This is a genomic window from Streptococcus sp. 27098_8_134, from assembly GCF_041431675.1.
GTDB lineage: Bacteria > Bacillota > Bacilli > Lactobacillales > Streptococcaceae > Streptococcus > Streptococcus sanguinis_R.
On the sequence record NZ_JAPVYD010000006.1, the window covers coordinates 1 to 57,671 of the forward strand.

Sequence of the window (57,671 nt, forward strand, 5' to 3'; positions counted from 1 at the left end):
ACAGGTTACATATCTCTATGTCACCCTGCACTTGGTTCGTCTTGTTCAGTTTTCAAAGGGCTTTGTCTTTCGCGACAACTATATTAGTATATCACCTATACCACCAACCTGTCAATACCTTTTCTAATATTTTTTAAATTTTTTGAAGTTTATTTTTCAACTGTAAGTATAAAGTTAATTTCTTTGTGCCTAGGGTGCTTTTTTATGTCATCTGACAGTATAAATTTCTATAAAATAAAAAGGTTGAGAAACATGCTCTCAACCATCTTTTCTTATTTATTTGACTTCTAACAGGCCAATATCTCCATCCTCACGACGGTATATAACATTTGTGCTGCTGTCCTCAGCATCGGAATAGATAAAGAAATCATGTCCCAATAAATCCATCTGCAGAATCGCTTCTTCCAAATCCATTGGCTTCAAATCGATGTGTTTTGAACGAACAACTTTTGACGGAATTTCTTCTGCTTCTTCAGCAAAGGAATCTGTGAAAAGCTGGCTTGTAGCAACCTTATTGCGATTCTTTCTTTCAATCTTGGTCTTATTTTTGCGGATTTGGCGCTCAATCTTATCTGTGACCAAATCAATTGATCCATACATGTCCTGAGAGATATCTTCTGCACGAAGAGTGATGGAGCCTAGCGGAATTGTCACTTCCACTTTCGCAGTCTTTTCACGGTAAATCTTGAGGTTCACACGCGCATCAAGTTCTTGCTCTGCTTGGAAATACTTCTCAATCTTCTCAAGTTTAGAAACTACGTAGTCACGGAGAGCATCTGTTACTTCTAGGTTTTCACCACGGATACTATATTTAAGCATATAAGTACCTTCTTTCTAAACATAAATGTTTTATTTATAATATCATTATAACGCTTTCATTCCTTTTTTGCAAATTTTTTCTTATCTTGCGATTGAAAATGTCAAAATTTCTTTCACTCCTGCTTCCAGCAAGATTTGCTTGGCTAATTGCAAGGTTTTTCCAGTCGTATAGATATCATCAACCAGCAAAATTTTATCTGGCAAATCAACTCCATTCTTAATTTTAAAAGCCTGCTGCGTCTGCAGACGCTCCTCACGTGTCTTGCTCGACTGTGCTAGGGTGTCTTTTTTCTCTAAGATATCTCTGTATGACAAGTTTGCAGCATCTAAAATCCCCTGCACTTGATTAAAACCTCTCACTTGAAATTTTTCGATACTGACTGGAATCGGAACAATGGTATGCTCTCTAAACATTTTGACTGCTTTTTTAGCTGCTTTTGCAAATACAAAGCGCAATACATAGTCTCCCTGAAACTTGTATTGACTGAAATATTCCTTCATTGCTTCATTATAGGTAAATAGTGACTGATGCTGGACTTGATTCCCCTCTTTCTCCCATTTTTGGCAATCTGCACATAAATCTGATTGCCCGTTGCGAAGACATCGAGGGCAATGCTCTTCAGATATGCGTTCAAAATTTTGATAACAAGTGGAGCAGCAGCTTGGTCCTTCTTCTTTTAATAGAAAAAGCCGTAAAAAACTACCTTTCTCCTTAATTTGCTCCTTACATAAAAGACACTCTGTCATAATCCCGCCTCCTTATTCATATCTCTCATTTCTCGAATTGCTTTTTCCATAGCAAGGGTAGTCCCATCATGAAAAAATAGCAACTGTCCAGTCGGTCTATCCATACTACGGCCAACTCGGCCTGAAATCTGAACCAGAGCACTACGACTGAACAAGCGATGATTGGCTTCCAAGACAAAAACATCCACGCCAGGAAAAGTTACTCCACGCTCTAAGATAGTCGTTGTCACCAAAATAGTGATCTCCTTGCGACGAAACTGCTCGACAATCTCTAGACGATTTTCTGTTGTAGAGGCGACAAAAGCCAGCTTTTCATCAGGCAGAGCTATCTGCAAAGCCTGAGCAACATCCTCTCCTCTTTGAATTTCTGCAGCAAATATTAAGAGAGGAAATTGAGTCTCCCTCTGTTTTTGTATATATTTTAAAAGTTTAGGTGCTATTTTCTTCTTCTGAAGATGTTTTTGAAAATCAGATAACCAAACTTTCTGAGGGATGGTCAAGGGATTACCATGAAATCTTCTGGGAAGACTCAGGCGTTTCAACTCACCTTTTTGAACTCTTTTATCCAATTCATCTGTGGAAGTGGCTGTCAGAAAAATAGTTGTAGCATCCTCTTTAACTGAACGCTCTACAGCGTGATACAGTATGGGATTATCCACATAAGGAAAGGCGTCTACCTCGTCCACAATCAACAAATCAAAAGCCCGATAAAATTTTAAGAGCTGGTGGGTGGTCGCAATTACCAAGGGGCTGCGAAAATAAGCTTCTGACTCCCCATGCAGAAGGGCTATTTCACAAGAAAAGTCTTCTTTTAGGCGCCGATAAAGTTCTAAACAAACATCAATCCGCGGACTGGCCAAGCAAACAGACCCTCCTCTATCAATAACTCTTGCAATCACTTGGTAAATCATTTCTGTTTTTCCAGCGCCAGTAACAGCATGCACTAACGTATTCTGTCTTTTCTCTAGCGCATCCAGTAAGCCTTTGGAGACCTTCCCCTGAAACTCTGTCAGTTGCCCCTGCCATTTAAGCACCTGTTTTTTAGGAAAATCCTCTTGAGGAAAATAGTAAAGTTTTTGGTCACTCCGTACCCGGCCCAATATTAAGCATTCTCTACAATAATAAGCTCCAACAGGTAGCTGATTTTCTCGTTCAATCAAGCTGTTGCAGCGTCCGCAGTGGAGCTTGCCTTTTTCTTCTCGGATACTGGGAATTTCTTTTGCTTGTGCTCGCAAGCTAGACTCTAACTGACTCTCTGTAAATATACGTCCTAAACAATCTTGCAACTCTAACATACTTATTTATTCGTAATTTTTTGGCAAAATTCATATTTTCTTGTAAAATATAGTTATGGAATTTAAGACAATTAAAGAAGATGGCATGGTTCAAGAGGAAATTAAAAAATCCCGCTTTATCTGCCATGTAAAACGAGTTTACTCCGAGGAAGAGGCTCGCGCTTTTATCACTGCTATAAAAAAAGAACATTACAAGGCCACTCATAACTGCTCTGCTTTTATCATTGGGGAAAAGAGTGATATAAAGCGAACTAGCGATGATGGTGAGCCCAGCGGAACAGCCGGAGTTCCTATGCTGGGAGTCCTAGAAAAGCACAATTTGACCAATCTTTGCGTGGTGGTTACTCGCTATTTTGGCGGTATTAAGCTAGGAGCCGGCGGTCTGATTCGAGCTTATGCCGGCAGTGTTGCTTTAGCTATTAAGGAGATTGGACTGGTTGAGATAAAAGAACAAGCTGGCCTGCGCCTAAGACTGTCTTACAGCCAATATCAGGATTTTACTAATTTTTTGAAGACAGAAAATCTTGCTGAATACGATACTGAATTTACAGATACCGTCTCCACCCTTCTTTTTGTTGATAAAGGTGAAAGAGAACTGCTCAAAGATAAGCTAACTGAGTTTTTTAAAGGCAAATTAGAAATGATAGATCAAGGACTGCGCCAAGTAGAAGTCCCCTTGACACTTTGACATAAAGAAAAGCTATGGCTCTCATAGCTTTTTTATATTTTACAAAGCGCTTATTTCATTTTATACTAATTCTATTAAATTATATTGAGGTATGTATTCTATGTCACGTATTTATCAAAACATTACAGAACTAATTGGACAAACTCCCATCGTCAAATTGAACAACTTGGTTCCAGAAGGAGCTGCTGAGGTTTATGTGAAGTTAGAGGCTTTCAATCCCGGCTCTTCTGTCAAAGACCGGATTGCTCTCAGCATGATTGAAGCGGCTGAACGCGATGGCCTTATCAAGCCCGGCGATACTATCGTTGAAGCAACCAGCGGAAATACTGGTATTGGCCTTTCATGGGTTGGAGCAGCCAAAGGCTATAAGGTTGTCATTGTTATGCCAGAGACCATGAGTGTGGAGCGGCGCAAGATTATCCAAGCTTATGGTGCTGAGTTAGTCTTGACTCCGGGTAGCGAGGGAATGAAAGGTGCTATTGCAAAAGCACAAGAAATCGCCCAAGAACGAAATGGCTGGCTGCCGCTGCAGTTTAACAACCCGGCCAATCCAGAGGTTCACGAACGAACAACAGGAGCAGAAATCATCGCTGCTTTCGGTGAAACTGGACTGGATGCCTTTGTTGGCGGTGTCGGAACTGGCGGAACTATTTCCGGTGTATCTCACGCTCTCAAAAAAGTTAATCCGGACATCCAAACCTATGCAGTTGAAGCAGATGAATCTGCTATCCTTTCTGGTGAGAAGCCAGGTCCTCACAAAATCCAAGGACTTTCAGCTGGATTCATTCCAGAGACTTTGGATACAGCAGCCTACAACGGTATTGTCCGCGTAACTTCTGATCAAGCACTGGAATTCGGACGTTATATTGGCGGTCAGGAAGGCTTCTTAGTGGGAATTTCATCTGCTGCTGCTATTTTCGCAGCTATTGAAGTAGCGAAAAAACTAGGAGCTGGTAAAAAAGTCCTTGCTCTGGCACCTGATAACGGCGAACGCTACCTGTCTACCGCTCTCTATGAATTTGATGCTTAGTATTTTTTGAAAAACATGTCCATTTCAACTTAGCAGTCGGCTATGAATTGAATAGCAATTCTATCCAAGCAAAATATCCTGTTCTCTTGTGGAACAGGATATTTTTTAAACTTTTTCTTCTTTTAAGAATTTTTTTGCCTCTTTGATCCAGATAGGCAGTTGTCTGCCTAAAGGTTCAAAACCAATTTTACAGCGGTCGTTTGAAAAGCGGTGGCGTCTAGGGAGGCGGTGCTTTTCTTCTTCCAGAGTCCGCATGGACAGACTGGACTTCCCAGAAAATTCATCATAGTCTACAACCTGTACCAAGACTTGCTGGCCGATCTTTACACTATCATGGATATTTTCAATATAGCCCGGACGAATTTCTGAGATATGAATCAGACCAATCGTTCCGTTTTCCAGCTCAACAAAAGCCCCATAAGGCTGAATCCCTGTGATTTTGCCTTTTAATTTATCACCGATTTTCATCAGTCTTCTACCTCAATTGTCTCAATCACAACATCTTCCACCGGCTTGTCCATCGCCCCCGTCTCAACAGCTGCAATCTTGTCCAAAACTTGGTAGGACGCTTCATCAGCCAGCTGACCAAAGACAGTGTGGCGCCGATCCAAATGCGGTGTTCCTCCCTGACTGGCATAGACTTCAGCGATAGCTTCAGGCCAGCCGCCGCGGCTCAATTCCTTAGCTGAATAAGGTAGATTCTTATTTTGAACAATGAAAAATTGACTGCCGTTAGTATTCGGCCCAGCATTTGCCATGGAAAGAGCCCCACGAATATTGTACAGTTCAGGTGAAAACTCATCTTCAAATTTCTCGCCATAAATAGACTGACCACCCATACCAGTACCAGTTGGATCTCCACCCTGAATCATAAAGTCCTGAATAATGCGGTGGAAAATCACACCGTCATAATAACCATCTTTAGCAAGGGCAATAAAGTTGGCTACTGTTTTTGGTGCCTGTTCTGGAAACAGCTGAACTTTCATGTCACCATGATTAGTCTTGATCGTCGCTTTTGGACCTTCTGCTGCTGCAAGTTCTACTTGTGGAAAATGTAATTCTTTTTCTACCATACCTAACTCCTCTAAGGCGGCAAAAACACCGTCTTCTTCTACTGTTTTTGTAATATAATCTGCTCTTTTTCGCAGTTTTTCATGGGAAACACCCATGGCAATGCCAATTCCTGCATAGTCAAATAATTCCAGATCATTGAGTCCGTCGCCAAAAACCATGACATTTTCAGGTTTCAAGCCCAGATGCTCGACAACCTTGGAAACTCCGGCTGCCTTGGAACCTTCTGTCGGCACGACATCTGACGAATGAGGATGCCAGCGAATCAAACGCAGATGCTCCGCTAACGCCTCTGGCAACTGCAGGCCATCTCCTCTATCCTCAAAAGTCCAAAGATGATAAATATTTTTGTCTAAATGAAAGTCTGGATTTACAGGCAAATCTGGATAAACCACATCAATGGCCTCTGAAATCAGAGAATTTCGATTGGACAAGGCTGCTCCATGGCTGCCGACCAGACCATAATCAATCCCTACTTCCTGAGCCCAAGCAATATAGGACGTCACTCGTTCGGACGGGATAACTGTCTGAGAAATCACCTTCCCTTTGCTGTCTTCGACATAGGCTCCGTTCAGAGTAACGAAAAAGTCTGGCTGCAAAGCTCTCAGTTCCGGCACGACACCAAACATTCCTCGTCCAGACGCAATACCCGTCAAAATCCCTTTGTCCTTCAACTGCTTGAAAACTGTCTGGATAGAGTCTGGGATAAAACCTGTATCCTTGACTCGCAGGGTATCATCTATATCGAAAAAGACAATTTTTATCTTTTTTGCCTTATACTTTAATTTTGCGTCCATATCTCCCCTTGTCCAATCTTAATCTTTTCTATTATACCATTAAAAGTCTTCTTGTGGGACAAGATGGTGCTGAAAAGCATAAACAACTGCCTGAGTGCGGTCGCTCACCTCCAATTTGGACAAGATATTGGAGACATGAGTCTTAACCGTTTTGAGGGAAATAAAGAGCTCATCCGCAATCCGTTGATTTTCATAACCCTTGGCCAAAAGCCCTAAAATATCACGCTCACGAGCGGTCAAATCCTCATGGAGCTCGATATGGTTACGATGATACTCCACTTTCTTACTGACCTCTGTTTCAATAGCAAATTCTCCCTTGGCCACTTTTTTGACGGCACGGAGAATTTCTTCAGCGCTAGAAGTCTTAAGCATATATCCATGAGCGCCTGCATCCAGAACAGGATAGATTTTTTCATTATCCAGATAAGAAGTCAAAATCAGAATCTTTGCTTCCGGCCATTCTTTTAAAATGGCCAGTGTCGCTTCAATCCCATTCATCTCAGGCATGACGATATCCATGATAATCACATCCGGACGACTTGCCAAAGCTTGCTCAACGCCTTCTTTACCATTGACTGTTTCAGATACTTCTGCTATATCCTCTTGCAGTTCCAGATAACTTTTCAATCCCAATCTGACCATCTGGTGGTCATCCACTAACAATATCTTCATGATCTTCTCCTTCTAGTAAAGGTATTGTGATTTCAATAGAAAGACCTTTTCTGGGGGCTGTCAAAAGCTTAAAAGTGCCCGCCATATCCCGCACACGGTCTTCCATATTTTTCAAGCCGTAGCTGAGTTCATCCTGAGCTAGCGGATCAAAACCAATGCCATTATCAGATACCTTGATTTTAAGCTCATTAGGTGCCTGATAGAGGTAAATATCCAGCCGACTGGCTTGGGCATGCCGCAGTGTGTTGTTGATAATTTCCTGCATGATTCTGAAGACATGCTCCTCCATCTGTTTGGGTAGATGCCCAACCTGATGATTGAAGTGAACATCAATGTCGCTTTTATCAGTCAGCTCCTTGATAATCACATCCATCCCTTCGATCAGAGTCTTATTTTCCAACTCTGTAGGCCGCAGGTGGAGCAGGAGAATCCGCAAATCCTTCTGGGCTGTGTCCAGAATATCTGCAATCCCCTTGAGCTGCTTTTGCAGTTTTTGTCCATCGAGCCGTTCTACATTTCCAGCCACTCCTGAAAGAATCATATTGGCTGCAAATAATTCCTGACTGACAGTATCGTGCAAATCACGCGCAATCCGCCGCCGTTCTTTTTCAATAATTTTTTCTTCTGTCTGCAGGGTTTGGTTTTCAGACTTCTGGAGATTCTCTGTTAAACGGTGCAGCCTTCTCTCAAGCTGATGCAGAGAGCGATCCAGCTCGGGCTGGTCTGTCGGCTCCAGCCTCCGTCCATCTAGCAAATGCCGAAGATTTTTTTGCACATGGGCTACCGACAGATATTGTATCAAGCGAGCTGCTATCACAATCAGAATGGTCAGTGATAAACCGATAATCACAACAAAGAAAACGAATGACTGCAACAGCTCCAAATCATTAAAGAGTTCCTGCCAAGTGAAATCAAAAATATTGAAAATATAGTGAAAGATGATAAATAAAACAAAGAAAGTATAGAGGAGAATGAGAAAATAATTTGATTTCTTCACTTTCTGACAACCTCCACATTTCCTAAGAAGCTGACGAGGACAATCTTCACTGTCTTATTGGCTCGTTTATAGTCTGGTGTCGTCAGCGAAATGGTTTCGTTGCGCAGCTTGCGAGATGGATGATGCAGAAAGTTCAGCTCCCCGTAAAGAGTATTGATTTGCAGCTGAATTTCCACATCCAGCGGTACAATAATCTTGGTATCGCCAAACCCTTTTCGAATGACAATGACATTATCATGGTTGACCAAAATCACATCTTCCAAATGAATAGTGTCTTTCCCAACGATACGCAAAAGATTGATATCGTGGAATTGACAGCTGTCCTTAGAAAAATGCTGCAGGTCTCCTAACCAGCGATTTTTTTCACTCTGAATTTCCACATCTTCTTCATAAATGAGATGGGTTTCTTGATTTTCCTTATAAATATAAGGATAGGCCACAATCATCCCATAAACAAGCGCGAATAAAAGGGCAGCAATGACGTAGGGATTGAGCATGATAATGAAAAACAGCATAATCATGGAAGCGACCAGCAGAAAATTCCCTTTTTGCTTGCCGAAGTAATAATAGAGCAGCAGCAAAAAAAGGACCAAGATAATGACAACTCGTGAAAAATCAGCTGCCAACATGGTCACCAATGCCATGGATAATAAGACTGTTTCAACAAAGACAAATAATTGAACCTTCCACATAGCCGTTTCCTTTCTCTACCTTCCTATTTTAACAAAATTAAACCAAAAAACCTCCGTCCAAGGCATGAAATGGGGAAATTTGTCCAGCAAAAAAGAAAAAACCATTCCTTTCAAGCCAGAAAGCTTAAAAGAAATGATCTTGCATCATTGATGTTCTGAAGAGCTAGAGCTACTAGAATGGCTTTCATCATCGGACGATGAACTGCTCTTCGAGTTGCTAGATGAAGATGACGAGCTAGATGACGATGGTGTTGTTGCTTCTGTCACGTAAAGAGTGATTTTTTCATTAGACTTGAGGTCAATTGTCTGACCAGCCGCTGGTGACTGAGAAGTTACCAAGTCTGCCTGAGTCGAAGTGACCGAACGGTCAACAACTCGCTCAATTCGGGAAGAAGAAATTCCCATTTGAATCAAGTAAGAACGTGCATTGGCGTAGGTGTACTGCATGCTGCCAAAGTCAGGCATGGACACACTAGTTACTTCTTTCGCCACTGTCAGCTTGATCTTATGATTAGAAGTCAAATCATAGGTCGAACCAGCTGCCGGAGACTGGCGAATGACCTGGCCTGGCTCGTACTCGTCCGATTCCTCCTCAACAATCTCAATCAATTTCTCAGAAACATTATAGTTTGTTTTCAGATTTTCAACTGCGGCTGATTTTGCTTGTCCAACATAATCTTCCATTACAAAGGTCTTGGGTCCCTTGGAGATAATCAGGTCAATCTTGCTGCCTTCGCGGCGCTGACTATTGGCCTGTGGATCAGTTTTAATGACTTTGCCGGATTCGACTTTGTCGCTGTATTCTTCCTTTTCGTCTCCGACAACCAGCTTCTTAGCTTCGATAGCGGAGCGAGCCTCTGCCACAGTCTGACCAGAAACATCTGGCACGCTGGTATTGGATGGGCTATTATAAAGAAGGACAACAAAAGCCGCCAAAACCAATAGGACTGCAAAGAAAAGTACTTTATAACGCGTTCTCAAGCGACGTTTCTTTGGAACTTTCTTAACCGCATCTGGTGTCTCTTCCTTAACTTCATCCGCTTCTGTTTTAACCGGAGTTGGCTTAACAGGTGGAACTGCTGGCTGAGGTACAGGTGAGATTTTTGGTAAGGTCTTGGTGTCTGCTTTCGCAACATCATCAAAGACTAATTTCTTTTCATTACGGCGCTCATAAGATAAGCTACTGGACAAGTCCACATACATCTCTGCAACCGACTGATAACGATCCGTCAATTTTTTGGCTGTTGCTTTAATGACCACATTTTCCAAGGCCTGAGGCACATTAGGATTTTCAGAAATGATGGATGGCAGCGGCTTTTGGAAATGCTGCAGGGCAATCGTAACGGCACTATCCCCATCATAAGGGATATGACCAGTCAGCATCTCATAAAAAATAATCCCCATCGCATAAATATCACTCTGAACAGTTGCTTTAGAGCCACGTGCCTGCTCAGGCGATAGATAATGAACTGAGCCCAGCATTGAGTTAGTCTGAGTCAGACTTGTCTCCGCAAAGGCCACCGCAATCCCAAAGTCTGTTACCTTGGCATTGCCATCTGGGGTTAAGAGGACATTTTGTGGTTTCAGGTCACGATGGACAATCCCGCGTGTATGCGCCAAGCGCATGGCCAGCAAGATTTGTCCCATGATTCTGACTGCTTCTTCATTTGAAATCGGAGAATTCTCTTTGATATAGCGCTTGAGGTCAAGACCCGCCACGTATTCCATAGCCAGATACTGCTGGCCGTCTTCTTCTCCAATATCAGTGATCCGAACGATGTGCGGATGGTCCAAGTCAGCCATCGCCTTAGCTTCCCGCTGGAAACGTGCGACAGCGATAGGATCTGTCTGGTAATTGGTCCTAAGAACCTTTACCGCAACTTCCTCACCATCCAAAATCAAGTCCTTGGCCAGATAGACATCTGCCATGCCTCCTCGGCCAATCTGCTTGATGATTTTATATCGCCCGGCAAAGATTTTGCCGATTTGAATCATGCCTTATCCTCCTTGTCAAAGCGAACCAGAGCAACTGTGATGTTATCCAGCCCTCCAGCATTGTTGGCAAAGCGAATTAAGGTTTGTGTTTTTTCAGACAGGCTGATGTCGCTAGTGACAATGTCACAAATTTCACTGTCTGAAATCATATTGGTCAGACCGTCACTGTTGAGCAGGAGGTAGTCACCATCCTCCAAGGTAATCATGCCATAGTCAGGCTGTACTTCGTCTTTTTGGCCAATAGACTGGGTAATGATATTCTTCTGCGGATGACGCTCTGCTTCTTCTGGAGTAATCTGTCCAGCTTTCAACAAAGCATTAACAAGTGAGTGATCATTAGTCAGCTGGCGGTATTCATCACCGCGAATCAAGCCAATGCGAGAATCACCAATATGGGCATAGATGGCTTGATTATCAATGATAGCCAAGGCTTCCAAAGTCGTGCCCATGCCCTTGTATTCTTCATCTTGACCAAATTGATGAATGCGCTGATTTTCCTCTTCCAAGTGCTCCGCAAACCATTCACGCACCTGATTCACCGAATCAATCTGTGTATCAACCCAGGCAGCTCCTAAGTCTGTCACAGCCATTTCGCTGGCAATGTTTCCAGCTCTGTGACCGCCCATACCATCTGCCAAGATGATAAGGGTCTTGCCCGCCCGGTTCACAAAAAGATTGGCATAATCTTGGTTATTTGTACGCTTTTGACCAACATCTGTTAATAATGAAATTTCCATACTGTCAGTTTCCTCCTCTTATTCCGATATCTTCCTAAATTGACTGATAAAAAATCCGTCGCTTTCATATAATTCCGGCGTAATCAAGATACAGCCGTCTTTGACGATATCTTTTCTTTCATGGTCTAATAAGACTTGCTCAAAGTTCGGATGACTGGCCAGAAATTTCTCGACAACCTCAAAATTCTCTTTGGCCATAATCGTGCAAGTACTATAAGCTATTATACCACCTTTACGTAGACTTTGACAAACGCTGTCTAGTATATCCAGCTGAATTTTTTGTAAATTCTCAAAATCTGCATTTTCTTTATTATATTTTATATCTGGTTTGCGGCGAATTAAGCCAATACCAGAGCAAGGAGCGTCCACCAGGATTTTATCGAAAGCATCTGGGCCAAATGTCTCAAACACCTTGGTCGCGTCTAGCTTTTTAGTGGTGATTTTATCAGCCAGAACCAGCCGTTCCGCATTTTCTTTTACGAGCTCTAACTTATGATCGTAGAGGTCCAAGGCTGTAATGTGGCCGCTCGTCAGATAGGAAGCCATGTGGACAGTCTTTCCGCCCGGTGCACTGCAGGCATCCAGAATCTGCTCCTCCCCTTCGATGGCCAGAGTCGGAGCCACAAGCTGACTAGACTCATCCTGAATCGTAATCGCTCCGCTTTCAAAGAGCTGGTGCCCAGCAAAATGTCCCTGTTTCTTAACCAAGGCTGACGGAGATAAGAACGAGTCCTCAGCCCCTAAAAGCTGGCGAAGCTCTGCCTTTCGCGACATAGCCGTCACGCGAATGCTGGCCTTACTACGAACAAAGAGACTGGCAAAGATAGCTAGAGCTCTTTCTTCGCCATACTCTTCTATCAGGTCTTTGACCAGCCAGACCGGCAGAGAATACTGAATCGAATAGCGTTTGTTTTTGCGCTTGATTGTTTCAAAATCAGCTACACCCTCACGCTCAATCCTACGTAACAAGGCATTGATAAATTTCTCACTGCCGCGCTTACGGATTTTCGCAATTTCAACGGCCTCATGAACAACTGCATGCTGAGGGATTTTATCTAGATAGAGCATCTGGTACAGACTGAGCTCAAGCAAAATATAGAGCCAGTTATCCAATTTGTCTCTATCCTCAATCAGATGGGATAGATACCATTCCAGAGTGATTTTCCGAGCAACTGTGCCGTAAACCAGCTCTGTTACCAGACCTTTATCTGCTTGACTCAGCGAACTTTGACTCAAAGCCCGGTTTAAGGCGATATTGGAATAGGCTCCTTCTTCAAAAACTTCTTCCAAAATTTCCAAGGCCTGCCAACGGGCCGTTTTTTGCTTACTTTCCAAAAGTATCTCCTATGGACAGGCTGCGGCCCAGTCCATTCAAAAAATCAACGATAGCCATCTTGGGCTTACCAGCAGGCTGAACTGTCTTCAGCGAGAGGGCTCCCTTACCAGCTGCAACCACCAGTTCTTTTTTACTAATAGACAATATCTGTCCAGGCTGACCGTCGCCATCTACCATATCTGCTTCGTAAATCTTAAAACGTTGCCCTTGCAGCAAGGTATGAGCTACCGGCCAAGGATACATGCCACGAATTTGATTGAAAATTTGTCGGTTTGTTTTGCTCCATTCTATCCGCTCTTCTTCTGGGCTGATATTCGGAGAGAAAGTGACCTGACTAGGATCCTGCGGCTGAGGGATAATCTGCCCTGCCCTATAAGCTGGCAAAACATCCAACAACAAATCTCGACCGATAAGCGCCAATTTTTCAAAGAGAGTTCCGACATTGTCAGTCTCTTCAATCGGCGTCGCCTTACTGGCTATCATATCTCCAGCATCCATTTCCTTGACCATTTCCATAATCGTAACACCCGCTTGCTCATCGCCATTGATCAGAGCATAGTGAATGGGCGCACCACCTCGGTATTTAGGCAACAAGGAGGCATGAACATTCACCGCAAAGTCAACACTGTCCAGCAAGCGGCTAGGCAAAAACTGTCCGAAAGCAGCTGTGACAATACCATCTGCTTCTAAGTTCATCAACTCCTCTAAATCCGAGCTTTGAGCCAGCTTTTCCGGTTGATAAACTTGCAGCCCGTATTCCAAGGCCAATTCTTTTACTGGAGTCATGCGAATCTCTCTTTTACGGCCGACGGCCCGGTCCGGCTGCGTCACCACTGCTAACACTTCGTATTGCCCGCTGTCCAGCAGCCCTTTTAGGACAGTCGCTGAGAAGTCCGGTGTTCCCATAAATATTATTTTCATCATTTTAAACTATTGATTCCTTCTTTGTTCCTTCCCTTATTATATCAGAAGTCGTCTGCAACAACCTTAATCTCGCCTAAAAAGCTTTACATAAAATTTTGTGGTTCATTATCAATTGTCAGGCGTAAATCTTTATTGTCCCGATTCTGTGTCCAGTCCAAGACTTGATTTAGTGTCGCCTGCAGCTTGTCCTCAAAGCGATATTTGAGCAGAATCTGATAATGATAGAGATTGTGGGTGCGGGCAATGGGCTTCGGCATTGGACCTAGAATTTGCACTTTTTCTGACAGACCGCTTCGCAGAATATCCATAACTTCATAAGCTTTTCGCACTGCTGTCTCTTCATCCTTGTGCGACAGGGTTAGACCGACCGTAAAGTAATAAGGCGGATAACCTAGCTGCCGGCGGATTCCCATTTCATAAGCATAAAAACCTTCATAATCCTGCCGCTTGGCAAATTCAATGGCATAATGATGAGGATTGTAGGACTGGATAAAAACCTGACCAGCCTTTTCAGCTCGTCCAGCACGGCCGGCCACCTGAGTCAGCAACTGGAAAGTTCGTTCTGAAGAGCGAAAGTCCGGCAGATTAAGAGCTGTGTCTGCATTGAGAACGCCAACTAGCGTTACGTTTGGAAAATCCAATCCCTTGGCAATCATCTGAGTGCCTAAGAGAATATCTGCCTGACCCTGACCAAAGCTTTCTAAAATGGCTTCATGACTGCCTTTCTTACGTGTCGTATCTACATCCATCCTCAAAATGCGAGCCTGTGGAAAGAGCTGAACCAGCTCATCATAAGCTTTCTGCGTCCCAGTGCCATAATAGCGGATGCTGCGGCTGGCACAGTTAGGACAACTCTGAGGAATATTCTTAGTAAGACCACAATAGTGGCAGTTCATGGTCTTGGTGTCCATATGCAGGGTCAGAGAAATATCACAGTTAGGACAGCTGTCAACAGTCCCGCATTCCCGACACATGACAAAGCTGGAATACCCCCGCCTATTAAGCATGAGAACCGTCTGCTCTCCCTTATCCAGACGATCTTGAATAGCCTCTAGCAGGACTGGGGTGAAATTACTGGCCTCATGCTGCCCGATATAATCCCGAAAATCCACCACTTCCACTTGAGGAATCTGCGCCAGCGGATTGGCACGCTTACTGAGCAACTGAAAATCATAGACACCACGGCTTGCTCGAGCACGGCTCTCCAGGCTCGGAGTCGCCGACCCCAGCACTAAAACAGCTTGATTGTACTGAGCTCGCAGGAGAGCCACCTCTCTGGCATGATAGCGAGGATTGGAATCCTGCTTATAGGAGGATTCATGCTCTTCATCAATGATGATGGCTCCAATATTTGTCAGCGGAGCAAAAATAGCTGAACGCGCGCCTACAACAACCTGAGCAGCTCCTCGCTCCACCTTACGCCACTCATCATATTTCTCACCGTCAGACAGGCCTGAATGCAAAATAGCAACTTGGTCGCCAAATCTAGAAATAAAGCGGTCAGTAACCTGCGGAGTCAGAGAAATCTCCGGAACCAGCATGATAGCGGTCTTGCCTTGGGCCAGTGCCTCTGCGATGACCTGTAGGTAAACTTCGGTCTTCCCACTGCCCGTAACCCCTTCTAAAAGAACTGGCTGAGAATGACTCTGACCAATTTTCTGAGTGATTGCTGCAACCGCTGCGGCTTGTTCATCATTTAAGGTCAGACTTTGCTGCTGACGCTCCTTTTGGAAATAAGCAGCAGAACGGCTGATTTCTCTATCCTCAATGCTAATTAGATTTTCTTTGATAAAGTAATTAATAATATCCCGCGAAAAGTTTTCTCGCAAATCAGCCAAGAGCCGGCTATCTTGCTGCTCTAGCAAGACTTCTTTTAATGCTTGTTTTTTCTTGGCCTGTCGGGGAAGATCTTGATTTTGCAGAGCGGCATGATTGATCTGATACCATTTCTCAGTCTTAATATGCTTCTTGTCCGTCGCCTGATACTCCAGTCGAATGCGGCCAGTCTGGGTCAGTCGCATCAGCTTGGCCTGACTTTTCTTGTCCAAATCAGAGAAGCGAAGACTGTCCTCCTGACCAAAGATAGCTGAGCGTTCCTCATCATTCAGCAGCTCTGTCGGATAGAGCAGTTTATCATAGCTGGAGTTGAGAAGACTAGGCAACATGGCCTTTAAAAGGCTAATCTTATAAGAAAAGACTGACTTGCGCAGCTCGTCCGCCAGCCAGAGCTGTTCCTGATTCAGCACGGGACTGAAATCAAGGACTTCTGCAATTTCCTTCAGCTCTTCTTGGCCTCCCGTCTCATCAAAGCCGACCACAATCCCCTGAATCAGGCGATTTCCCTGCCCAAAAGGGACATGGACTCGCATGCCAGCTGTCAGCATTCCTGCAAACTCTTCTGGAATAGCATAACTATAGGGCTTGTCCGTCTGCATCAGAGGAACATCCACAATAATCTTTGCCACCTTCATATTCTCACCCCACTTTCCTAAACATCATTACAGAAAAAATAAGATTGAGCATCCCCAACCTTAAATCTTCTCACCTTCTTCTTTTTCTTTAGCGATTTGCTCTTTAATCTTGCGTTCTTCTTCTTCTTTACGCAGGCGCTCTTCTTCTGCTCGACGACGAACTGCCTCGCGCTTGCCTTCTGGATCTGGATGGATAACAACATTACCGGATTCAATTTCTTCCAAAGCACGAAGAGTGGATTTGACAGACTTGAATTCCTGCGTAGCGGGAGCTCCAGCTTCAAGCTCATGCGCGCGCTTAGCTTCTAAAATAACCAAGGAATACTTTGACGGAACCTTGTCCAGCAAAGTGTCAATAGACGGTTTTAACATCATAATTTTCTACCTAATTTCTAACTTTCTATCGAATAATCGTTTCATTTTTTGGAAGCATGTCCTGATAACGGCCGATAACACGGTCTACTCGGAAATGCTCTGCTTCAATCACGCGCTTTACACGGTCGGCAGCCAGCGGCACCTGATCATTGACAATGGCATAATCATACTCGCGCATGAGGGCAATTTCTTCTTTGGCCTTTTCAATGCGCTGGGCGATAATCTCCGCACTGTCTGTCCCACGTCCGACCAAGCGGTCTTTAAGTTCTTCTAAGTCTGGAGGAGTCAAAAAAATAAAAACGGCATCTGGAACTTTTTTCTTGACTTGCAAAGCTCCCTGAACCTCAATCTCTAGGAAGACATCAATACCTTTATCCAGCGTTTCATTGACATAAGTCAGAGGCGTCCCGTAGTAGTTTCCTACATACTCTGCATACTCCAGCATCTGGCCCTGGCGAATCAACTCTTCAAACTCCCCGCGAGTGCGGAAGAAATAGTCAACTCCATCCACTTCACCTGGACGCTGAGGACGAGTCGTCATGGATACCGAGTACTGGAATTGGTTATCAGTGCTTTCAAAAATTTCTCGTCTAACAGTCCCTTTTCCTACACCAGAGGGACCAGAAAAGACGATTAGTAAGCCTCGTTCCGTCATCATGTCTCCTTCACAGTCTTTCTATCTAGTGTAACAAAATTAGACTGATATTTCAAGAGGATAGGAAGAAATGTATGTGTCTAGAATTTTGAGAAAATAGAAAAATAAGCAAGCAATCATACGGAAAACAAATAGGCCAGCAGAACATTCAAGAAAAAAGCAATCTGTTACCAGACTGCATTTCTTCTTTATTTTGCGTAGTCAACGGCTCGCATCTCACGGATAACCGTTACCTTGATATTGCCCGGATATTCCAAGTTGTTTTCGATCTTTTCACGCACATCGTGCGCCAAAATCGTAATCTTGTCATCCTTAATCTTGTCCGGCTGAACCATAATCCGGATTTCACGGCCGGCTTGTAAAGCAAAGCTGTTCTTGACACCCTTGAAACTATTAGCGATTTCTTCCAAATCTTGGAGACGCTTGATATAGCTTTCCAGAGATTCACTGCGGGCACCCGGCCGAGCAGCACTGAGTGCGTCTGCTGCAGCTACGATAACAGCAATGACACTTTCTGCTTCCACATCTCCGTGGTGGCTGGCAATGGTATTAACAACGACTGGATGCTCCTTGTACTTACGAGCCAGTTCTGTCCCGATTTCCACGTGGCTGCCTTCAACCTCACGGTCAATAGACTTACCAATATCATGGAGAAATCCAGCACGGCGGGCTAAATTGGCATTTTCACCCAACTCAGCAGCAATGATGCCGGAAAGCTTGGCAACTTCAATAGAGTGACGCAGGACGTTCTGGCCATAAGAAGTACGGAACTGCAAACGACCCATGATTTTCATCAGATCAGGATGCAGGTTAGGTGCTCCGATTTCATAAGCTGCGGCTTCCCCGTACTCACGGATGCGATTGTCAATTTCCAGACGGTTCTTCTCAACCAACTCCTCGATGCGGGCTGGGTGAATACGACCGTCTTTCAAGAGTGCTTCCATGGTCATACGAGCAATTTCGCGACGAATCGGATCAAAACCTGAGAGAGTGACTACTTCAGGCGTATCGTCAATGATGACATCAATACCAGTCAGACTTTCAAAAGTCCGGATATTGCGACCTTCACGGCCAATAATCCGACCCTTCATACTGTCATCTGGCAGATGCACCGTTGAGTTGGTTTGCTCAGCGACATAATCTCCGGCAATACGCTGCATGGCTTGGACCAAGATATTCTTCGCAACCTTGTCAGACCGCTCTTTGATATCTTGCTCCGCATCCCGAATCCTAGTCGCAATCTCTTTAGAAAGCTTGTCCTCGGTCTGCGTCAAAATAATATCACGCGCTTCTGTCTGCGATAGCGAAGCAACTCTCTCCAGCTCTGCTGCCTTCTGCTTTTCAAGTTCCGCTACTTGTTCTTCACGCGCATCAATGTGTTTAGATTTATCTGAGAGACTTTGTTCTTTTTGCTCCAAAGCCTTTTCTTTGTTGCTTAAATTATCGTCTTTGCGGTCAAGGGTAGAAGCGCGCTCTGTCAAGCGGCTTTCGATTTGTTTCAACTCTTGACGTTCAGACTTAAATTCTGCATCAACTTGTTCACGATATTTTCTGGCTTCTTCTTTTGCCTCCAAAAGTGCTTCTTTTTTAAGCGAACTTGTTTCCCGCTTGGCTTCTTTGACAATCAAATCAGCTTCGCGTTCAGCTTGTCCGCGTAAATTGGTTGCTTCTTGTTCAGCATTTAAAAGAGTAAGCTCTGCAGCTTCTTTAGATGATTTCATCTTAGCCGAGACACTTACATATCCAATCACTAAACCAATGATGGCAGCAAAAACAGACATAATTATAGGAAATAGGTCCATGTTTTTACTCCAAATCTATTTAATTGTTGAATTCAAAATTCCATACTATTCTATCACAAATCTAAAAAATTCACAAACCTATTTTTTGAAAAACAAGAAAGCTTTTGTCCATTTTTTAGAGACAAAATCTTCAAAGTTTGTAGAAGCCTGAGCACCAAAATATTTTCAAACCATAAGCAAGATTGTTCAAATTTTTCATTCCTTTAAGACGCAAACTTTATTCCCAAATAAAAATTTTTTATGCTATAATCAGAGAAGAAAAGATGCATATGAGACTGGCTTTTTCTTAACTAACAAGACAAACCTATGGCTTGATATCACTAGAAAAACCTTCTCGCACTCACTACATTGTAAAGGAGAAACCATGTCTAAAGAAGTTATCGTCGAAAGCTTTGAGCTGGATCACACCATTGTCAAAGCGCCTTATGTCCGCCTTATCGGAGAAGAAACTGGCCCTAAAGGCGACATCATTTCCAATTTTGATATCCGTCTGGTTCAGCCGAATGAAGATTCAATCCCGACAGCCGGTCTGCATACCATCGAGCATTTGCTGGCCATGCTGATTCGCAAGCGCATTGATGGTATGATTGATTGCTCACCTTTTGGCTGTCGCACTGGTTTTCACATGATTATGTGGGGCCAACACAGCTCCAGCCAGATTGCTCAGGTCATCAAATCCTGTCTGGAAGAAATCGCTGAGTCAACTAGCTGGGAAGATGTCCCTGGAACAACCATTGAATCCTGCGGAAACTACAAGGATCACAGCCTCTTCTCAGCCAAAGAATGGGCTAAACTTATTCTCAGTCAAGGAATCTCTGATGATGCCTTTGAACGCCATGTGATTTAAAACAATAAAAAGTTCTCGAAATCGAGAACTTTTTTTGTGCATGTATAATGAAATCCATCAACAAACTAGAAATCAAGTGAGTCAGCATGACCCGGACCATTTCCGACGAAGTATCCAGTCTTACAGTTGATACTGAAGAGATAGGTGCCGTCTGGTTTGAAGAGGTTGTAGTAGCCGTTTCCTTTGATAATATTAACGCGTTCCAGAATATAGTTGTCTCCAGAAATGTAGCCGCGCTCACGAGAAGTTTGCAAAATCTTCTCCAGAACACCAGGATTGAATGTCCAAGCTGGATTGTTGACGTCATCAATAGCTGCTTGGTTATAAGGGACACGACTGAGATCTCTCTGCAGGTTTACTCCATTGCTTGGAAGACCATAGCCAGAGTATGAGCTGGAAGCTCCTGAACCAGAAGCAGATGCACTTGAACCGCCACTTGTACCTGCACCTGTCCCTCCTTGATCAGTAGCAGGAGCTGGTGTTGGTACCTGTTGGCTACGTCCTTGGGCAATCGCTGCCTTCAGAACTTCATCTAGCTTAGCATTGCCACTTGATACATCTGAGAAGGTCGCATTTGTATTCGCCTTAGCTTCCTTGTTCAAGACACCGTCAGTGATAGCTCCGCCGTCAAACTGCGAATTGACACTTTGGATAGCCGAAATCTGCTTGACTAAGGAATCATACTTGCTCTTGGCTGCATCATAGTCTTTGCTTCCTTTTAGCTTTTCAAGCAAGGTTTTTAATTTTTCCAAGTCTCCGAATTTACTGTTTTTGACAGCTGTCTGATTGCTATCTGTGAAAAATGCAGCATACTCATCATTAAAAGATTTCAAATTCTTGGCAGTATTTTCAGAGCTAGAGGAAGACGAACTTTTTTTGCTGGACTGCGATGTTGAAGAGCTGGAGCTCATAACTGTTTTATTACCCCAATTATGCCCCAGAGCAAAGTAAAGCCCTGTGCCCGCTACAGCAATCCCTAAAAGTCCTAAGACTGGATAGAGGAAAGCTTTTTTCTTGTAGAAAGGTGTCTTAGGAACTTGTAATTCCTCCTCATCAAGCGGTTCTGGAATAGGACCGTAAGATGTCTTTTGAACGGGAGCAGCAATCGAATCCGCCTGCTCTGAGCGTTGACTGCGAGATCCTAAGGGATTTGGATCTGCTTCCGGCTCACTTACAGTCTCAGTGGCTGTCGACTGAGCTGTTGGAAGCTCCTGTTCACTTTCAACCTCTTGGCGTCTTTCTTTGATGAAGTCGGTCAAATCAGAAGAGGCTTGCTCAGCCTGAGCGGCTTCCTGCTCCTGCAGCTTTCTGATTTTCTGGGTTTCAAATTTTCCAGCTTCGATTTCCTGACGGTGCTGCTTGATATACTTATCCAGCACATTGTCACTTTCATTCACACCGGCTTCCAGCTCCTCTTTCTTACGAGTGGCTTGGCCGACTGTCATTTCCTTGGCCTCTTCAAAATCAAGGACAGACTCTTTCTTTTCTTCTTCCGGTGAGTAGTTTTCTTCTTTCGTCACGGCAAATCCTTTCTAATCTAACTGACGTTTGACCCGCTGGCCAAAATACTGATATAAATCAACTTTTAAAGTACCATTATAAAGTTTGCGTTTTTTATCGGCCTGACTGCCGTATTTGCTTTCAAAAGCTTCATCGCTGGTCAAGATAAATTTGCTCCAAGTTTTGAGCGGAGCAAAAGTTTCTCCCATCTCCTGATAAAGCTGAGTCACAGCCTCATCATCTAGGAGACGCTCCCCGTATGGCGGATTAGAGATAATCACACCGTTGATCTTATCTGTATGCAAATCTTGCAGACGCATCTGCTTAAAGTGAATCTGCTCTGCTACTCCTGCTTGCTCAGCATTTTTTCGAGCTAGCTCTACCATACGGCCATCGATATCCGAGCCAGAAATATCCAGCTGGATGGTCTGATCAATCTGACTGAGTGCAGTCGAGCGAGCCTGGGCTACCAGATCTTTATCCACCCAATTCCAGTCTTCAAAGGCAAAAGAACGATGAAGTCCCGGCGCCATCTTCATCCCTATCATGGCTGCCTCGATACAAAAGGTACCAGATCCGCAAGTCGGGTCTATCAAAGGCTTATCCGGATACCAATTGGACAGGAGCAAAATAGCTGCTGCCATATTTTCCTTGATCGGTGCACCGCCTTTATCAGCCCGATAACCACGTTTGAAGAGGCTGGACCCTGTCGTATCAATCATGACTGTCGCTAAATCTTTTAGGATAGAAACTTCTATCCTAAACTCAGCTCCATTTTCCTGCAGGGGGACCCCTTCCGGACGTGCATAATGCTTCTGCAGCTTCTTGACAACTGCCTTTTTAGAAATAGCCTGAACACTAGGCTCATTGTGAAGTTTTGACTTGACGCATTTAGCCTTGGCAATAGGAAATTTAGCTCCTAGCGGTATATAATTCTCCCAATCCAGAGCAAAAACTCCCTGAAAGAGCTCTTCAAAAGTCTTAGCTGGAAAACTGCCAACTACAATCTTAATCCGATCGGCCGCGCGCAGCCAGAGATTGGTTTGAATAATGGTACTGACATCACCCTCGAAGCGAACCCGGCCATTTTCGACCTGACAATCAAGTCCCAGCTCTCTGATTTCACGGCCGACGACAGCTTCTAGCCCTGCCGCTGCGGTCGCAATTAAATTAAATTTTTCTTTCATCTTGGCTTTTTAAATGGATTCCAATCTATACAAACAAAGGGAGTGAGACAAAAATCGTGATTTCGTCACATCGATTTTCCTCACTCTCCCTTTTTAAATTTTGGGCTGAGAAGGTTTCGCTGCCATTTATCAGCCAGCTCAGCACTTGAAATGTCCATCAGACAAATGAAGCAACAGCTAGTTGAACTTGGCAGAGAATAGAGCGCTCAGCCACTCTCTTGCTATTCTATTATAAAATTTAAAGAGGACAGGACTTGACGTCCCAGCCTCAGCCTATATGCAATTTTCTGTAAGCCATGTTTTGTTCCGGAAATGACTAGGTACCATTTCCTTCGATAATCATCTGTCTACTGTTTCCAGTCAGAGTGCTATGTTCGCTTCCACGCACTCCATGCCCCGACCAAAGTTTGGGTTGCTAGCTTGAGGGGTTTACCGCGTTCCACTTCTTCTGTTTCCAGAAGAACTACGTCACTGTGGCACTTTCAGACCTAATCAGACATATCCAAAGACTTAGCCCTTTCAGTCGCCGTAACGGAAAAATCCGTCCCTAGGCTTATTTCTTCGCCTAGCACAAACACTACCGGCATCACAGCCAGTGCTAGCATGGACTTTCCTCATGAAAATCTAAAATTTCCACGCGATTATCCAAAAATTGCACTGTTCTAAAAAGAACCATTATTCACGATCCAGAATTTGTTTTCCGAATACTTCCTTTTCAAGACGGTTCAAGCGCTTCAAGATATCAAAATTAGTCGCAGAAGTCATCTGAGGGAAGCTTTCTGCAGTTGACTGAGTCGCTTGTGTTGATTGGACAGGCTGAGTCGGCTGAACCGGTGCTTTTTCAACCGGCTTCGCAGCTAACTCTTCCTTGAGACGGCGATTTTCCTCACGCAGCTCCTTTACCAAGGCTGCGTAAGTCTCATAATCTTTGATAATATCATCCAAAAACTCATCCACTTCGGACTTACTATAGCCGCGTACTTCGCGCTTAAAATCCTGATCAAAAATATCTTTTGCTGTAAAAATAATACTTGCCATCTTCTCTCTCCAATCTAGTTTATCATATTCAATTATAAACAAAATGCCTAATAAAAATCAAGATTTATCATCTAATTTCCCGAAAAATTTTCGGCCACTTCATTCAAGTCATCAAATGTTAATTTTTTGATAAAATATTGTTCTTGTTTTTTCATTTCTTGGTAAAGATATTTCAGTTTTGTCTCCTGTTCTTCATCATAAAAGAGGTAGGCTCCGTCTGTATTTTGAATGACGAATTGATTGTAATCACGAAACTGACTAGGATTTTGGTAGGTCGGATAAGCATACTTGACGAAATCGGTCTGCTTAAAAACAGCTAATTTTGCCTGATTGGCTTCGTTCCAATTTTCACCTTGATTCTCAAAGAGAAAGATGGTTGCCGTCTGAAATTCATAGTCTTTTTTCAATTCATTAGCTAAATCCAAAACCCAAGACTCGAAGCCCAGATTGCCCATAAAAACCAGCCAATCTACTCCATCTTCCAAAAAACGGATTAAGTCCCTCTTAGCGGCTTCTTTTATAATTTTTATTCTCATATCTTTTTCCGTCGAAATGCCGATTTCAAAGGCTTTGTAGCCTGTTATTAGTAGACTGGTCATTTATTCTCCCTTAAAAAAGTTTTTTGTGGTATAATAGAGTGATGCTATTGTACCAATAAGGAGTTTTATGGTCAACTATCCGCATAAGCTAAAGGCAAAAAGCAGTATCAATAGGCCAGTTCCCGGCATGATTAACTTTGCCAATCGTGGGATGTCTTTTGAAAAGATGATCAACGAATCCAACAACTACTATCTAAGCAGAGGACTCGCAGTCATCCATAAAAAGCCTACCCCCATTCAGATTGTCAAGGTTGATTATCCGCACCGTAGCCGAGCCAAGATTGTAGAGGCTTACTTTCGGCAAGCTTCCACAACAGACTATTCTGGTGTCTACAAGGGCCATTATATTGACTTTGAAGCCAAGGAAACCCGACAGAAAAAATCGATGCCCATGAAAAATTTTCATTCGCATCAGATTGAGCATATGGAGGCAGTCCTTGAGCAAAAGGGCATCTGTTTTGTCTTACTGCATTTTTCCAGCTTAAGGGAGACTTACCTACTTCCCGCTTCTTATTTAATTGAGTTTTACAAGATCGACAAGGGAGGGAAGTCCATGCCTCTAACTTACATTCAAGAGCATGGCTATCCGATTGAAATGCAGCAGCTTCCCAGCATCCCTTATCTTGAAATTATCGAACAAAAACTACTAGGTGGTATTATAAATGAATAAACAAACTCTTATGCAGGCTTTGAAATATCTTGCAAGTGCACTTATAACCCTGCTTATGATTGGATTCGTGATTGGCTGTTTGGTATTTACCTACTATGCAGTCAAGGCTCCTAAGCTTTCTGAAAAAGACCTCATCGCGACCACATCCAGTAAGATTTTTGACAGCAATAACAATTTGATTGCGGACCTAGGCGCTGAAAAGCGGGTCAATGCTGAAACTAGTGAAATACCTACGGATTTGGTTAACGCTATTGTCGCCATCGAAGACCATCGCTTCTTCAACCACCGCGGGGTGGACTTTATTCGGATTGCAGGTGCCCTTATCAGTAACATCCGTGGCGGAGGCCGTCAAGGGGGTTCAACTCTGACCCAGCAGTTGATTAAGCTGTCTTATTTCTCAACTTCTTCTTCGGACGCGACCCTTTCACGTAAAATCCAAGAAGCTTGGCTGGCCGCTCAGCTTGAGCGTAAAGCAACCAAGCAGCAAATCTTGACCTATTATGTCAACAAAGTCTACATGTCTAACAGTAACTACGGTATGCAGACAGCAGCCCGAAGCTACTATGGCAAGGACCTAAAAGACTTGAGCTTACACCAAACGGCTCTACTGGCAGGTATGCCTCAGGCACCTAACCAATATGACCCTTACACTCACCCAGAGGCTGCGACCAACCGTCGTAATCTGGTACTTCGTGAGATGCATGATCTCAAGTACATCACAGATGAACAGTATGAGCAAGCCAAGAATACCCCTGTAACCGACGGACTTCAAAGTTTGAAAGCTTCCACTAGCTATCCTGCTTACATGGACAATTATCTTAAGGAAGTAATTGAGCAAGTAGAAGAAGAGACTGGCTATAATGTCCTGACAACTGGTATGGAAGTCTATACAAATGTCAACACTGATGCCCAAAAGAAACTCTGGGATATTTACAACACAGGAGACTATGTAGCTTATCCAGATGACGAAATGCAGGTTGCGTCCACCGTTATGGATGTGCAAACTGGTAAAGTCATTGCCCAGCTCGGTTCTCGTAACCAATCTACCAACGTATCCTTTGGTACCAACCAAGCTGTTGAAACCAACCGCGACTTCGGTTCAACAATGAAGCCAATCACCGATTATGCTCCAGCTCTGGAAAATGAAGTCTATACTTCGACAGCTGCTCCTATCACAGATGCTCCATATAACTTCCCGTATTCCAGCACACCCGTCTACAACTGGGATAAGAAATATTATGGCGGGATGACGATTCAATACGCTATTCAGGAATCCCGGAACGTTCCTGCCGTGAAAACGCTGGAAGCAGTTGGTCTGGATGAGTCTCTCAAGTTCCTAAATCGTATTGGGATTAACTATCCTGAAATGTTTTATGTTAATGCCTTTTCAAGTAATACCAGCAAATCCGGTAACGAGTACGGAGCCAGCAGTGAAAAAATGGCTGCTGCCTATGCTGCTTTTGCCAATGGCGGTACTTACTACAAACCTCAGTATGTCAATCGCGTCGTCTTCAGTGACGGAACGGAGAAGACCTTCTCCAACAATGGTTCCAAGGCTATGAAGGAAACGACAGCCTACATGATGACCGATATGATGAAAACAGTCTTGCAGTCTGGTACAGGTACAAACGCTGCTATTTCTGGTGTTTATCAGGCCGGTAAGACCGGTACCTCCAACTATGCTGACGATGAATTAGCTAAGTTGACCAAGCCTTACTACTATTCTAGCATTGTTACACCTGACGAGCTCTTCGTTGGTTACACGCCTAAGTATTCAATGGCTGTTTGGACCGGCTACTCTAACCGCCTGACACCAATTCTTGATGACGGGGTTAAGGTTGCAACAGATGTCTACCGCGAAATGATGCTTTACCTAGCTCAAGACGGCTCTGCTTCAGAAGATTGGGAAATGCCAGATGGTCTCTACCGCAGTGGCTCTTATGTCTACCTCAACAGTGGTACTGGCTATAACCGTTACTACAATAACCAGCAGTACTATAACTATTCTAGCTATAGCAGTTACAGTACAGAAGCTAGCTCTGACACATCAGCTTCCAGTGAGCATTCTGGTGATTCAAACAATAACTCTTCTAACCACAGCGACTCATCTTCCGGTAACGGTGGAGATGACTAGAGTGACGAAGATTAAAATATAAACTAAAAGAGTAAGAATGAAAAATTCTTACTCTTTTCTTATTCTCTCATCAAAGCTTACTTTGCCAAAGCTCCCATGGGATCCCAGGGAGATAAGACAAGAGGCTCTGCTTCATATGCAGCTAATTCTGCGGCTGTCAGAAACTCCTTTCGGACGACGATTTGATAGGTATATTCGTCCATCCAAGCGTCACTGGCTACGAAATAGCCCTTATTACCAACCTTTTCACCCCAAGAGTTTTCGACCTTCCATTTCTTAGCTTTGTCATTTTCATCCAAGTCCACTCCTGTCAAGACCATGGCGTGGGTCATGAGGCTTTCGCTATAGTCCAAGCGGCCAGCCTTATCCTGAGTTAGTCGAATATCCATGCTGGCAGTGAAATCGTGCATCCCCTCAGCCATAACACCGGCCTTACGATTGCTAGACTGAGCAACATCCGAGCCAAACCAAACGGTTTCGCCAGCCTGCATTTGAGCAATAGCCAGCTCTTTTAGTCGGTTCATTTCAACATTCAAATAACGAACCGGCTTACTTCCAACGACATTGCCCAACATCTCAACCGTATAGGACCGACCATAAGGCTTGTCTGCAGTCGGCGCATTAATGATAGAGACATAGTCATCTAACTTGAGATCGACATATTTTTGATAAAAAGTCAGAGGTGTCAATCCGCTCTCACTATGGAAATGATTGTCTTTATCTCGATAAGAAAAGTCAAACCGGCGAGGCGGCAAGCCTAAATTCATAGCTAGGAAGTTGAAGACTTCCTGGAGAAGTTCTTCTTTCTTGGTCTGAAGTTCAGCAGAGTTTGAACCCTCTGCCACTAATTCTCGCAAAATCTGTGCATCCTGACGCAGGAGCTTATTGAGAATCTGATTGAGCTCACGGCTGTTGCTGGAAGAAATTGACTCTGGATAGACTGACTTAGGCACGACGCCGTATTTCTCAAAAAGCGCCACGACCATATCCCATTGACCACCATCCTGCTGAGGCGTATCTAAGAGAAACTTGACCTTACGGCTAGTCAATTCTTGGTCAGCTGTCGCAATCACCTGCTCCAAGAACCAGTTGGATTTTTCATATTTATCCCAAAAGAAGGTATGGGCTTGAGATAGCTCAAAATCCTCCAGTTGGAAACCCGCAATCATCTTGTGGCGGAAAGTATTAAGAGCTGCAAACATCCAACAGCGCCCTGAAGCTTTCTGGTCACTAACCTTGTCCTTAGTGAGATCCAGTGAAAAGACAGGTGTATTTTCCACGGCAGCGCTTCGCTTCTCTAAGGAAGCCAAAAGGCCATTGTGACTGATGGCATTTTCCATTGCTGCAAACTTGGGATTGGCCTCATAAGCAGCATACAGCTTATCTGTGAAATTTTGTTCTAACGAATGCATAGAATCCTCCTTGTCATTATACATCTATTATAGAACTTTAAAAAAGGAGCGCAAGTAAAAAGGCTGGACAAAAGAGTCCTAGCCTTTTTCTAAATCGGATCTTAGGATTCCATAGACGGAAACATCTTTGACTTGTCCTTTATGAAATACAGCCTGACGGAAAGTGCCTTCGTAGCTCATGCCAGCTTTAGCCATAACACGCCCAGAAGCTGGATTGGCTGTTACAAATCTTGCTGTGACACGATTGAATCCTGCGTCTTGCAAGAGATAGATTAAAACAGCTTTCAAAGCTTCTGTCATCAGCCCCTGCCCCCAGTAGTCTTTACTTAAAATATAACCGACCTCGCAAGCATTAACTGCCTCATCCATGTCCACCACACTGATGTCACCGATTACAGAATCAGGATTTTCTTTCAGACAGATGCCCCACTTGTAAAAATCCATGTTTTGATAATTCTCAACCCAGCGAGCAATAGACTGTTTGGTGACTTCAGGACTCTCGTGAGCATCCCAGGTCACATGCAGCAAATTATCCGGACGAGAAGCCCAGTTGTCATACATAGCTTGAGCATCCGATTCCAGAAAAGGTCTTAACAAAAGACGTTTGGTTTCAAAAGACTGTGTACCTATCTTTTTCATAGCTTCCTCATTTCTTGGCTCGGACTAAAAAGATTCGATAGAGATTTTCACTTCCAAAATTCATCAAAAACTGTAATCGGCAAATGCCGTTTATGCTGGCCTTTATGCCACCAAGACTCAATAGTTTCTTGGGCTTGGGCTGAAACGGACTTGCCTTCGAGATAGTCATCAATTTCATTGTAGGCCACGCCTAGAGCGACTTCATCCGCAATCCCAGGTTTTTCTTCTTCCAAGTCAGCCGTCGGCACCTTTTCATAGAGGGCCGGATCCGCTCCTAAGGCAGCCAAAAGCTGCTTGCCTTGCCGCTTATTGAGACGGTAAAGTGGTAAGATATCTGCTCCGCCATCCCCAAACTTGGTGAAAAAGGCTGTGACATTTTCTGCTGCATGATCCGTCCCAATGACAGCCCCACTGTATGAACCAGCCAAAGCATACTGGGCAATCATACGGCTACGAGCCTTGATATTACCCTTGTTAAAATCAGAGACTGTGGCACCCGTTGCCTCCACAGCCTTTGTCATGGCATCAGCAGATTCCTTGATATTGACTGTCAGACTGACATCGGGCTGGATAAAAGCCAGAGCCTTTTGCGCATCATCTTCATCTGCCTGAACACCGTAAGGCAGGCGGACGGCAATAAAGCGATAGCCATCATCGCCACTCTCAGCCCGCATTTCCTCTACAGCCAGCTGAGCCAAGCGGCCAGCCAAGGTTGAATCCTGACCACCAGAAATTCCCAAAACATAAGTTTTCAAAAAAGAATGCTTCCTCAGATAGGCCTTGAGAAAGTCCACCGACTTGCGGATTTCTTCCTCCGGATCAATCACTGGTTTGACGCCCAATTGAGCGATGATTTCTTCTTGTAGACTCATTTTTCTGCTCCTGTCTGGTAGGCTTTCTTGCGCATCTGGTCAATCAAGTCCATCTTATCCTGCCAAATATCTCTAGCCAGGTCAACTGGATAATCTTGTGGATTGAGAACCCGCTTGTACTCGTCCCAAAGTTTATCAAATTCCTTACGGGCATAGGCTTGAATTTCAGTTAAGGTCGGCTGAGCATAGACCAAATTCCCTTCTTGGAAAATCTCCACCAAAAGCGGTACGGCATCAAAATTTTTGACCGTTTTATTGATATAGGTATAGGTCGGATGGAACATTTCCAGCTCTTCCAAGCCATTGACATCAAGGCCGTCATAGGTAATGTAGTCTCCCTCAGACTTCTCTTTTTCGCGACTGGTAATGCGCCAAACCTGTTTCTTGCCTGGGGTCGAAACCTTTTCAGCATTATTGGACAACTTGATGGTATTGCGTAATTCTCCAGTCTCATCTTCAATAGCAACAATCTTATAAACTGCTCCTAAAGCCGGCTGGTCATAGGCCGTAATGAGCTTGGTTCCCACACCCCAGACATCAATCTTGGCTTTTTGCATTTTCAAGTTGAGAATGGTATTTTCGTCCAGATCATTGGACGCATAAATCTTAGCATCAGGGAAGCCAGCTTCATCTAATTGCTGCCGAACTTTCTTAGAAATATAGGCAAGGTCTCCCGAATCAATACGGACACCCAGAAACTTAATCTTGTCTCCTAGCTCACGCGCCACCCGAATGGCTGCCGGAACACCCAAACGCAATGTATCATAGGTATCTACTAAGAAAACACAGTTATGATGAGTCTCAGCATAAGCTTTAAAGGCATCATAATCATTTCCATAGACTTGAACGAGAGCATGGGCATGCGTTCCCAAGACTGGAATATCAAAGAGCTTGCCAGCCCGGACATTACTGGTACCGTTCGCTCCGCCAATCACCGCTGCCCTAGTCCCCCAAATAGCAGCATCCATTTCCTGGGCCCGGCGCGTACCGAACTCCATCAGAGGTTCATCTTCGATGACAGAGCGTATACGGGCTGCCTTGGTAGCAATCAGGGTCTGAAAATTAACGATATTGAGCAGAGCAGTCTCAACCAGCTGACACTGAGCCAGTGGACCTTCCACCTGCACGATTGGTTCATTGGCAAAAACCAAATCACCTTCCTGAACAGACCTTACGGTCAGGCTCATCTTGAGATTTCGCAAATAATCCAGAAACTCTCCGTGATAGCCCAAGGATTGCAAATAATCTAAATCGCTCTGGCTGAATGTCAGATTATTGAGATAGGAAATAATTCTTTCCAAGCCCGCAAAAACTGCGTAGCCGTTATTAAAAGGATTTTTACGGAAAAAAACTTCAAAAACTGCACGCTTGTTGTGAATATTTTGCTTGAAATAAACCTGCATCATGTTGATTTGGTACAAATCAGTGTGCAGAGTTAAACTATCATCTGGGTACATCTTCTTGCTCCTTTATGCTAGATACCTTTTATTATATCATAATTCCAAAAAAGCTAAGCAAATCCTGTCAACTCACTTGAATAGACACACTTGCTTAGCTTATATTTTTATGCTTGCTCTGTAAGGTATTTGTAGGCTTCCTGACTGGCAATAGCACCATCGCCAACAGCCGTCGTAATCTGGCGCAGGTCTTTCTGGCGAACATCACCAACAGCGTAAATACCGGCTACTGACGTCTTCATCTGATGATCCGTCAGAATCCAGCCAGCCTCATCAGTGATGCCCAAGTCCGCAGCAAATTCACTAACTGGATCTAGGCCAACATAGATAAAGATACCGCCAAACTCTGCCTGACTAACCTCACCTGTCTTGACATTCTTGAAGGTTACGCCTGTCACTTTGCGCTCATCACCATGGATACTTTCCACCACAGAATCCCAGACAAAGCGAATCTTTTCGTTGGCAAAGGCGCGATCCTGCAGCACTTTTTGTGCTCGCAGCTCATCTCGACGGTGAACAATGGTCACACTTTTTGCAAAGCGCGTCAGGAAAATAGCCTCCTCAACAGCTGAGTCGCCACCACCGACAACCAGCAGGTCTTCATCACGGAAGAAGGCGCCATCACAGACCGCACAGTAGGAAACCCCGCGGCTGTTGTAGTCTTCCTCACCAGGAACCCCCAGATGACGATGATTGGCACCAGAAGCAATGATGACTGTTTTAGTTTCAAAACGCTCATCTTCTGTGATGATTTCCTTAAAATCGCCTCGGTCTTCAATTTTTTCTACTAGGCCAAATAAATGTTCAACACCCAGGTTCTCCAGAGGTTCAAACATTTTCTCTGCTAGCTCAGGACCGCTGATATTGGCATAGCCTGGATAGTTTTCAATGTCAGCAGTATTATTCATCTGACCACCAGGAATACCACGCTCCAGCAGGGCAACTTTTAGGTTGCTGCGGGCTGCATAGAGGGCAGCTGTCATGCCGGCAGGTCCAGCTCCAATAATAATTGTATCGTACATAACTCTTCTTTCTCCTTGTTGTAACTAGAATTATTCTAACAACTTTTCTACAGTTTTACAAGCATTTAAGCTTTTAGGACAATGAGCAGGCCCAGCGTCGCAAAAGACAGGACTGGAATCGTCATAATGACAATCAGAAGGACATCGTACAGATGACTCTGGCGCTCCTTAGCCGTCTTATCCTTGCGGCGAATCATCCGCAGTCCAATCCATAAACCCGCAATGATCCCTACACCGACTGCAGTATAAAGCAAGCTCTCGATATAAAGTGCAAATATTTGATCTAACATGTCAACTCCTCAAAGGTCAATCAGCCTCGTAGTGCAAAGAAAGGTAACAACCCCAAATCTAACCGTCAGCATAAAACACCCACTAGACAAGAAAGCCTGCTCCACTGTACGCTAAGACTGAAAACAAACTCAGCTGGTCTAGCCAACTGAGCCTTCACTGTCTCTATTATATCAAATATAGGTCCGTTTGTAACTAGCAAAAAATTCCTTGGTTCTTTCTTCCTTTGGATGATGGATGATCTCATCTGGTGTCCCAGACTCTATGATTTTCCCCTTGTCCAAAAAGAGCACCCTGTCAGCCACCTGAGCGACAAAGGACATATCATGACTGACCAGAATCATGGTCTGGCCAGACTTGGCTGCATCAGCGATTGATTTCTCTACTTCTCCGACCAACTCGGGATCCAAGGCTGAGGTCGGCTCGTCTAGCAAAAGAACATCTGGATTCATAGCCAAAGCCCTTGCTAAGGCAACCCGCTGCTTCTGACCGCCTGACAAATGTCTAGGATAGTGATTTTCTCGGTCTGACAAGCCAACTTTTGCTAACTCTTCCTTGGCTATCTTAGTCGCTTCTTGGTCTGACAGTTTCTTAACTACCAGCAGACCTTCCTTGACATTTTCCAGAGCCGTCCGACGGGAAAAGAGGTTAAACTGCTGAAAAACCATGGCTAGCTTGCGGCGCAGTAGCAAAATCTCATCTTTGGAAATCCTTGAAAAATCCACTTTGAAACCGTCGATAGCAATCTTTCCGCTATCTGGCTGTTCCAGATAGTTGAGGCTACGGAGAAAGGTTGACTTACCAGCACCCGAAGAGCCAATCAAAGCTACCACTTCGCCTTTTTTAATGTCCAAACTGAGATCATCCAGAACCTTTTGACCTGAAAAAGTCTTACTTAAATGTGAAATATTAATCATCAGATTCCTTCTCCTTCTGCTTGCTGAAGCGATTCAAATTTATCCGGCTGTTTGATATCCATCATCTTTTCGATCCAGCGGCCAAGTTGCTCAATGAGAATATTGACTGCCCAATAAATCAGCGAAACCGAAATAAAACGCTCAAAGTAACGGTAGTCCGCCCCCGCGATAGCCTGCGCCTTGGCAAAAATTTCCACTACACCGGCACTAAAGGCCAGAGAAGTTCCCTTGGTTAAGCCAATCAGGGAATTAATCAGACTAGGTGTCGCCACTACTGCTGCATTGGGGATAATGACACGCATATAAACCTGCTTGTTGGTCATTCCTAAGCTGCGTGCAGCCTCAATTTCTCCCGGATCTACGGACAAAATTGCTGCCCGGATGGTCTCACTGGCATAAGCCGCTTCGTTGAAAGCAAAGGCAACAATCGCAAAGACAGACGCTGGAATCTCGTTGATATTAAAGCTTGTGCCATACTTCTGATTGATGGCCTTGAGCAATAAAGGAATCCCAAAATAGGTCAGCATGAGCTGGACCAGCAGCGGTGTTCCTCTCAGAAAGCTGACAAAGAAAGCCTGAATCGGATACAGGACTTTAACCCGATTAATCTTGACGATAGCAAAAACCATGGCAAGCAGAATACCAAAGACTGCACCACCCGCTGTCAAGAGAAGGGTGATTGGCAGATTTTGCAAAATGCCCGGAATGGCCTCAAAAACAGCCCTTAAACTAAATAATTTACCATCTGGAATGAACTTGAGGAACTCCTCATACCAACCAGTTGTCAGAAGATAAGTTGTAACCACCATTATTACTTCCTTTTCTTGATAATGAAATATTTTAACACAATTCTGGAACAAAACAAAGAATTTGCTTCGCTTTTATTGTCTTTTAGCAGTCAAAACATGAGCAGCTAGTGAAAATCTCGTGTTCCTAAATATCAAATAAGCCACACTAAGCCCAATATAAAAATAGACTAGTTTCACTAGTCTATCATATCTCTTCCATAAAGACTAATATATTTTTCTTATCACAGCGATAAGAAAAGTATATCACTAAAAGGTTTGGCGCTTAGCCTTACGCTCTGCCCGGCCACGTGCACGATTCTCTGCTCGCTTGGTCTTGCGGCGCTTTTCGTTAACAGCCCACTGAATTTTTTTCTTGTAGCCTGGTTTGATTTTTTTCTTTTTCTTCTTTACCAGCCCCAGCATTTCCGTGTCCAGCTTCTCCCGGCTCTTTTCCCGATTGGCCCGACGGTCTCGGTCGTAGGTATCCTGGAACTCGTCATCTTTTATCATCTTGGGAATGAACTTAATCCCCATCTTTTCTAACTCCCGAATATCTGAGTCATCACTCGGCTGGTAGAGAGTAATGGCTGTACCAGGAAGACCATTACGGCCGGTCCGGCCTACCCGATGGACAAAGAAAGACAAGTCCTGAGGAATGGCATCATTGATAACATGGCTGACACCTTCGATATCAATCCCCCGCGCTGCCAAGTCAGTAGCGACAATGTACTCAAAATCCAGATTCTTGACCTGATTCATGATGCGCTTGCGCTCCCGCGGAGCAATGTCTCCATGAATTTTAGCAACTTTGAGCCCTTGAGCTGTCAGATAGCTGTGCAGCTCATCTGCCCTCGTCTTGGTATTAACAAAAATCATAGCCAGATAAGGCTGCAGGAGCTGACTGATTTGATAAATCTGGGCATTCTTGTCTCGTCCCTTGGTTGACAGAAGCCAGTTTTCAATGGTGTCCGCAATGACCGTCTTGGTCTTAATCTGCTCAATCACTGGATTAGACAGGTATTTTTTCAAAAAAGGCTGAAGCTTCTGCGGAATGGTCGCTGAAAAAACGAGAAACTGCAAATCTTTAGGCAACCGGCCTGCAATCTTATCAACCGTCGCCAAAAAGCCCATGTCCAGTGTCATATCTGCCTCGTCAACGACAAAGGTCTTGGCCTTGTGAATGGCCAAGTCGCCAGACTCTACCAAGTCATAAATTCGACCAGGCGTTCCAATGACGATATGAGGCTGACTAGACTCTAACTTCCCAATCTGACGAGCCTTGTCAGTCCCACCGACATAGTTAGCCACCCGAATCTCTCTTTCAGAAAAGCTAGCTAACTGCCGAGAAGCCTGATAAATCTGCGCTGCCAGCTCCCGACTTGGGGCTGTAATGACAGCCTCCACACTGTCTGCCTCCTCATCCAGCATTTGAAAGATCGGCAGCAAAAATGTGTGGGTCTTCCCAGAGCCTGTCTTGGACTCACCGACCAAATCCCGACCTGACAATACCACTGGAATCAGCTTCTCTTGGACTGGAGTCGCTTCAACGAAGTTCAAATCCCTGAGCGCTTCCTGAATATAATCTTTAAACTTAAATTCTGTAAATTTCATCTTGTCCTCTATTCTATTATCCTAACTATTATACCAAAAAATTGACCATCCTGCTTACCCTCAAATCTAAGAAGCAGAAAAGCGAGTCTGAGACTCGCTTCTTGCTATAGATATAGGATAGCCAGGGTCAAAAGACTACCCACGATACCGATTCCCCAGAAGAAGAAATCTACCTTCCACTCGCTCCACTCCTTGCCATGACCAGTTAGGCCTCCCAGCTCAAAGTGGTGATGAACCGGGGTCATCCGGAAAATTCGCTTGCCGCCGGTCAGCTTGAAGTAAGTCACCTGCATCATGACCGAGGTCGTTTCAAACACATAGACGATACCAATCAAGAGCAGGGTCCACTCTTGGTGAAGGGAAATGGAGATAGCAGCCAACATACCACCCAAAGCCAAGCTTCCCACATCTCCCATGAAGATTTTAGCAGGCTTATGGTTGAAAACAAAGAAGCCTAGCAAGCCACCAATCATACTGATGATGACAATCAAAATATCAAAACGCTTCTGCTCAACAGCAATTACAGCATAGGCCACCAAGCTAATGACCACCGAGATACTGGCCAAACCATCAATTCCATCCGTCAGATTGACAGCATTGGAAAAGCCAATCAGCCAAAAAAGGACGAAAAAGACATAAAGGAAGCCTATCTGGACAGGAACGGTGAAGATATTCAGCTGGTCACCTGCACCGTGCTGATTATAAAAGAAGTAAAAGACAACTCCGCCGACAAGCTGCAAAAACAGTTTCTGCTTGGGATTAAGACCCTCGTTTATCTTACGAAACACCTTGAGGAAGTCGTCTAAAAAACCGACAACGCCATACAGAACCAAGATAAAAAGAATCATGATGAGGCCGTTGGACAACTGATGCGAAAACAGACCGATAACAAAGCTGGCCAGAACGGATGTCAAGAGAAAGACTGTGCCACCCATGGTTGGCGTTCCGGCTTTAGCCTGATGCTGCTTAACATCTTCGTGCATCTGTTGGCCTGTGATACGAGCCTTATGGTAAAAACGAATAAAGGCAGGAATGCCGATGATAGTTAGGATAAAAGTTACGATTCCTGCAATAAGAGCAATAAGCATATTAGTCTCCCATTGTGATTGTTATTTTCTTGAGATTTTTCAGCGAAGTATTGGTCTTCTCGCTCTGCTTGACGACCTTGGAGCCCTCTCCTTTGAAAGTGACTTCAATGTCCTGCCACTTCGCGAAACGTTCGACATTGGCCTTGGTCCAGCCGTACATATCAGGCAGACTTTCTAAATCATCTGACAAGATCAAAACCTGCTGGTTGGCCTTGAGATTTTTGCCCTCTTTGACAGATACTTTTTTAATCTTGCCACCTGTTCCCAGTACAATTGGTTGGACGAGGTTGCGGCGCAATTCATCTGCCAGACCGCCAGGACTGATTTGATGTTTCAGACCTAGTTGCTTGGTCAGTTTTTCAACTGATGGCATTTTATAACTGGTTTCTTCAGTGACTGTTTCAAGAGCCGGAGTCGCTTCCGTTGTCAGATTAAGGCTGTCTTTGAGAGCGACTGCTTCTTCTAAGACCGGATTGACCACTTCCTGCCAGAATATAGGCTGGAATTTTTCTTCAGGCTGCTGAACTGTCACATACATGATAAATTCAGGATTTTCTGCTGGCGTCATGGCAACAACTGAATAGATATAGTCGTTCTCACCCTCTAGATAACCATTTTCAGAAGCAATCTGAGCGGTCCCTGACTTAACAGCGACATTCTGACCAGCCACTTGAATGACGGGTTCTCCACCGACATTCAGGGTTCCATGGTAGGCGTCTGTTCCGACTTGAACCATATAATCCCGAGTGGTTTGAGCTGCTTTTTCTGAGACAGGATTTCCGATAATTTCCGTCGCAGTCTTACGAGCTGTATTGGTTTTAGGATCATGGATAGCATTGATAAACTTAGGTTCTACCATAACGCCGTCATTGGCAACGGACGAGAAGGCTCGCAGCATCTGCACTTGGGTCACACCAATCCCTTGACCGAAGGAGCTCATGGCAATCGTAACATAGTTATCACCTGGCAAGGAGCCATAGGTTTCATTACCCATACCAAAACGAGTCGGCAGACCAAACTTAAACTTACTCAAGTAGTCCAGCCACTTGTCATTGCCCATCTTCTGCTCCAGAATAGTCATACCGACGTTACTGGAATAGGTAAATCCTTGGGCAAAGGTCAGAGTTTCCCCTTCTGAAATCCCCATGTTGACGTTCCAGTCCCGAATGGTCGCATCCATAACCTTGTATTCTCTACTGTCATAGGTATCGTTAGGATTAAAGCTGCCATTATCAATAGCTGAAGCCAGGGTCATAACCTTCATAGTAGATCCAGGCTCGTACTGGCCTTGATAGAGCATGGTGTTCCAGTTGCCTAGATTTTTCTCATTCAATCCTTCCTTGGTATCGGCGTTATAGGTAGGCCGTTGAGAAGTGGCTAGGATTTCACCGGTCTTGGCACTGACCAAGGTTGCATTGACAAACTTGCCTTTAACCTTTTCCTGGAAGGCATTCATCCGCGTTTCTAGGTAGGTTTGCAAATCAGCTGACAGCGTTGTATAAACATCCTTGCCGTCTTCTGCCTGTACAGAGACCTTTTCTGACCCAGGTACAACATTACCGTTTCGGTCTTTTTCATAGGTCACAATCCCATTCTGACCAGCAAGAATCCTATCCAGTGCCTGCTCCATGCCAGAAGTCCCTTTCAGAGTCTTATTGCCTTCCTTATCCTCCTGCAGCTGGGCAAGACCGATAAACTGAGAAGCGAACACACCGTTATTATAACTGCGGTTAGGACTGGTAGTAAAGTCAATCCCTTCAATACCAGCAGCTTCAAAGGCTTCCCGCATAGCATTCATATTACTGTAGGTAATGCCATTGCCCTGTGCCCCGAAGGAAACCTGCTTGAGATTTTTCTGAGACAGCTGGGTTTTGACGTAGTCCTTATCCAGCTCTAGGTATTGATTGAAAATCTCTGCCACCTTATCATACTGGGATTCTTCTACGTAGAGAATCTTGCCAGTAGCTGACTTGTAACTCTTGTCAATAATGGCATAGACATTATAAGTCGTGGCATCCTCTGCAATGGGAACCCCATTTCGGTCATAAATCGTTCCCCGCCGGGCAGCGACTGTGACAGTCTTTTGATGGACCACTTCTGCTCCCTTTGATAAATTAACACCGAACTTCTGGTCTGTCCCGATAATGATGGCAAAATTAATCAAGAAAACGAAAAAGAGAAAGATAGCTAAGATGCTCATGCTCTTTCCCACTTGCCGCCGATTGTATTCAGGGGTTTGCCTATTTTTCAGGGCGTATTTTTTAATTTTTTCAAAAATTCTATTCTTCATCCGTTGAACTCACTGTTTTACGATTTCCCTTCTGGAGTTTCATATCCTGAGAGCTGGCTAACTGAGACAGCCTTTCATAGCGGGTCAGTTCATTGACTTCCTGCTTGATGTCGGCCAGTTCTGTCTGCTCCGCCTCAATCTGCGTATTGACTTCCGTCAAATCCCGGTCCACCTGCAATAGCTTGGTCTGCATAAAGACGATGCTGACCGCTAAAATAATGGCAGTCAAAACGATGGAGCCGTAAAAGGCCTTCTCAACTCGGGAAAATTTTCTCATCTGATCTTGAAGCGGGTTTGGTCTTTTTTCTGACATTTCTTCCTCACTTGTGTATCTTACGGGCTACGCGCAGCTTGGCGGAATGAGCCCGGTTATTGCTTTCTAATTCTTCTTTGCTTGGTAAAATTGGTTTGCGGCTGACCAGCTCCAGCTTAGGCTGCAGTTCATCAGGGATGAAGGGCAAGCCCTTTGGAACATCCACTGTTGATGCTTCCTTGAAAAGCTGCTTGGTCAGACGGTCTTCCAGCGAATGAAAAGTAATGACCGCAATCCGGCCGTCCACCGCCAGCAAATCAATAGCTTGCTGAATAGACTCATCCGCCGCTCCCAACTCATCATTGACCTCAATCCGAATGGCCTGAAAAATCTGCTTGGCTGGATGGCCTTTCTTCTTCAGCTCCTTAGCTGGCTTGGCTGACTTGATAATTTCAGCCAGTTCTGTCGTTGTTTCAATGGGTTTGACACTTCTAGCCTGCTCAATCTTGCGAGCAATCTGCTTAGAAAACTTGTCTTCGCCATATTTAAAAAAGATTCGTACCAAATCCTGATAGCTATAATGATTGACAACCTCAAAAGCTGTCAAGGCTGCATCGCGGTTCATGCGCATATCCAAAGGCGCATCCTGTTTATAGGAAAAACCACGCTCACGCTGATCCAGCTGAGGGCTGGAAACGCCTAAGTCATAACAAATTCCATCAATTTCTTCCACACCGGCTTCTTGCAAACGGCTCTTGAGGTGACGGAAATTGTCCTTAATAAAGGTCACCATCCCCCGCTCTACATAAGGAGCCAGGCGCTTTTTAGCATTGTCAATAGCCGTCTGGTCCTGATCAAAGGCATAGAGATGCCCTTCGTCTCCGAGCTGGCTCAAAAGATATTCGCTGTGACCAGCACCCCCAAGGGTCGCATCGACATAGATGCCGTCAGGCTTAACCGCCAGCTGGTCAACCGTTTCATGAAGAAGAACAGTAATGTGATGAAATTCGTTTGTCATATCTTACTTATTATATCACATTCAAAAGCAAAAAAAAATTTAAAAGAAAAAGTAAGCGGATGAAATCCTTTTTTAAATTTTTTGTCAGATATACTTGACACTTTTTTGAAAAGTATTATACTAGCATAAAATAAAAGTCAAATATAACTGACAAACTTACTGAAAGTTATCAGTTATAGTATTAGAAAGGAAGGGTGTAATGAATCGTGTCAAAGAATTTCGAAAAGAAAAAAAGATGTCCCAGCTAGAGTTGGCCAAGTCTATCGGGGTATCGCGGCAAACTATCAATATGATTGAAAACAACAAATACAACCCCACCCTCGAGCTCTGTATCAATCTGGCTAGAGCGCTGGATACTGACCTCAACGCCCTCTTTTGGGATCCCCAGCTGACAGATGAAGATTCAGAGGACTAAGAATTCTTCCCTGCAGCAAATTTCATACCTAAAGAAAGGACTCAAACATGAAAAAAGAAACATTCTCAGACAAGATGATCAAACGATTTTACGGTATTACTGGACCTTTGGATGAGCAGAAGCGCCAACAGGCTGAGCATTTAGGAAATATAGGCTTTATCTGGCTTTTCTTGATTTTGCAAGTTGGTAATTTCCTAGCTTTCATGCTAGCCGATATCTATCCAGGCTTAGATGCTCGAATTTACCCCATTATTATAGAGCTTCTTACCTTTATAATAGCTGGTATCATTTACTTCAGGTCTGAGAAAGAGCACCTGGCAGATTTGGATTTGGAACTCATGAGTGAAAAAGAAAAGCGCAAGCTTCAATATCCTGGTCTTAAGATTGCTCTCTTCGTTGGGTTGACTTTTCATCCTATCTTTAGCCTTGTAGAAGCAGTCACTCTCAAGCAAGACTTTTTCACTCTCTTTTTACAAGCTGATCGAATCCTAAAAACAGCCTTGATCGCTAGCATTTTAGGTATTTTTATCAGCTTTTACTTCAAATCACGCAAACACCATACTGAACAGAGCGAATAATCCCTCGACTTAAGCTAGAAAGGACTCAAACATGAAAAAAGAAACATTCTCAGACAAGATGATTAAACGATTTTACGGCATTACTGGACCTTTGGACGAGCAAAAGCGCCAACAGGCTGAGCACTTAGGAAATATAGGCTTTATTTGGCTTTTCTTTATTCTGATTTTTGGCAATGCCATCGCCTTTCCCCTAGCCTTTCGATGGCCCAAAATTATCGCTGTTGCTTATCCTATCCTGCTGGAAATCCTTATCCTCGGCTTCTGTGTCTATATAGTTATTCAAGCACGGCGCAAAGGAATTGATGACCTAGAGCTAGGACTTCAGGATGAAAAAGAAGAAAAAGCTATGAAACATGCTGGTCTCAAAGCAGGTTTCTCCTATTGGCTGCTCTTTTACCCTCTCTTTAGCATCATGATAGCTGTCATGGAAAAGAAAGATATCCTACAAGTTTTGCTTCAGCCAAAACTCATTATAGCTGGATTAGCTGCTGGTCTTGGATTTGGACTGATGATGCATTTCATTGCCAAAGGAAAGATTCGTCAAGCACAAAAAAAGGAGGAAGAAGACCTATGAGACTCAATCTCAAAGAAAAAATGGATTTAGGGATTCTATGCCTCATTATTGCCATCGCTGCTTATTTCTTTTTCCGTATCACGGAGCCTTGGATTTTCTGGCTGGATGTAGCAATCATCGTTAGCTGCATCTATATAGCCCTCCGCATTTTGAAAAAACATAAACAAGAATAAAAGAATCCCTCGACAGGAACTTTCTAACTTCCTAGCGAGGGATTTTTTTATATTAACTTAAGACTCTGGGTCATCCAGACTGCGGCCATGAAGACCTTTCTCACGCTGAACTTGACGCAATTTTTCAGGCGTTACATCATTACCATCCTCGTCAACAATCTTGATGCCTTCAATATGATGGCGAACAGAACGACGGTAGCCTTCGATGTACTCTTCACGAAGCTTGGCCTGTTCCACTTTTTCCTCAGCAGTTAGGCCTTCCGTTTTTTTCTTTTTAGCCAGTTCATTGATACGTTCAATTTTTTTAGGATCCATGATTCTACCTCTCTCTTACCTTTTATTTGGTATTAATCTGATTAAACTGAGCCATTTGTCCCGCTTTGGCTGTCAAAGAAGACAGGAGAGCTAGACGGTTGTTACGCACAGTCTCATCTTCTGCCATGACCATGGTATGGTCAAAGAAAGCATCAATAACTGGACTGAGAGCAAAGAGTTGGTCCAGATTGGTAGCTAAGTCAGATGTCAGCTCCACTTTCTCAATGGCTGCAGCCAAGTCTTTTTCCTCTTGATTTTCAAAGAGTGCTGAATTGACAGCTGTCTGCCCTTGGGCTTTCTCAGCCAGATTGAAGACCCGAGATAGACTTTCTACTGCTGGCTTAAAGTTATCTTCCTGAGCTTTTTCTGCTAGAAGCGCAGCTGTTTCTACCAAATCACGTACGACGAAGTGAGTGCTTTGAAGAACAGCCGTCACGATGTCTTTCGGAATGCTGCGATCCATCATCTTCTCAACGCGGGCACGGAAGAAATCCAGCACAGCTGCTTGATTGTCATAACTTAGGCTATCAAATTTCAGTTCGTAAAGTCGACCAAGAAGCTGAGCCAAGTCAATGTTCCAGCCAAACTTGTCCAAGATACGCACAACGCCCTGAGTCGCACGTCGCAGAGCATAAGGATCATTGGAACCGCTTGGAATCAAGCCAACTGAGAAGAAAGACAGAATAGTATCCAGCTTATCAGCCAGAGCCAAGACTGCTCCGACCTTGGTGTCAGGCAATTCCCCATCTGCTGAAGTCGGCATATAGTGCTCCCGAATGGCAGCTGCCACCGCAGCATTCTCACCAGCCAGAAGAGCATACTTTTCACCCATGATACCTTGCAGCTCATCAAATTCGCCAACCATGCCAGTCAGCAGGTCAAACTTATAAATAGCCGCTGCACGAGCCAAGTCAGCTGTCTCATCAGCATCCAATCCTGCTTCTTGCGCCAAGAGAGCAGCAATCTTACCAGTCCGCTCCATGTGCTCTGCCAGAGAGCCAATCTTTTCGTGGAAGGTCACATTGCTCAGCTTTTCAACCAAGTCGGCAATAGCCAGCTTTTGGTCTTCCCGCCAGAAGAATTCCCCATCTTCCAGACGAGCCACCAAGACTTTTTCATTTCCCTTGATGACATTTTCTAAATGCTCTGCATTTCCATTGCGAACAGAGATAAAGTGTGGTAAAAGTTTGCCTCCACCATCGCGCACAACAAAGTAACGCTGGTGCTCTTTCATGGAAGTTACCAAGACTTCCTCAGGCACCTCTAAGTATTTGGCGTCAAAATTACCTAGGAAAGCAGTTGGATATTCTACCAGATTCAACACTTCATTGAGCAGGTCTTCGTCAATCTCTATAGAAACTCCGTGCTCCTCTTCCAGTGCTCGAATCTGCTCAACAATCATATCTCCCCGCTCAAGAGGACTGGCAATGACAAACTGAGCTCGTAGGTCATCTTCATAGGAATCTGCTGAAGCAATCTCTGTTTCTTTCCCCAAGAAACGGTGCCCACGGCTAGTACGGCCGCTCTTGATGTCCAAGAAATTCAAGTCAAAGGCTTCCTCATCTAAGAGTACAGTCAAGGTGTGGACCGGACGGATGTATTCAAAGGTATTGTTGGCCCAGTGCATGCTGACAGGGAAGGTCAGGGCTTGCAGAACTTCTGTCACTGCTGGGATGATTTCCTCTACCGGACGGCCGATTTCTTCCTTGGTCACATAGACGTATTCTTCGCCCTTGATTTCACGGAAAGTAATGTCCTCAACCGTCAAGCCCTTGCCACGGACAAAGCCTTCTGCAGCCTTGGTAAAGTTGCCATCTGCGTCCAGAGCAATTTTCTTAGAAGGGCCTTTGAAATCTTCTGTCAGATCAGACTGCTTATCCGCCAAGCCAACCACGCGCACCGCCAGACGACGCGGTGTGGAGAACATTTCAATTTTCTCAAAGGTCAGACGATGGTCTGTCAGGAAGGCTCCCATCTTGTCGCGCAGCTGCTTCATGCTCGGTGTCACGACATAGGCTGGCATTTCCTCCAAGCCTAATTCAACTAATAAATTTTTTACCATGATTATTCTCCCTCCTCTGCCAAGAGTTTCTCGCGAGTCTCTGCATCCAAAAGCGGATAGCCCAGACGCTTGCGCTCAGCCACAAAGGTCTTGGCCACAACACGCGCCAGATTACGAATACGGGCAATGTAACCAGCCCGCTCTGTCACAGATACGGCTCCACGCGCATCCAAGAGGTTAAAGGTATGCGAGCATTTGAGAACATAGTCATAGGCCGGGTGCACCAGATGCTCGTCCAGACAGCGCTTGGCTTCTGCTTCAAACTTTTCAAAATTCCCCAGGAGCAAGTCTTGGTCGCTGACCTCAAAGCTGTACTTGGAATGTTCATACTCAGGATGCGTGAAAATTTCGCCGTACTTAACGCCATCAGCCCACTCAATGTCATAGACAGAGTCCACTTCTTGGATATAAGAAGCCAGACGCTCCAGACCATAAGTCACCTCAGCAGTCACCGGTTGAGTTGGTAGGCCTCCGACCTGCTGGAAGTAGGTGAACTGAGTGATTTCCATACCATCCAGCCAGACTTCCCAGCCCAGACCAGCAGAGCCAGTTGACGGGTTTTCCCAGTTATCCTCGACAAAGCGGATATCGTGCTCCAATGGATTGATGCCCAAGAGCTCCAAAGACTGCAAATAAAGCTCTTGGATATTGCTTGGAGATGGCTTCATGACCACCTGAAATTGATGGTGCTGATAAAGACGGTTCGGATTTTCTCCATAGCGGCCATCTGCTGGCCGACGAGAAGGCTCTACGTAGGCCGCATTCCAAGGCTCTGGCCCAATAGCCCGCAGGAAGGTATAGGGACTCATCGTTCCCGCCCCCTTCTCATTATCATAAGCCTGCATGAGCATACAACCCTGGTCATTCCAGAACTGTTGTAGAGTCAGGATAATTTCTTGAAAAGTCAATTTTTTAGACATTTGTTACTCCTTTAGTTTCTTGAGATTCTTGCGAAGCGTTCAAAAGGGAACGATTATTTCCCTTTTGAAAAGCTAGTATATCGCCTAGACAAACCGCCCCATAGCGGTTGTCGTTAGTCAATCGAACCTTTAGGTTCGCAATTGACTTTGGCGAGGTAAAATGTTAACTTCTTAGACATTAGTTACTCCTTTTGTTTATATCTCTTTGTCTATTATTTTCTGCTGTATGAACCAATCCAACAAGGGAAGTGTTTTATCTGTGTTTGCCCAATGACGATAAGAATCAGACACCGCTTGCACACTGCCTAGATTTTCTACTAGCTTGTCGACTGTCAAAAAACTGCGCCAGTATTCGTAAAAAATACTAGCATAATTCCCTTGATAAGTCGAAGTGCCGAAATCATTCAATGAGTGCCAACCGTGCTTTTTCTGAAAGAGCTCAACAAGAGACTGATTACAGGCCTTTTCCGTTTGAAATCCCTCATCTGTAAAGAAATACTTGCGGCTAATATACTCAACCATCCCTTCTTCAAACCAGATATAGGCACCGTATCCATCAAAGTCATCTAAAAAATGCTCCGACCAATGAGCCAACTCATGTCCTACAATCTGTAAGAGAGAATTTTCAGACAAAGACTGATAGTGGTTTGCTATTGCTTGAGTTTGGTGAGAGGTCTCGTAATTCTCCAACTGAAGGAGATACAAATCTTTCCAAACCGTCAATTCGGGAGTCATAACCATCCGCCTATCATTTGTATAGGCTGGTACAGGAATTTCCCGAATGATCTGCGTAGCAGAATCAAAATCGGACCAAATGATGGCTTGCGGCAAGTCATAAACCGCAAACTCGTCTTTTAAAAATGTTAGATAATCCTGCAACTTTGCGGAATTCTTTGCGACGAAATCTCGAAAAGCTGCTAATTGGTTCTCGTCTTTTACAAGATAAAGGTTCTCCACGAATCTCCTTTCTTTCGAACAATGGATTCAGTACGCAAAAGAACCACATCCGACAGTCCTAGGCTATTTCACCTAGGGGCGTCAAGACGCGGTTCCACCCTAATTTATTACTTCATTACTTTAAAAATTATAACCGAAAGCGCCATCTGCACTGCTTCCCTATCCGGCTCACACTAGCCCGAACTCGCTAAAAAGTAGACAATGAGAATTCTTTCTAAAAAAGATTATAGCAGAAAATAGGGCCAATGTAAAATACTTATCTAAAAATCCCTCAAGTTTCAACTTAAGGGATTTTAACTAATCTAAACCAATTAGACTTGTTTAGGTTTTTTCGGTCTCACAACTCTTGGCTTTCTGCCATCAAGTTTTCTCTTGGCTGCTCTAAGATTGGCGATGGCTTCTTTGACATCTTCCTGGCTGGCACCTGGATTGGTCAAAACTTCCTTAGCCTGTGCATAAGCCTCTAGATAAGCCGCCTTAACCGCGTCAGTAGCATAGATAAACTTATTGCTGATGGCTTGGTAATGCACTTCATCATCGACTAGCTTCTTGAGATTGGTAAAGTTAGTCGCCTTGCCATCCAGCTTCTTCTCTGCTGTAGTCAGCTGAGCCAGGGCAGTATCAATTTGCTCCTGGGTCACCTTGTCCTGCACCAAGAGCAGAGCGACTGCTTGGAAGGCCTTGTCATAAGCGCGACGAGTCTTATCCTTAGCATTGGCATAAGTACCTGTCTTAGTGGTAGCCGCATAAGCCTCTACTGCCGCTTTAACCGCAGCAATATCAGAGTCCTTGCCGTCTAGATCAGCAGATGCTGTTTCTAGTTTTGCTCTTACGGCATCGACTTGCGTTTGGGTCAGTTTGCTTGTCAAAGCTTCCTTGGCTGCCTGATAGGCTTGGTCGTAGGCTGTGCGCTTCGCTGCAGAAGCATTGTAATACTGAGCAGTGCCGACCAGACTAGACTGCTGATTGACAGCTGCCAGCAAGCCTGACTTGACGATAACTCCCAGCTTCAGCAGGTTATTCTTACCTTCTTTGACCTCGACAGTCGGCTCATTTTCCCAGAGCTCGTAGCCAGTCGGCAGGTTGACAAAGACAGAGTAGAATCCAGCTGCTACGGATCTTCCAAAGGCATGCTTGCCAAACAGTTCTGCTGGAAGCGTATAGGCATCCCCATTATTATTCTTGAGAACCACTTGGGTATTCTTCGGAACAGCTTGATCAAAGGCAACGCTGACCGGTGCAAAGACCAGCTTCTTGACTAGAAACTCAATCGTCTTAAAGCTATCTTGGGCTGTCAGCTCAAACTCCTGAGTCAGATCGCTATAGAAACGAAGCCCATCCTTATCATAAGTAAAGATCTCTGCTGTATAGCGGCCAAATGGCAGAGCGTTGATTTTCTTGCCCTTGTCCAGTTCGACATACTTGCCCTTGCTATCCTTGATTCGATAGACAAAGGTCGACGATACATCCTGACGTGTATTAGCATCTACCAGAGCGACACGGATACGACCATCATTTTCAGCACTGACCAGTTCTGACAGAGCTATGGCATCACGGTTGCCTGCATAGTCCTCTACCACATAGAAAATCTTAGACTTGTCCACTCCTTTTGGCAAGGTGTAACTGCCATCCGCATTGGCTGAGATGTAAACCCGACGCTCGTAATCACGCTCAATGCCAAAATCATCCACGGCTTTATAAGTCTCTTTCCCTTTTTCATCTGCTTGCAGATAGAAGACCTGTTCTCTCAAAATACCGCCGTTGCCGACATCTTTTGGCTTGCGAGCCGTAAAGGTTTCTGCGCCATCCTTGGTACTGATATAGCCTGAACTAATCAAAGGTTTCTGCGTATCGATCTGCAGCTTAAAGGTAATCTGCTGCTCTTTAGCACCTGGTACATCTGGTGTATAGCGAACCACATAGGTATAGAGGCCATCTTCCAGCTTCTCACCCTTGCTATCACGACCATCCCAGTATGTATCTTCTAGTAGGTAGGACTTAGGATTGTCTGACTGACCACTATAATAGTTCTTGCGGCCTTCTCTAATCGTGCTGCTCTGCCAGATTGGGAAGCGATAGTCCGTATCATCTGCCGTATAGACACTAGCTGTCAGATTATTGATATTGCGATAGAGAACTGTCCGATACTGGATGCTGTCCTGATTACCATCTCCATTAGGTGAGAAGGCCAGACGAATCTTGCCATCCGCTCCCAGCTGCAGCACATGCTTACCATCAGCATTTTCTGCAGTTCCCAGTACAATTGAGCTGCGAGCAGCTGTTCGACCGGTAGAATAAAGTGTGTCATTTGACTCCGTCACAAGGGAAGAGACATTGTCATCAGACAGGATACCCTTGTCCTCTGGCACTGGGTAATAGAAGCCTGACTTGCCTTCTTGGACCAGATTATAGATTGGTCTTTCTACAGCTGGAAGATCTTGGAATTGCCCACGGAAGCCCATAAATGGCAGACTAACCACATCGCCGTCATCTGCTGGATCGACAAAGCGGACAAAGCCTTCTAGGAAATAGCCATTCGGCATCTGCTTGATCAACTCTTCTGCAAACTTAGCAGTATTTACCTTGACCGTCACTTTCTGGCTGCTGTGAGCCTTGACAGTAATTTCTGGCCAGACTGTTTCAGTTAGTTTGCGCGGTGTCAGAGTAAAGTAGCCATCCTTGACCGCATCCGTGTTGGTATTGACAATCATCTTCAGCGTCCGGTCCTTATCAGTGATATTATGAACCGTAACATCAAAGGTGAAGCTGTCTTGGACATTGCCCAAGGAAACGCTAGGATATTGGTTATCTCCTGTCACATAGAGACCAGTAGAAATAGCAGCTGCTGTATCTACGATACCAGCTCCCTGCTGACGCGGAGAAGTATAGACACCTGTTTCCTTGTTGACGTGCAGCTTAGCCGTAGACATGATGAGAGCTTTGACCAGATCTGTATTCTGGGCAGGTGTTAAGTCTGGATAATGCTGAAGGAGATATTCCTTGACCAGAGCTGCTACACCAGCTACATGAGGCGTAGCCATACTGGTTCCCTTCATAGAGCCATAGGTATTGTCATTAAGCGAAGAGTAAATATCGCCACCTGGTGCTGTCACATCTGGCTTGAGCAAGCCATCTGTCGTTACACCCCAACTAGAGAAGTCAGACAGACTACCAGCTCCTGGATGCGGCCGATTGACCTTAAGACCATTAAAGACTACCTTGTAATTACCAGCTGCCAAAGCCTCTCCATATTCCTTACTGATAAAGGCTGATGGAACCTTTTTAGATTCACTGTCCAGGCTCATCGTTAGGTTAGCTCCATCGACATTATTGTAGATCAGAGCACCAACAGCACCATGGCTGATGGCATTTCTAACCTTTTCAGCAAAGGTAAAGGAACCACGCTGGATAAGGGCCAGCTTCCCAGTCAAATCCTTACCAGCAAAGTCCTCTTCACGGCCAAGACCAACATGGACATACTCATATTCTTTGCCCTTTTCAAAGTTTGCATTTGTCTCACCCATGGAGTAGCTGAAATGACCGTTCAAAAGCTGATCGTTCTTTTCCAGACCACGAACTTCCATGACTTCTTCTGTCAGAACAGTGTTATTGATAGAAGCGACTGAGATAGAGCTTTCTGCTGTTGAAGGACTGCCAACTAGACCATAGTCTGGATTTTCAACCAGCGGTTTAGAGTATTCACTTCCGAAGGTGTTGTCATTACCAGCCGCAATAATCACACTCACCCCCTTGGCCCGAGCGCGCTCAATAGCGGCCTGCAGACTAGGGCTGACATCAACCGTTGAACCTGTTGCTGAACCTAGACTCATATTGATGGTATCAGCCCCCAAAGCCACCGCATCATCAATAGCTTTGATATAGATAGCGTCGCTAGTTGTGCGTTGACGGTCTGAGAAGACCCGCATAAACATAACTTGTGCTTCTGGCGCAACACCATAGACATACTCATTATTAGGCGCTTTCTTGTTGGGATTTCCCGCTGTAATCCCTGTTATGTGCATACCATGCGAGTAACTATTCTTTTCCTTGATATTGTCATCACCGTCGATATAGTTATAGGCATAGACAACCTTGCTGTTGTACCACTTCCCGTAGTCAATACCGGCCTTTCTCTTAGCCTCTTCCAGAGCTGCCTCTGTCTGATACTTGGCCTTTGACGGGTCAGAAATCTTCAGAACCTCATGGTGGACATCCAGACCTGAATCGATAATCGCTACCACACGGCCTTGACCTTTATAGCCTTGAGACCAGGTCTGAGGAACCTTGATGATCTCATTGGTACTGATACTGCTCGGTTTAGCATCCCGAGAAGTTGGTGACTCTGCTACTGCATCAGGATTAGCAGCAGGCTTTTCTGAGTTTGCGGCTGACGGAGACTCTGCAGTCGGACTAGCCGGATCTGTCGGCTTGGTCTCTGTGGCAGATGGCTGAGTTACCTTCTCAGCACTTGAAGAAGCCTCTTCTAATGAAGAAGTCGCTCCTTTCTCTACAGGAGCTACAGATGCTTCCTTAGCATCTGCCGTAGAAGGCTGACTAGCCTGCTCTGTACTTGAAGCAGCCGATTCAGAAGAAGCTGGTGCTGCTTTCTCCACAGGTGCTGGACTTACCGGCTGACTCTCAGGTGTAGCTGCTTGAGAAGCAGGCTCAGTCGCTGATACCACAGTGGCAGTCGGCAGGCCTTGCCCTGACGAACTAGCTGTCACCTGCTCATCTGCCTGAGCCTGTCCAGCACCAAAAACCAGAGCAGTTCCCAACAGAACAGAAGCCAAACCGAACTTGTATTTACGGAGTGAAAAACGTTGTCTTTGCATAGAAGTCTCCTTACTTTATTTATAAACCATATTATAATAAAAATTTTCTGACAATTCATACACTCCTAACAAATGTAACAAAAACGTAACAATTGCGAATGTTCTAACCAGAAAACTGCTATATGATAAAGTTTCAGGTCTCTATTTATTTGAAATACAGAACAAATACAGTTTAAAATCCGGAAATAAGAAAAACCAATCAGAACTAGCGCAGAATGTACCAGTTTGATTGGTTTGTGATAGGATGCTTATTAGATATTATTTCTCAAACTCAGCCAAAAACTTCTCCAGTTCTTCCTTAGCTTCAGGCGTTGTGCCTCTGATCTGGCCTAACATGTTTACAAGTTCAGCTGTTTTACTTTCAATCTCCTTGATATTGGCGACAATCTATGTTAGTGGAGCACATCCGCCAAGTTCCAGAGAGGCAGATAAACCACCCAGGAGATTTGAGTTGCTTCTTAAATGATAGACTCTCTTTTAGTTATTCAACCTAATTGTTTAGGTTGATACCTGTCATCAATTCTTTTTTCAACAAACAAATAAAGCTCAACTTATTGTTTTATTTACTTGTATGTGATAGTATAAAATAAAATGGATCTAAATCATAAAATTTTTAACTATATCAACTATACATCTTGAAAGGGCTAAAATGGAACTACAATTACAACTACCTTCTACTTTCAAAATCATTAGAGCCAAAGAAAATATTTCTAAAAAGGATTGGGAAAAATTTTTCGATAATGCTTGCCACAAAAAAGAAGGGAACTATAAATTTAAAGATAAAGATATAGATTCTGACTACTCTTATTACTCAAGAATTTTTAAAATTCACTCCAAACCTTCATTTATTATTAACTCTAGTCTGATAGAGACCAAATATGGTTACTGCACTGTTGTCCTATACAAAGGATATATCTTGATAAATTCTAAATTTTGTTCTCTTAATAAGGAAATAATAAAAATAATAGGCACTGAGCTTCTTTTTGAAGAATTTACAAAATATTTCACTAAAGATACAGCTGAATTTGAGAAAATTACCCTTTCAAACTCTTCTATAATGTCAGGAATCAGAAACAGGATTATTGAGGGACAAAATCTCCAAGAAAACTTTCGACCAATTTATTCATCTAAACATGTTCTAAAAGGTTTTAGAGTTCTCCAAGATGGGGTTGTATTTTCTCAATCTCCATCAACATCTAAATTAAACTATCGAAATGGCAAACAACAAGTTGAAGATTATATAAAGTGGTGTAAAACAATTATTGATGATATGAATACTAATAATAGTCCAAGATATATTGATAATTTTGCTAAACCAGTAGATATTTCAAAAATGAAGGATTTAATTCCCAAAATAATTCTTATTGATTTAAATTTCTTAAAAGACCGTGAAGATGTAGAGTTTATAAATCGTAAGGAACAAGTTAGTATTAAACCTAATTTTATTTTTCAATATTATAATGGTATGTTTGAACTACAAGAGTTACCAAATGATAATTATATGATTAATTACAACTATCCGACCTTATTACAATCAAAAGCTGATTTTAGTAAAATGAAACTTATTAAAAATCATACTCACTCTTTTAAAAAATATAAATACCAATTTGAAAATCAGCAAAAAAATCGATTAAAAATTAGCAAAAACAAAAAAACAATTACATATAAAATTGAAGATATTGATGTGCATTATATACACGAGGATGATAATAAAGTGTCTACCTTAAAAGAATTAATCGAAGGTAATTCTACTATCCTTTTTGACAATTCTCAATTTTTCTATTTTAATAAAACCTTATTTCATGACTCTCAATTAAATGATTCGGAATTTTTACGCTATTTTTCCGAAGAAAAAAATTTAGAAAACTCTACTTCTGAAAAGGGCGAATTTTTGACAAATTCCAATAATTTTTCTAATACTTCCATTTTTCACATACTAGAAAAACGATTGCAAGATAACAGATACACTAACATTATCTGTGATGATTTAGGGAATGAACGTGCTGACTATATTGCTTTTGACGAAAATCGCTTAGGTTTTTTCCATGCTAAATATAAAAAAGTGGAAAGTGAACGAGGTATGAAATCTGCATCTGCTTTACATGATGTAGTTAGTCAAGCGTTAAAGAATCTAGTTTTTTTAGATAATATCGAAAATATTAATTTAGAAAAAACTTATGAGGACAAATGGTCAAAAAATATAATAAATAACCAAATACAAACGCAAATTGAACGGATAAGAAAGTCTGATACCCCTGAAAAAATAGTAGACAGGCTCATAGAAACAAATAGACAAATAAATGTCCAAAAATATATGGTTTTAGTTGTAAATTTTATTTCAAAAAGCGAGATTGACAACTATTTGCAAAACAAATCAACTGATACCCAAATTCAACAAATGATCTGGCTACTATCTTCTTTCATTTCTACCTGTCAAGAAATGAATATAATTCCTCAAATTATATGTAAACCTTAAATAAATTGGAGAAAATGAAATTTAATCCTGAAATCGCCCGTAAAATCTTACTAGATATTGAAGAATTACATAAGATGGCCATGAATTTCTAGAGAAAATTAGAACTCCTAAAATTTGAAGAGAAACTATAGATACAGCATCTAAAATAAGCACATTTTCATTAGAATTTTTATCTCAAATTGCATCAAACATCATATCGAATTCTATAAAATAAAAGTAATCTCCACCTACTTTCTCTCTTTCAAAATGCTCTTAAATTTACTAAAATTATACCACGAAAACACCAAAAATCCCCTAGAATTTACAATTCCAGGGGAGTATTCTTTATCCTGTTACTTCCGGTACTTGTTCCGGTTTTGTTTTCTTATTTGGGCTAGCCAGGCGTCGCTTGCTGTCTCGGATGGTGTTGAGATCCTTGAGGAGTTTGGCAAAGTGGGCTTTCTCAGGATAGGCTTCTGCAGAGGCTGCGGTATAGCGCATAAAGAGGTCATAAGTGCGGGAGATTTCCGTGCGCAGCTGCTTGGTCTTACCGACTTCTTTGCTGGACTTGGCTGCACGCGCTAGGGCTTCAGCCTTATCATAGTCTTCCTGAGCAATCGTCACTGCGCTAATCACTGGTGAGAGTCCCAGCGTAGTCACTGCCGCATTGTAAGGCTCTTCCTTGAGAGTTTTGATGAGACTCTTGATCTCAGCAGTGGCGACATCGTTATTATGCTTGGTGATATCCTTGTACTTAGTCAGGACTGGAGCCAGCGCCTCATGCGCTTCCTTGAACTTTGCTTCCTTTATCTTAGCAAATCCCCTATGCAAGGTAAAGAGCCCAACCAGAGCGCTGTCCCGCTCCTTATCTACCTCTGCCAGACTCGTGGTTTGTTTCTTTTCCACGCTGGCTAGCTGTTCTTGGAACTCTGCTAGCTTGTTCGCAAAGGGCTCCAAGTGCGTGCTATACATATCTTCGTTCTTGTTTGCCTTGACAAAGTCGGTGATGATTTGACGAGAATCCGTCATCAAACTTTCAAACTCACGGTGAGTAAAGTTGCTATAGGTCAAGGGGCGAATGGTATAGTTAGTAGTCATAATAAACCTCTCCAATAATTTGATGAACTAAGTATAACACGTGACAATAAATCTTTTGTATGGCTGCCCTGAAATGTCATTTTTTATCCCTGAAATAACACTTTTTCAAAATCAAAGACATAAAATATCCCCACCTGATGATTTCTTCAACTTCAGATAGGGATTATTTCTCTTTAAAAATGAATTATTAAGGCATTTCACGCTTAGAATACTTTAAAAGTTTAACAAACGCTGGTATTCAAACTTCAGAAAACCTGTAAATTATAGCAAATCACATCATCTGACAGATAGAAAGCACGGATTTTTTAGCAAACTGGACTATTCGAAACCTTGTTTATCTAAATATTTTAGTAAACACTCGTATTCAGCCTTTAGATTGATTGGATATTTAGCCACAGATGACTCTTCGAGTTTTTAATGATTACCTTTCTCTCTCATCTCCCCACTCTCAAGGGCTCGAAGAGCTCCTCAATCAGTTGGGTGTAATTTCCAATTCTTGGGTCTTCTTCATCTAACTCCCCATCTTAGTTTTTCGTTGGATATTGGTCTCATTTTACATCTCTCATTATAGCACAGAAGCACCTAGTTTTATAGTTTCTTCTGGCGGTAGAGATAAAAATCCCCAGTTCTTTTCAAACTGGGGATACTTTTATATTTTTAATTCATACACTTCCTGCCAGCCGGCTGGTCCTAATATGCGTTGGGGCTGTTTGCTAAAACCAGTCTCTCGGTAGAGGTAGGAAGCGACTTGATTTCTCTCATTGACACCTAGGATAATACTTTTATACATGGGCAAATGTTCTCTTATGAACTCAGGCAAGAGCTTCAGCGTCTGACTACCGTACCCTCGCATCCGAAAGCCTTCATCCGTTGAAAAGCTACGAAGGAGCAAGCTCTCTGGCTGACCTCCATAAGTGTACTTCTCTTCCCTAGCATCCAAGATCAGAAAAGTTACGATTTGATGTTCTTCAAGACCCAAGATGGCATAGCGATTTTCTAAGTCAGCGACAGCCTGGCTAGGATGATTGGTAAATCTCAAGTCGGTTAAATGGTAAGACTGCAAGACTTCTCTATCTGAACTTCTATAGAATCGGATTTTCATCTAAAAATCCATTTCATCAGGATTTGGTGCGCCACCCGCCAGGCCACTGATATTTTTGAGGACTTCTAAGTCTGCTGTATCTAGCTCGATGTCAAAGCAGTCTAGATTGCTGGCAATCCGGCTCGGAGTGACCGACTTAGGCAGAGGCAGGAAGCCTTCCTGCAAGCTCCAAGCTAAAGCGACTTGGGCAATGGTCTTGCCATACTTGTCTGCCACAGCCTGCACGGCTGGATTTTGGAAGAGCTCACCTTGGCCAAATGGTCCCCAAGCTTCCAGTAAAATCTCATGCTTACGGCAGAAGTTCACCGCCTCTGTCTGATAGACACCTGGAGCCAGGCGGATTTGATTGACAGCAGGAGTCATGCGAGCTGTCTCAAGCAAGGCTTCTAAGTGATGAGGCAGGAAATTGCTGACGCCAATCGCTCGAATCTTTCCGAGATTATAGAGGTCTTCCATAGCCCGCCAGACCTCAGCATTCCGCTTTTTCCAAGCATCGTTTTCCCTCAGGGGTTTGGGATTAGGCCAGTGGATGAGGTAGAGGTCCAGATAGTCCAGTCCCAACCGCTCCATTGAGGCAGCAAAGGCCTCTTGAGCCTCCTCATAAGTATGAATATCATTCCAAAGCTTGGTCGTGATGAAGAGCTCCTCCCGCGGAATGCCGCTGTCCTTGATTGCCCGTCCGACACTCTCTTCGTTCTTATAGATGGCTGCCGTATCAATGTGACGATAGCCTGCCTTGAGAGCGGCTAATGTTGCTTGATAAGCTTCTTCGCCATCCTGAGCCTTCCAAGTACCGAAGCCCAGCACCGGAATGCCAACACCGTTGTTCAAAAGATATTCTCTCATCTCATGTCTCCTTTATAAGTTCCATCTACTGCCTTCAGTAAGGCAGCTGCTACAGTGATTACAAGAGCAGAACTGCTCATTTCTTTTCCTTTTTCTTCAGTATTGGTTTGGGTTTGAAGATATTTTCCTTGGTCGGCTCCATACCTTTACTGAAAAAGCTATAGATAATGAAAGCAAGTCCTGCGACAAGGATCAAGATTCGTCCAAATATCAGTCCGGCCAGCAGTAAAACAAGTCCCATTATCAAAAATTTCGCATCAATTCGTTTCATAGCCTACTCCTGTTTGCATTATAGTCTCATTATATCACGCTTAAGAAAGCAATTCAAATCTAGGCGAAGACTATCAAGGCGTCTGCCAACCAAAAAGAACAGGTTGCCCTGCTCTTTCTGAAAAATATAAGGAGACTAATTTCAATACCTGCGGTTCTCATACATGGAATCGTTCTTGACCATCAAGATAAGTAGCTACCAGCTCTAAATCTTTATCTAAAACGATAAAGTCAGCATCGTAGCCTTCCTTGATCTGTCCGCAGACATCATCAATATGGACTGATTTTGCCGGAATCAGGCTAGCCATCATGACCGCCTGATGAGGATTGGCAATGCCCCA

The 57,671-nt window shown here is 43.8% G+C and carries 53 protein-coding genes and 1 other RNA gene (1 of these 54 running past the window's edge); 10 read left to right on the forward strand and 44 right to left on the reverse strand.

The genetic code is table 11. The features are described 5' to 3' along the window. Positions 1-276 precede the first annotated feature (276 nt). From hpf to O3620_RS11280, 3 genes are all read right to left on the reverse strand, one after another. Complete coding sequence (gene hpf, locus O3620_RS11270) at positions 277-819, reverse strand: ribosome hibernation-promoting factor, HPF/YfiA family (protein WP_002901241.1); 543 nt, start codon at positions 817-819, stop codon at positions 277-279. Positions 820-900: 81 nt separating this feature from the next. Then, positions 901-1,566 (reverse strand): ComF family protein, encoded by a 666-nt coding sequence (locus tag O3620_RS11275; RefSeq protein ID WP_002920043.1) that lies wholly within the window; start codon positions 1,564-1,566, stop codon positions 901-903. Beyond that, positions 1,563-2,861, reverse strand: a complete 1,299-nt coding sequence (locus tag O3620_RS11280) for a DEAD/DEAH box helicase (protein WP_002920044.1) — start codon at positions 2,859-2,861, stop codon at positions 1,563-1,565. Before O3620_RS11280 ends, O3620_RS11275 begins: the two co-directional genes overlap by 4 nt. Positions 2,862-2,916: 55 nt before the next feature. On the opposite strand from O3620_RS11280, the gene O3620_RS11285 reads away from it, so the two are divergent. Together O3620_RS11285 and cysK are read left to right on the forward strand one after the other, a co-directional pair. Next, the gene (locus O3620_RS11285; RefSeq protein WP_002903261.1) at positions 2,917-3,549 is read left to right on the forward strand and encodes a YigZ family protein; all 633 of its coding nucleotides are present in this window, start codon (positions 2,917-2,919) and stop codon (positions 3,547-3,549) included. Between the two features lie 100 nt (positions 3,550-3,649). Next, positions 3,650-4,579: a cysteine synthase A gene (gene cysK / locus O3620_RS11290; RefSeq protein ID WP_002920045.1), complete on the forward strand. Its 930-nt coding sequence runs from the start codon at positions 3,650-3,652 to the stop codon at positions 4,577-4,579. 105 nt (positions 4,580-4,684) lie between these two features. Here cysK and O3620_RS11295 read toward each other — a convergent pair whose 3' ends face one another. From O3620_RS11295 to O3620_RS11355, 13 genes are all read right to left on the reverse strand, one after another. Further along, complete coding sequence (locus tag O3620_RS11295; RefSeq protein WP_002901252.1) at positions 4,685-5,047, reverse strand: S1 RNA-binding domain-containing protein; 363 nt, start codon at positions 5,045-5,047, stop codon at positions 4,685-4,687. Then, positions 5,047-6,447 carry a bifunctional Cof-type HAD-IIB family hydrolase/peptidylprolyl isomerase gene (locus O3620_RS11300; protein ID WP_371601743.1) on the reverse strand — a complete coding sequence of 467 codons (1,401 nt, stop codon included), beginning with the start codon at positions 6,445-6,447 and terminating at the stop codon, positions 5,047-5,049. Before O3620_RS11300 ends, O3620_RS11295 begins: the two co-directional genes overlap by 1 nt. Before the next feature lie 39 nt (positions 6,448-6,486). Then, the gene (locus tag O3620_RS11305; RefSeq protein WP_371601744.1) at positions 6,487-7,119 is read right to left on the reverse strand and encodes a response regulator; all 633 of its coding nucleotides are present in this window, start codon (positions 7,117-7,119) and stop codon (positions 6,487-6,489) included. After that, entirely contained in the window at positions 7,097-8,116 is a 1,020-nt protein-coding gene (locus O3620_RS11310; RefSeq protein ID WP_002920049.1) for a sensor histidine kinase, read from the reverse strand. The genes O3620_RS11305 and O3620_RS11310 overlap by 23 nt, the downstream gene beginning before the upstream one ends. After that, the gene (gene liaF, locus O3620_RS11315) at positions 8,113-8,808 is read right to left on the reverse strand and encodes a cell wall-active antibiotics response protein LiaF (protein WP_002920051.1); all 696 of its coding nucleotides are present in this window, start codon (positions 8,806-8,808) and stop codon (positions 8,113-8,115) included. Before liaF ends, O3620_RS11310 begins: the two co-directional genes overlap by 4 nt. Positions 8,809-8,952: 144 nt before the next feature. Continuing rightward, positions 8,953-10,803: a Stk1 family PASTA domain-containing Ser/Thr kinase gene (gene pknB, locus O3620_RS11320; RefSeq protein WP_002920055.1), complete on the reverse strand. Its 1,851-nt coding sequence runs from the start codon at positions 10,801-10,803 to the stop codon at positions 8,953-8,955. Then, on the reverse strand, positions 10,800-11,540 hold the full coding sequence (locus O3620_RS11325; protein WP_002903268.1) for a Stp1/IreP family PP2C-type Ser/Thr phosphatase: 741 nt from the start codon (positions 11,538-11,540) through the stop codon (positions 10,800-10,802). Before O3620_RS11325 ends, pknB begins: the two co-directional genes overlap by 4 nt. Before the next feature lie 18 nt (positions 11,541-11,558). After that, positions 11,559-12,875 (reverse strand): 16S rRNA (cytosine(967)-C(5))-methyltransferase RsmB, encoded by a 1,317-nt coding sequence (gene rsmB / locus O3620_RS11330; RefSeq protein WP_371601745.1) that lies wholly within the window; start codon positions 12,873-12,875, stop codon positions 11,559-11,561. Next, positions 12,865-13,800, reverse strand: coding sequence for a methionyl-tRNA formyltransferase (fmt, locus tag O3620_RS11335; protein WP_004185635.1), 936 nt, complete (start codon positions 13,798-13,800; stop codon positions 12,865-12,867). The genes rsmB and fmt overlap by 11 nt, the downstream gene beginning before the upstream one ends. An 83-nt stretch (positions 13,801-13,883) precedes the next feature. Then, entirely contained in the window at positions 13,884-16,271 is a 2,388-nt protein-coding gene (locus tag O3620_RS11340; protein ID WP_371601746.1) for a primosomal protein N', read from the reverse strand. 60 nt (positions 16,272-16,331) lie between these two features. Next, entirely contained in the window at positions 16,332-16,646 is a 315-nt protein-coding gene (gene rpoZ / locus O3620_RS11345) for a DNA-directed RNA polymerase subunit omega (RefSeq protein WP_002893503.1), read from the reverse strand. A 25-nt stretch (positions 16,647-16,671) separates the two neighbouring features. Next, positions 16,672-17,304, reverse strand: coding sequence for a guanylate kinase (gene gmk, locus O3620_RS11350; RefSeq protein WP_002920059.1), 633 nt, complete (start codon positions 17,302-17,304; stop codon positions 16,672-16,674). Between the two features lie 185 nt (positions 17,305-17,489). Further along, on the reverse strand, positions 17,490-19,103 hold the full coding sequence (locus O3620_RS11355) for a ribonuclease Y (protein ID WP_002893506.1): 1,614 nt from the start codon (positions 19,101-19,103) through the stop codon (positions 17,490-17,492). A gap of 364 nt (positions 19,104-19,467) precedes the next feature. Between O3620_RS11355 and O3620_RS11360 the strand changes: the two genes are divergently transcribed. Next, positions 19,468-19,950 (forward strand): S-ribosylhomocysteine lyase, encoded by a 483-nt coding sequence (locus O3620_RS11360; RefSeq protein ID WP_002893508.1) that lies wholly within the window; start codon positions 19,468-19,470, stop codon positions 19,948-19,950. Between the two features lie 65 nt (positions 19,951-20,015). On the opposite strand, the gene O3620_RS11365 is transcribed toward O3620_RS11360, so the two are convergent. The 5 genes from O3620_RS11365 to O3620_RS11385 form a co-directional block, all read right to left on the reverse strand. Beyond that, entirely contained in the window at positions 20,016-21,470 is a 1,455-nt protein-coding gene (locus tag O3620_RS11365) for a cell division site-positioning protein MapZ family protein (protein WP_002920060.1), read from the reverse strand. A gap of 12 nt (positions 21,471-21,482) precedes the next feature. After that, positions 21,483-22,637 (reverse strand): class I SAM-dependent RNA methyltransferase, encoded by a 1,155-nt coding sequence (locus O3620_RS11370; RefSeq protein ID WP_371601747.1) that lies wholly within the window; start codon positions 22,635-22,637, stop codon positions 21,483-21,485. A 285-nt stretch (positions 22,638-22,922) separates the two neighbouring features. Then, positions 22,923-23,290, reverse strand: an RNA gene (gene rnpB / locus O3620_RS11375) — RNase P RNA component class B. A gap of 22 nt (positions 23,291-23,312) precedes the next feature. After that, the gene (gpsB, locus tag O3620_RS11380; protein ID WP_023917285.1) at positions 23,313-23,675 is read right to left on the reverse strand and encodes a cell division regulator GpsB; all 363 of its coding nucleotides are present in this window, start codon (positions 23,673-23,675) and stop codon (positions 23,313-23,315) included. A gap of 71 nt (positions 23,676-23,746) precedes the next feature. Continuing rightward, positions 23,747-24,274, reverse strand: a complete 528-nt coding sequence (locus O3620_RS11385; protein WP_371601748.1) for a DUF1273 domain-containing protein — start codon at positions 24,272-24,274, stop codon at positions 23,747-23,749. A gap of 67 nt (positions 24,275-24,341) precedes the next feature. Here O3620_RS11385 and recU point away from each other — a divergent pair, with 67 nt between their 5' ends. After that, positions 24,342-24,944: a Holliday junction resolvase RecU gene (recU, locus tag O3620_RS11390; protein WP_002920062.1), complete on the forward strand. Its 603-nt coding sequence runs from the start codon at positions 24,342-24,344 to the stop codon at positions 24,942-24,944. Continuing rightward, entirely contained in the window at positions 24,937-27,078 is a 2,142-nt protein-coding gene (pbp1a, locus tag O3620_RS11395; protein WP_002920063.1) for a penicillin-binding protein PBP1A, read from the forward strand. The genes recU and pbp1a overlap by 8 nt, the downstream gene beginning before the upstream one ends. A gap of 77 nt (positions 27,079-27,155) precedes the next feature. Here pbp1a and pepC read toward each other — a convergent pair whose 3' ends face one another. From pepC to rsmH, 13 genes are all read right to left on the reverse strand, one after another. Then, positions 27,156-28,490: an aminopeptidase C gene (gene pepC / locus O3620_RS11400; RefSeq protein WP_371601749.1), complete on the reverse strand. Its 1,335-nt coding sequence runs from the start codon at positions 28,488-28,490 to the stop codon at positions 27,156-27,158. A 78-nt stretch (positions 28,491-28,568) separates the two neighbouring features. Beyond that, on the reverse strand, positions 28,569-29,129 hold the full coding sequence (locus O3620_RS11405) for a GNAT family N-acetyltransferase (RefSeq protein ID WP_371601750.1): 561 nt from the start codon (positions 29,127-29,129) through the stop codon (positions 28,569-28,571). Between the two features lie 47 nt (positions 29,130-29,176). Beyond that, a complete protein-coding gene (gene nadE / locus O3620_RS11410; protein WP_371601751.1) occupies positions 29,177-30,001 on the reverse strand; it encodes an ammonia-dependent NAD(+) synthetase in 825 nt (274 codons plus the stop codon). Continuing rightward, positions 29,998-31,458 carry a nicotinate phosphoribosyltransferase gene (locus O3620_RS11415; protein ID WP_315686681.1) on the reverse strand — a complete coding sequence of 487 codons (1,461 nt, stop codon included), beginning with the start codon at positions 31,456-31,458 and terminating at the stop codon, positions 29,998-30,000. Before O3620_RS11415 ends, nadE begins: the two co-directional genes overlap by 4 nt. Positions 31,459-31,565: 107 nt before the next feature. Further along, a complete protein-coding gene (gene trxB / locus O3620_RS11420; protein ID WP_315686683.1) occupies positions 31,566-32,480 on the reverse strand; it encodes a thioredoxin-disulfide reductase in 915 nt (304 codons plus the stop codon). A gap of 65 nt (positions 32,481-32,545) precedes the next feature. Further along, a complete protein-coding gene (locus tag O3620_RS11425; RefSeq protein WP_002893522.1) occupies positions 32,546-32,770 on the reverse strand; it encodes a DUF4059 family protein in 225 nt (74 codons plus the stop codon). A gap of 171 nt (positions 32,771-32,941) precedes the next feature. After that, positions 32,942-33,685, reverse strand: coding sequence for an amino acid ABC transporter ATP-binding protein (locus tag O3620_RS11430; protein ID WP_223321892.1), 744 nt, complete (start codon positions 33,683-33,685; stop codon positions 32,942-32,944). Further along, positions 33,685-34,494: an amino acid ABC transporter permease gene (locus tag O3620_RS11435; protein WP_002893524.1), complete on the reverse strand. Its 810-nt coding sequence runs from the start codon at positions 34,492-34,494 to the stop codon at positions 33,685-33,687. The genes O3620_RS11430 and O3620_RS11435 overlap by 1 nt, the downstream gene beginning before the upstream one ends. Before the next feature lie 246 nt (positions 34,495-34,740). Then, positions 34,741-36,084, reverse strand: coding sequence for a DEAD/DEAH box helicase (locus O3620_RS11440; protein ID WP_371601752.1), 1,344 nt, complete (start codon positions 36,082-36,084; stop codon positions 34,741-34,743). Between the two features lie 104 nt (positions 36,085-36,188). Next, on the reverse strand, positions 36,189-37,172 hold the full coding sequence (gene mraY / locus O3620_RS11445; protein WP_002911286.1) for a phospho-N-acetylmuramoyl-pentapeptide-transferase: 984 nt from the start codon (positions 37,170-37,172) through the stop codon (positions 36,189-36,191). Position 37,173: 1 nt separating this feature from the next. Then, entirely contained in the window at positions 37,174-39,462 is a 2,289-nt protein-coding gene (gene pbp2X / locus O3620_RS11450; protein WP_371601753.1) for a penicillin-binding protein PBP2X, read from the reverse strand. Next, the gene (ftsL, locus tag O3620_RS11455) at positions 39,452-39,775 is read right to left on the reverse strand and encodes a cell division protein FtsL (RefSeq protein WP_002893529.1); all 324 of its coding nucleotides are present in this window, start codon (positions 39,773-39,775) and stop codon (positions 39,452-39,454) included. Before ftsL ends, pbp2X begins: the two co-directional genes overlap by 11 nt. 7 nt (positions 39,776-39,782) lie before the next feature. Further along, entirely contained in the window at positions 39,783-40,733 is a 951-nt protein-coding gene (rsmH, locus tag O3620_RS11460; protein ID WP_002927518.1) for a 16S rRNA (cytosine(1402)-N(4))-methyltransferase RsmH, read from the reverse strand. Positions 40,734-40,932: 199 nt separating this feature from the next. Between rsmH and O3620_RS11465 the strand changes: the two genes are divergently transcribed. From O3620_RS11465 to O3620_RS11480, 4 genes are read left to right on the forward strand one after another with little or no spacing between them, the layout of a single operon-like run. Then, entirely contained in the window at positions 40,933-41,148 is a 216-nt protein-coding gene (locus tag O3620_RS11465) for a helix-turn-helix transcriptional regulator (protein WP_002916318.1), read from the forward strand. Between the two features lie 47 nt (positions 41,149-41,195). Next, a complete protein-coding gene (locus O3620_RS11470; RefSeq protein ID WP_371601754.1) occupies positions 41,196-41,726 on the forward strand; it encodes a DUF3278 domain-containing protein in 531 nt (176 codons plus the stop codon). 31 nt (positions 41,727-41,757) lie between these two features. Beyond that, entirely contained in the window at positions 41,758-42,300 is a 543-nt protein-coding gene (locus O3620_RS11475; RefSeq protein ID WP_371601755.1) for a DUF3278 domain-containing protein, read from the forward strand. Further along, positions 42,297-42,473, forward strand: coding sequence for a hypothetical protein (locus O3620_RS11480; protein ID WP_371601756.1), 177 nt, complete (start codon positions 42,297-42,299; stop codon positions 42,471-42,473). Before O3620_RS11475 ends, O3620_RS11480 begins: the two co-directional genes overlap by 4 nt. 57 nt (positions 42,474-42,530) lie before the next feature. Here O3620_RS11480 and O3620_RS11485 read toward each other — a convergent pair whose 3' ends face one another. From O3620_RS11485 to O3620_RS11505, 5 genes are all read right to left on the reverse strand, one after another. Then, complete coding sequence (locus O3620_RS11485; protein WP_002916326.1) at positions 42,531-42,788, reverse strand: DUF896 family protein; 258 nt, start codon at positions 42,786-42,788, stop codon at positions 42,531-42,533. Positions 42,789-42,810: 22 nt separating this feature from the next. Further along, positions 42,811-44,850, reverse strand: a complete 2,040-nt coding sequence (gene glyS / locus O3620_RS11490; protein WP_371601757.1) for a glycine--tRNA ligase subunit beta — start codon at positions 44,848-44,850, stop codon at positions 42,811-42,813. 2 nt (positions 44,851-44,852) lie between these two features. Then, positions 44,853-45,770 (reverse strand): glycine--tRNA ligase subunit alpha, encoded by a 918-nt coding sequence (gene glyQ, locus O3620_RS11495; RefSeq protein ID WP_002893545.1) that lies wholly within the window; start codon positions 45,768-45,770, stop codon positions 44,853-44,855. Positions 45,771-45,965: 195 nt separating this feature from the next. Next, positions 45,966-46,727 carry a hypothetical protein gene (locus O3620_RS11500; RefSeq protein WP_002920074.1) on the reverse strand — a complete coding sequence of 254 codons (762 nt, stop codon included), beginning with the start codon at positions 46,725-46,727 and terminating at the stop codon, positions 45,966-45,968. Positions 46,728-47,038: 311 nt separating this feature from the next. Next, positions 47,039-51,559 (reverse strand): S8 family serine peptidase, encoded by a 4,521-nt coding sequence (locus tag O3620_RS11505; protein ID WP_002920076.1) that lies wholly within the window; start codon positions 51,557-51,559, stop codon positions 47,039-47,041. A gap of 649 nt (positions 51,560-52,208) precedes the next feature. Here O3620_RS11505 and O3620_RS11510 point away from each other — a divergent pair. Then, positions 52,209-54,035 (forward strand): hypothetical protein, encoded by a 1,827-nt coding sequence (locus O3620_RS11510; RefSeq protein ID WP_049553142.1) that lies wholly within the window; start codon positions 52,209-52,211, stop codon positions 54,033-54,035. Positions 54,036-54,359: 324 nt separating this feature from the next. On the opposite strand, the gene O3620_RS11515 is transcribed toward O3620_RS11510, so the two are convergent. The 5 genes from O3620_RS11515 to nagA form a co-directional block, all read right to left on the reverse strand. Beyond that, complete coding sequence (locus O3620_RS11515) at positions 54,360-55,112, reverse strand: DUF6261 family protein (protein ID WP_002920079.1); 753 nt, start codon at positions 55,110-55,112, stop codon at positions 54,360-54,362. Between the two features lie 649 nt (positions 55,113-55,761). Beyond that, complete coding sequence (locus O3620_RS11520) at positions 55,762-56,214, reverse strand: GNAT family N-acetyltransferase (RefSeq protein WP_002920080.1); 453 nt, start codon at positions 56,212-56,214, stop codon at positions 55,762-55,764. Then, entirely contained in the window at positions 56,215-57,060 is an 846-nt protein-coding gene (locus tag O3620_RS11525; protein ID WP_002920081.1) for an aldo/keto reductase, read from the reverse strand. Positions 57,061-57,136: 76 nt separating this feature from the next. Further along, complete coding sequence (locus O3620_RS11530; protein ID WP_002918060.1) at positions 57,137-57,331, reverse strand: hypothetical protein; 195 nt, start codon at positions 57,329-57,331, stop codon at positions 57,137-57,139. A 157-nt stretch (positions 57,332-57,488) separates the two neighbouring features. After that, positions 57,489-57,671, reverse strand: the end of a protein-coding gene (gene nagA / locus O3620_RS11535) for an N-acetylglucosamine-6-phosphate deacetylase (RefSeq protein ID WP_032913043.1). It continues 969 nt past the right edge of the window; 183 of the gene's 1,152 nt are visible here — the last part of the coding sequence; the start codon falls outside the window, past its right edge; the stop codon is at positions 57,489-57,491.

What these genes read in the sequence shown, in the direction of transcription:
- O3620_RS11530 (WP_002918060.1), bottom strand. Translation starts at nt 57,331, where the DNA reads ATGAAACGAATTGATGCGAAATTTTTGATAATGGGACTTGTTTTACTG.
- O3620_RS11370 (WP_371601747.1), bottom strand. Translation starts at nt 22,637, where the DNA reads ATGAAAGAAAAATTTAATTTAATTGCGACCGCAGCGGCAGGGCTAGAA.
- liaF (WP_002920051.1), bottom strand. Translation starts at nt 8,808, where the DNA reads ATGTGGAAGGTTCAATTATTTGTCTTTGTTGAAACAGTCTTATTATCC.
- O3620_RS11295 (WP_002901252.1), bottom strand. Translation starts at nt 5,047, where the DNA reads ATGAAAATCGGTGATAAATTAAAAGGCAAAATCACAGGGATTCAGCCT.
- recU (WP_002920062.1), top strand. Translation starts at nt 24,342, where the DNA reads ATGGTCAACTATCCGCATAAGCTAAAGGCAAAAAGCAGTATCAATAGG.
- O3620_RS11340 (WP_371601746.1), bottom strand. Translation starts at nt 16,271, where the DNA reads ATGAAGGTGGCAAAGATTATTGTGGATGTTCCTCTGATGCAGACGGAC.
- O3620_RS11465 (WP_002916318.1), top strand. Translation starts at nt 40,933, where the DNA reads ATGAATCGTGTCAAAGAATTTCGAAAAGAAAAAAAGATGTCCCAGCTA.
- O3620_RS11425 (WP_002893522.1), bottom strand. Translation starts at nt 32,770, where the DNA reads ATGTTAGATCAAATATTTGCACTTTATATCGAGAGCTTGCTTTATACT.
- O3620_RS11385 (WP_371601748.1), bottom strand. Translation starts at nt 24,274, where the DNA reads ATGACCAGTCTACTAATAACAGGCTACAAAGCCTTTGAAATCGGCATT.
- gmk (WP_002920059.1), bottom strand. Translation starts at nt 17,304, where the DNA reads ATGATGACGGAACGAGGCTTACTAATCGTCTTTTCTGGTCCCTCTGGT.
- O3620_RS11470 (WP_371601754.1), top strand. Translation starts at nt 41,196, where the DNA reads ATGAAAAAAGAAACATTCTCAGACAAGATGATCAAACGATTTTACGGT.
- ftsL (WP_002893529.1), bottom strand. Translation starts at nt 39,775, where the DNA reads ATGTCAGAAAAAAGACCAAACCCGCTTCAAGATCAGATGAGAAAATTT.
- rsmH (WP_002927518.1), bottom strand. Translation starts at nt 40,733, where the DNA reads ATGACAAACGAATTTCATCACATTACTGTTCTTCTTCATGAAACGGTT.
- O3620_RS11480 (WP_371601756.1), top strand. Translation starts at nt 42,297, where the DNA reads ATGAGACTCAATCTCAAAGAAAAAATGGATTTAGGGATTCTATGCCTC.
- hpf (WP_002901241.1), bottom strand. Translation starts at nt 819, where the DNA reads ATGCTTAAATATAGTATCCGTGGTGAAAACCTAGAAGTAACAGATGCT.
- O3620_RS11360 (WP_002893508.1), top strand. Translation starts at nt 19,468, where the DNA reads ATGTCTAAAGAAGTTATCGTCGAAAGCTTTGAGCTGGATCACACCATT.
- O3620_RS11440 (WP_371601752.1), bottom strand. Translation starts at nt 36,084, where the DNA reads ATGAAATTTACAGAATTTAAGTTTAAAGATTATATTCAGGAAGCGCTC.
- gpsB (WP_023917285.1), bottom strand. Translation starts at nt 23,675, where the DNA reads ATGGCAAGTATTATTTTTACAGCAAAAGATATTTTTGATCAGGATTTT.
- trxB (WP_315686683.1), bottom strand. Translation starts at nt 32,480, where the DNA reads ATGTACGATACAATTATTATTGGAGCTGGACCTGCCGGCATGACAGCT.
- pbp1a (WP_002920063.1), top strand. Translation starts at nt 24,937, where the DNA reads ATGAATAAACAAACTCTTATGCAGGCTTTGAAATATCTTGCAAGTGCA.
- fmt (WP_004185635.1), bottom strand. Translation starts at nt 13,800, where the DNA reads ATGATGAAAATAATATTTATGGGAACACCGGACTTCTCAGCGACTGTC.
- O3620_RS11485 (WP_002916326.1), bottom strand. Translation starts at nt 42,788, where the DNA reads ATGGATCCTAAAAAAATTGAACGTATCAATGAACTGGCTAAAAAGAAA.
- mraY (WP_002911286.1), bottom strand. Translation starts at nt 37,172, where the DNA reads ATGCTTATTGCTCTTATTGCAGGAATCGTAACTTTTATCCTAACTATC.
- glyS (WP_371601757.1), bottom strand. Translation starts at nt 44,850, where the DNA reads ATGGTAAAAAATTTATTAGTTGAATTAGGCTTGGAGGAAATGCCAGCC.
- O3620_RS11475 (WP_371601755.1), top strand. Translation starts at nt 41,758, where the DNA reads ATGAAAAAAGAAACATTCTCAGACAAGATGATTAAACGATTTTACGGC.
- O3620_RS11520 (WP_002920080.1), bottom strand. Translation starts at nt 56,214, where the DNA reads ATGAAAATCCGATTCTATAGAAGTTCAGATAGAGAAGTCTTGCAGTCT.
- O3620_RS11280 (WP_002920044.1), bottom strand. Translation starts at nt 2,861, where the DNA reads ATGTTAGAGTTGCAAGATTGTTTAGGACGTATATTTACAGAGAGTCAG.
- O3620_RS11285 (WP_002903261.1), top strand. Translation starts at nt 2,917, where the DNA reads ATGGAATTTAAGACAATTAAAGAAGATGGCATGGTTCAAGAGGAAATT.
- O3620_RS11405 (WP_371601750.1), bottom strand. Translation starts at nt 29,129, where the DNA reads ATGAAAAAGATAGGTACACAGTCTTTTGAAACCAAACGTCTTTTGTTA.
- rpoZ (WP_002893503.1), bottom strand. Translation starts at nt 16,646, where the DNA reads ATGATGTTAAAACCGTCTATTGACACTTTGCTGGACAAGGTTCCGTCA.
- O3620_RS11355 (WP_002893506.1), bottom strand. Translation starts at nt 19,103, where the DNA reads ATGGACCTATTTCCTATAATTATGTCTGTTTTTGCTGCCATCATTGGT.
- glyQ (WP_002893545.1), bottom strand. Translation starts at nt 45,770, where the DNA reads ATGTCTAAAAAATTGACTTTTCAAGAAATTATCCTGACTCTACAACAG.
- O3620_RS11305 (WP_371601744.1), bottom strand. Translation starts at nt 7,119, where the DNA reads ATGAAGATATTGTTAGTGGATGACCACCAGATGGTCAGATTGGGATTG.
- O3620_RS11515 (WP_002920079.1), bottom strand. Translation starts at nt 55,112, where the DNA reads ATGACTACTAACTATACCATTCGCCCCTTGACCTATAGCAACTTTACT.
- pknB (WP_002920055.1), bottom strand. Translation starts at nt 10,803, where the DNA reads ATGATTCAAATCGGCAAAATCTTTGCCGGGCGATATAAAATCATCAAG.
- O3620_RS11415 (WP_315686681.1), bottom strand. Translation starts at nt 31,458, where the DNA reads ATGTACCCAGATGATAGTTTAACTCTGCACACTGATTTGTACCAAATC.
- O3620_RS11325 (WP_002903268.1), bottom strand. Translation starts at nt 11,540, where the DNA reads ATGGAAATTTCATTATTAACAGATGTTGGTCAAAAGCGTACAAATAAC.
- O3620_RS11505 (WP_002920076.1), bottom strand. Translation starts at nt 51,559, where the DNA reads ATGCAAAGACAACGTTTTTCACTCCGTAAATACAAGTTCGGTTTGGCT.
- O3620_RS11430 (WP_223321892.1), bottom strand. Translation starts at nt 33,685, where the DNA reads ATGATTAATATTTCACATTTAAGTAAGACTTTTTCAGGTCAAAAGGTT.
- pepC (WP_371601749.1), bottom strand. Translation starts at nt 28,490, where the DNA reads ATGCATTCGTTAGAACAAAATTTCACAGATAAGCTGTATGCTGCTTAT.
- O3620_RS11300 (WP_371601743.1), bottom strand. Translation starts at nt 6,447, where the DNA reads ATGGACGCAAAATTAAAGTATAAGGCAAAAAAGATAAAAATTGTCTTT.
- O3620_RS11275 (WP_002920043.1), bottom strand. Translation starts at nt 1,566, where the DNA reads ATGACAGAGTGTCTTTTATGTAAGGAGCAAATTAAGGAGAAAGGTAGT.
- cysK (WP_002920045.1), top strand. Translation starts at nt 3,650, where the DNA reads ATGTCACGTATTTATCAAAACATTACAGAACTAATTGGACAAACTCCC.
- nadE (WP_371601751.1), bottom strand. Translation starts at nt 30,001, where the DNA reads ATGAGTCTACAAGAAGAAATCATCGCTCAATTGGGCGTCAAACCAGTG.
- O3620_RS11510 (WP_049553142.1), top strand. Translation starts at nt 52,209, where the DNA reads ATGGAACTACAATTACAACTACCTTCTACTTTCAAAATCATTAGAGCC.
- O3620_RS11435 (WP_002893524.1), bottom strand. Translation starts at nt 34,494, where the DNA reads ATGGTGGTTACAACTTATCTTCTGACAACTGGTTGGTATGAGGAGTTC.
- pbp2X (WP_371601753.1), bottom strand. Translation starts at nt 39,462, where the DNA reads ATGAAGAATAGAATTTTTGAAAAAATTAAAAAATACGCCCTGAAAAAT.
- O3620_RS11525 (WP_002920081.1), bottom strand. Translation starts at nt 57,060, where the DNA reads ATGAGAGAATATCTTTTGAACAACGGTGTTGGCATTCCGGTGCTGGGC.